The sequence below is a fragment of the Bacillus sp. 95MFCvi2.1 genome (assembly GCF_000374965.1).
GTDB lineage: Bacteria > Bacillota > Bacilli > Bacillales > Bacillaceae_G > Bacillus_A > Bacillus_A pseudomycoides.
This window is the reverse complement of sequence record NZ_KB895697.1, coordinates 114,822-172,492: the sequence shown is the minus strand read 5'-3', so window position 1 is coordinate 172,492 and position 57,671 is coordinate 114,822. Positions and strand designations below refer to the sequence as shown.

The 57,671-nt window shown below is 33.3% G+C and carries 55 protein-coding genes and 9 pseudogenes (2 of these 64 cut by a window edge); 41 read left to right on the top strand and 23 right to left on the bottom strand.

Features of this window, described 5'->3' with window-relative positions; all coding sequences use genetic code 11:
- From C568_RS0113650 to bla, 4 genes and pseudogenes are all read left to right on the top strand, one after another.
- On the top strand, positions 1-2,169 hold the 3' portion of the coding sequence (locus C568_RS0113650; RefSeq protein ID WP_018781852.1) for a glycoside hydrolase. Its footprint begins 162 nt before the window's first position; only the last 2,169 of its 2,331 coding nucleotides appear in the window; its start codon lies off the left edge, out of view; its stop codon occupies positions 2,167-2,169.
- Between the two features lie 682 nt (positions 2,170-2,851).
- Positions 2,852-3,982: pseudogene (locus C568_RS30815) on the top strand (N-acetylmuramoyl-L-alanine amidase); the annotation flags it as partial.
- On the top strand, positions 3,980-4,057 hold the full coding sequence (locus tag C568_RS36440; protein ID WP_442852862.1) for a hypothetical protein: 78 nt from the start codon (positions 3,980-3,982) through the stop codon (positions 4,055-4,057). The pseudogene C568_RS30815 and the gene C568_RS36440, both read left to right, overlap by 3 nt.
- An 856-nt stretch (positions 4,058-4,913) precedes the next feature.
- Positions 4,914-5,846: a class A beta-lactamase gene (gene bla / locus C568_RS0113630; RefSeq protein WP_018781849.1), complete on the top strand. Its 933-nt coding sequence runs from the start codon at positions 4,914-4,916 to the stop codon at positions 5,844-5,846.
- Between the two features lie 163 nt (positions 5,847-6,009).
- Here the strand turns inward: bla and C568_RS32950 are convergent.
- Positions 6,010-6,123, bottom strand: a pseudogene (locus C568_RS32950) (helix-turn-helix domain-containing protein); the annotation flags it as partial.
- 400 nt (positions 6,124-6,523) lie between these two features.
- Between C568_RS32950 and C568_RS0113625 the strand changes: the two are divergent.
- Entirely contained in the window at positions 6,524-7,294 is a 771-nt protein-coding gene (locus tag C568_RS0113625; protein WP_018781848.1) for an ABC transporter ATP-binding protein, read from the top strand.
- A complete protein-coding gene (locus tag C568_RS0113620; protein ID WP_018781847.1) occupies positions 7,281-9,236 on the top strand; it encodes an ABC transporter permease in 1,956 nt (651 codons plus the stop codon). Before C568_RS0113625 ends, C568_RS0113620 begins: the two co-directional genes overlap by 14 nt.
- 283 nt (positions 9,237-9,519) lie before the next feature.
- On the opposite strand, the gene C568_RS0113615 is transcribed toward C568_RS0113620, so the two are convergent.
- Positions 9,520-9,942 (bottom strand): DUF1801 domain-containing protein, encoded by a 423-nt coding sequence (locus C568_RS0113615; protein WP_006096817.1) that lies wholly within the window; start codon positions 9,940-9,942, stop codon positions 9,520-9,522.
- 96 nt (positions 9,943-10,038) lie between these two features.
- Here C568_RS0113615 and C568_RS35430 point away from each other — a divergent pair.
- Positions 10,039-10,110, top strand: a pseudogene (locus C568_RS35430) (recombinase family protein); the annotation flags it as partial.
- Here C568_RS35430 and C568_RS0113610 read toward each other — a convergent pair.
- Positions 10,099-10,458, bottom strand: a complete 360-nt coding sequence (locus C568_RS0113610; RefSeq protein WP_018781846.1) for an SRPBCC family protein — start codon at positions 10,456-10,458, stop codon at positions 10,099-10,101. The pseudogene C568_RS35430 and the gene C568_RS0113610 overlap by 12 nt on opposite strands.
- A 14-nt stretch (positions 10,459-10,472) precedes the next feature.
- Positions 10,473-11,351: an AraC family transcriptional regulator gene (locus C568_RS0113605; RefSeq protein ID WP_018781845.1), complete on the bottom strand. Its 879-nt coding sequence runs from the start codon at positions 11,349-11,351 to the stop codon at positions 10,473-10,475.
- Positions 11,352-11,810: 459 nt separating this feature from the next.
- Between C568_RS0113605 and C568_RS34250 the strand changes: the two are divergent.
- From C568_RS34250 to C568_RS0113575, 6 genes and pseudogenes are all read left to right on the top strand, one after another.
- Positions 11,811-11,978, top strand: a pseudogene (locus C568_RS34250) (Tn3 family transposase); the annotation flags it as partial.
- Between the two features lie 582 nt (positions 11,979-12,560).
- Positions 12,561-13,328 (top strand): ABC transporter ATP-binding protein, encoded by a 768-nt coding sequence (locus tag C568_RS0113595; RefSeq protein ID WP_018781843.1) that lies wholly within the window; start codon positions 12,561-12,563, stop codon positions 13,326-13,328.
- Positions 13,318-15,300, top strand: coding sequence for an ABC transporter permease (locus C568_RS0113590; RefSeq protein WP_018781842.1), 1,983 nt, complete (start codon positions 13,318-13,320; stop codon positions 15,298-15,300). Before C568_RS0113595 ends, C568_RS0113590 begins: the two co-directional genes overlap by 11 nt.
- A gap of 61 nt (positions 15,301-15,361) precedes the next feature.
- A complete protein-coding gene (locus C568_RS0113585) occupies positions 15,362-15,733 on the top strand; it encodes a YxeA family protein (protein ID WP_231398765.1) in 372 nt (123 codons plus the stop codon).
- A 196-nt stretch (positions 15,734-15,929) separates the two neighbouring features.
- The gene (locus C568_RS0113580; RefSeq protein ID WP_006096809.1) at positions 15,930-16,601 is read left to right on the top strand and encodes a response regulator transcription factor; all 672 of its coding nucleotides are present in this window, start codon (positions 15,930-15,932) and stop codon (positions 16,599-16,601) included.
- A complete protein-coding gene (locus C568_RS0113575) occupies positions 16,598-17,620 on the top strand; it encodes a sensor histidine kinase (protein WP_018781840.1) in 1,023 nt (340 codons plus the stop codon). Before C568_RS0113580 ends, C568_RS0113575 begins: the two co-directional genes overlap by 4 nt.
- A 403-nt stretch (positions 17,621-18,023) precedes the next feature.
- On the opposite strand, the gene C568_RS32945 is transcribed toward C568_RS0113575, so the two are convergent.
- On the bottom strand, positions 18,024-18,188 hold the full coding sequence (locus tag C568_RS32945) for a DUF2197 domain-containing protein (protein ID WP_018781838.1): 165 nt from the start codon (positions 18,186-18,188) through the stop codon (positions 18,024-18,026).
- Between the two features lie 28 nt (positions 18,189-18,216).
- Positions 18,217-18,846: a TetR/AcrR family transcriptional regulator gene (locus C568_RS0113560; protein WP_018781837.1), complete on the bottom strand. Its 630-nt coding sequence runs from the start codon at positions 18,844-18,846 to the stop codon at positions 18,217-18,219.
- Positions 18,847-19,470: 624 nt separating this feature from the next.
- Between C568_RS0113560 and C568_RS0113555 the strand changes: the two genes are divergently transcribed.
- The 5 genes and pseudogenes from C568_RS0113555 to C568_RS35415 form a co-directional block, all read left to right on the top strand.
- The gene (locus tag C568_RS0113555) at positions 19,471-19,983 is read left to right on the top strand and encodes a nucleoside deaminase (RefSeq protein WP_018781836.1); all 513 of its coding nucleotides are present in this window, start codon (positions 19,471-19,473) and stop codon (positions 19,981-19,983) included.
- Positions 19,980-20,438: an NUDIX hydrolase gene (locus tag C568_RS0113550; RefSeq protein ID WP_018781835.1), complete on the top strand. Its 459-nt coding sequence runs from the start codon at positions 19,980-19,982 to the stop codon at positions 20,436-20,438. Before C568_RS0113555 ends, C568_RS0113550 begins: the two co-directional genes overlap by 4 nt.
- 109 nt (positions 20,439-20,547) lie before the next feature.
- Positions 20,548-21,357, top strand: coding sequence for a DUF3952 domain-containing protein (locus C568_RS35420; RefSeq protein WP_018781834.1), 810 nt, complete (start codon positions 20,548-20,550; stop codon positions 21,355-21,357).
- Between the two features lie 2 nt (positions 21,358-21,359).
- Positions 21,360-21,578, top strand: coding sequence for a hypothetical protein (locus C568_RS0113535; protein WP_018781833.1), 219 nt, complete (start codon positions 21,360-21,362; stop codon positions 21,576-21,578).
- Positions 21,579-21,757: 179 nt separating this feature from the next.
- Positions 21,758-21,919: pseudogene (locus tag C568_RS35415) on the top strand (multidrug effflux MFS transporter); the annotation flags it as partial.
- Positions 21,920-21,986: 67 nt separating this feature from the next.
- On the opposite strand, the gene C568_RS0113530 reads toward C568_RS35415, so the two are convergent.
- Positions 21,987-22,385, bottom strand: coding sequence for a DUF2871 family protein (locus C568_RS0113530; protein ID WP_018781832.1), 399 nt, complete (start codon positions 22,383-22,385; stop codon positions 21,987-21,989).
- A gap of 207 nt (positions 22,386-22,592) precedes the next feature.
- Between C568_RS0113530 and C568_RS36435 the strand changes: the two are divergent.
- A pseudogene (locus C568_RS36435) lies at positions 22,593-22,914 on the top strand (hypothetical protein).
- Positions 22,915-23,197: 283 nt separating this feature from the next.
- On the opposite strand, the gene C568_RS0113520 reads toward C568_RS36435, so the two are convergent.
- Both C568_RS0113520 and C568_RS0113515 read right to left on the bottom strand, forming a co-directional pair.
- Entirely contained in the window at positions 23,198-24,430 is a 1,233-nt protein-coding gene (locus C568_RS0113520) for a cytochrome P450 family protein (RefSeq protein ID WP_018781831.1), read from the bottom strand.
- Positions 24,431-25,028: 598 nt separating this feature from the next.
- A complete protein-coding gene (locus C568_RS0113515) occupies positions 25,029-25,241 on the bottom strand; it encodes a hypothetical protein (protein WP_018781830.1) in 213 nt (70 codons plus the stop codon).
- A gap of 1,035 nt (positions 25,242-26,276) precedes the next feature.
- Here C568_RS0113515 and C568_RS0113505 point away from each other — a divergent pair.
- The 6 genes from C568_RS0113505 (at position 26,277) to aiiA (ending at position 32,396) form a co-directional block, all read left to right on the top strand.
- The gene (locus tag C568_RS0113505; protein ID WP_018781828.1) at positions 26,277-27,128 is read left to right on the top strand and encodes an MBL fold metallo-hydrolase; all 852 of its coding nucleotides are present in this window, start codon (positions 26,277-26,279) and stop codon (positions 27,126-27,128) included.
- Between the two features lie 804 nt (positions 27,129-27,932).
- Entirely contained in the window at positions 27,933-28,469 is a 537-nt protein-coding gene (locus tag C568_RS0113500) for a hypothetical protein (protein ID WP_018781827.1), read from the top strand.
- A gap of 296 nt (positions 28,470-28,765) precedes the next feature.
- A complete protein-coding gene (locus C568_RS0113495; RefSeq protein WP_003198815.1) occupies positions 28,766-29,695 on the top strand; it encodes an AAA family ATPase in 930 nt (309 codons plus the stop codon).
- Entirely contained in the window at positions 29,692-30,789 is a 1,098-nt protein-coding gene (locus C568_RS0113490; protein WP_018781826.1) for a DUF58 domain-containing protein, read from the top strand. The genes C568_RS0113495 and C568_RS0113490 overlap by 4 nt, the downstream gene beginning before the upstream one ends.
- A gap of 11 nt (positions 30,790-30,800) precedes the next feature.
- On the top strand, positions 30,801-31,553 hold the full coding sequence (locus C568_RS0113485) for a hypothetical protein (RefSeq protein ID WP_018781825.1): 753 nt from the start codon (positions 30,801-30,803) through the stop codon (positions 31,551-31,553).
- A 90-nt stretch (positions 31,554-31,643) separates the two neighbouring features.
- Positions 31,644-32,396 (top strand): quorum-quenching N-acyl homoserine lactonase AiiA, encoded by a 753-nt coding sequence (aiiA, locus tag C568_RS0113480; RefSeq protein ID WP_018781824.1) that lies wholly within the window; start codon positions 31,644-31,646, stop codon positions 32,394-32,396.
- Positions 32,397-33,487: 1,091 nt separating this feature from the next.
- On the opposite strand, the gene C568_RS0113465 is transcribed toward aiiA, so the two are convergent.
- On the bottom strand, positions 33,488-33,949 hold the full coding sequence (locus tag C568_RS0113465; protein ID WP_231398763.1) for a hypothetical protein: 462 nt from the start codon (positions 33,947-33,949) through the stop codon (positions 33,488-33,490).
- Between the two features lie 294 nt (positions 33,950-34,243).
- Between C568_RS0113465 and C568_RS0113460 the strand changes: the two genes are divergently transcribed.
- From C568_RS0113460 to C568_RS32935, 3 genes and pseudogenes are all read left to right on the top strand, one after another.
- Positions 34,244-34,966, top strand: coding sequence for an SDR family NAD(P)-dependent oxidoreductase (locus C568_RS0113460; protein WP_018781820.1), 723 nt, complete (start codon positions 34,244-34,246; stop codon positions 34,964-34,966).
- A 547-nt stretch (positions 34,967-35,513) separates the two neighbouring features.
- On the top strand, positions 35,514-36,428 hold the full coding sequence (locus C568_RS0113455) for a CPBP family intramembrane glutamic endopeptidase (RefSeq protein WP_018781819.1): 915 nt from the start codon (positions 35,514-35,516) through the stop codon (positions 36,426-36,428).
- Between the two features lie 130 nt (positions 36,429-36,558).
- Positions 36,559-36,714, top strand: a pseudogene (locus tag C568_RS32935) (IS66 family transposase); the annotation flags it as partial.
- Positions 36,715-36,776: 62 nt separating this feature from the next.
- On the opposite strand, the gene C568_RS0113450 reads toward C568_RS32935, so the two are convergent.
- Together C568_RS0113450 and C568_RS34750 are read right to left on the bottom strand one after the other, a co-directional pair.
- Positions 36,777-39,560: a dynamin family protein gene (locus tag C568_RS0113450; protein WP_018781818.1), complete on the bottom strand. Its 2,784-nt coding sequence runs from the start codon at positions 39,558-39,560 to the stop codon at positions 36,777-36,779.
- A gap of 471 nt (positions 39,561-40,031) precedes the next feature.
- Positions 40,032-40,202, bottom strand: coding sequence for a hypothetical protein (locus tag C568_RS34750; protein WP_018781817.1), 171 nt, complete (start codon positions 40,200-40,202; stop codon positions 40,032-40,034).
- Between the two features lie 236 nt (positions 40,203-40,438).
- Between C568_RS34750 and C568_RS0113440 the strand changes: the two genes are divergently transcribed.
- Both C568_RS0113440 and hfq read left to right on the top strand, forming a co-directional pair.
- The gene (locus C568_RS0113440; protein ID WP_018781816.1) at positions 40,439-40,684 is read left to right on the top strand and encodes an AbrB/MazE/SpoVT family DNA-binding domain-containing protein; all 246 of its coding nucleotides are present in this window, start codon (positions 40,439-40,441) and stop codon (positions 40,682-40,684) included.
- Positions 40,685-40,922: 238 nt separating this feature from the next.
- Complete coding sequence (gene hfq / locus C568_RS0113430; protein ID WP_006095232.1) at positions 40,923-41,111, top strand: RNA chaperone Hfq; 189 nt, start codon at positions 40,923-40,925, stop codon at positions 41,109-41,111.
- Between the two features lie 265 nt (positions 41,112-41,376).
- Here hfq and C568_RS0113425 read toward each other — a convergent pair whose 3' ends face one another.
- Together C568_RS0113425 and C568_RS35410 are read right to left on the bottom strand one after the other, a co-directional pair.
- The gene (locus C568_RS0113425) at positions 41,377-41,712 is read right to left on the bottom strand and encodes a hypothetical protein (RefSeq protein WP_006095233.1); all 336 of its coding nucleotides are present in this window, start codon (positions 41,710-41,712) and stop codon (positions 41,377-41,379) included.
- Between the two features lie 218 nt (positions 41,713-41,930).
- A pseudogene (locus C568_RS35410) lies at positions 41,931-42,128 on the bottom strand (methyltransferase domain-containing protein); the annotation flags it as partial.
- A gap of 511 nt (positions 42,129-42,639) precedes the next feature.
- On the opposite strand from C568_RS35410, the gene pdxR reads away from it, so the two are divergent.
- From pdxR to C568_RS0113400, 4 genes are all read left to right on the top strand, one after another.
- Complete coding sequence (pdxR, locus tag C568_RS0113415) at positions 42,640-44,082, top strand: MocR-like pyridoxine biosynthesis transcription factor PdxR (RefSeq protein WP_006095235.1); 1,443 nt, start codon at positions 42,640-42,642, stop codon at positions 44,080-44,082.
- 11 nt (positions 44,083-44,093) lie between these two features.
- Positions 44,094-45,008, top strand: coding sequence for a D-alanine--D-alanine ligase (locus C568_RS0113410; RefSeq protein WP_006095236.1), 915 nt, complete (start codon positions 44,094-44,096; stop codon positions 45,006-45,008).
- A gap of 314 nt (positions 45,009-45,322) precedes the next feature.
- The gene (locus tag C568_RS0113405; protein ID WP_003198781.1) at positions 45,323-46,537 is read left to right on the top strand and encodes an aspartate aminotransferase family protein; all 1,215 of its coding nucleotides are present in this window, start codon (positions 45,323-45,325) and stop codon (positions 46,535-46,537) included.
- A gap of 132 nt (positions 46,538-46,669) precedes the next feature.
- The gene (locus C568_RS0113400) at positions 46,670-47,077 is read left to right on the top strand and encodes an NUDIX hydrolase (protein WP_018781814.1); all 408 of its coding nucleotides are present in this window, start codon (positions 46,670-46,672) and stop codon (positions 47,075-47,077) included.
- A gap of 54 nt (positions 47,078-47,131) precedes the next feature.
- Here the strand turns inward: C568_RS0113400 and C568_RS34745 are convergent, their stop codons facing one another.
- On the bottom strand, positions 47,132-47,506 hold the full coding sequence (locus C568_RS34745; RefSeq protein WP_006095239.1) for an ArsR/SmtB family transcription factor: 375 nt from the start codon (positions 47,504-47,506) through the stop codon (positions 47,132-47,134).
- Between the two features lie 137 nt (positions 47,507-47,643).
- Between C568_RS34745 and C568_RS32920 the strand changes: the two genes are divergently transcribed.
- Positions 47,644-48,564, top strand: a complete 921-nt coding sequence (locus C568_RS32920) for an MFS transporter (protein WP_231398759.1) — start codon at positions 47,644-47,646, stop codon at positions 48,562-48,564.
- Positions 48,565-48,645: 81 nt separating this feature from the next.
- On the opposite strand, the gene C568_RS0113385 is transcribed toward C568_RS32920, so the two are convergent.
- Positions 48,646-49,110 carry a DMT family transporter gene (locus tag C568_RS0113385; RefSeq protein ID WP_018781811.1) on the bottom strand — a complete coding sequence of 155 codons (465 nt, stop codon included), beginning with the start codon at positions 49,108-49,110 and terminating at the stop codon, positions 48,646-48,648.
- A gap of 14 nt (positions 49,111-49,124) precedes the next feature.
- A complete protein-coding gene (locus C568_RS0113380; RefSeq protein WP_003198769.1) occupies positions 49,125-49,547 on the bottom strand; it encodes a DMT family transporter in 423 nt (140 codons plus the stop codon).
- 128 nt (positions 49,548-49,675) lie between these two features.
- On the opposite strand from C568_RS0113380, the gene yeiL reads away from it, so the two are divergent.
- The 4 genes from yeiL to C568_RS0113360 all read left to right on the top strand — a co-directional run bounded on the left by yeiL (position 49,676) and on the right by C568_RS0113360 (position 52,697).
- Positions 49,676-50,368: a transcriptional regulator YeiL gene (yeiL, locus tag C568_RS0113375; protein ID WP_018781810.1), complete on the top strand. Its 693-nt coding sequence runs from the start codon at positions 49,676-49,678 to the stop codon at positions 50,366-50,368.
- A gap of 261 nt (positions 50,369-50,629) precedes the next feature.
- Positions 50,630-51,697 carry a flavin-containing monooxygenase gene (locus C568_RS0113370; RefSeq protein ID WP_018781809.1) on the top strand — a complete coding sequence of 356 codons (1,068 nt, stop codon included), beginning with the start codon at positions 50,630-50,632 and terminating at the stop codon, positions 51,695-51,697.
- 327 nt (positions 51,698-52,024) lie between these two features.
- A complete protein-coding gene (locus C568_RS0113365; RefSeq protein WP_018781808.1) occupies positions 52,025-52,273 on the top strand; it encodes a hypothetical protein in 249 nt (82 codons plus the stop codon).
- 58 nt (positions 52,274-52,331) lie between these two features.
- Positions 52,332-52,697 carry a DUF4180 domain-containing protein gene (locus tag C568_RS0113360; protein ID WP_003198761.1) on the top strand — a complete coding sequence of 122 codons (366 nt, stop codon included), beginning with the start codon at positions 52,332-52,334 and terminating at the stop codon, positions 52,695-52,697.
- 120 nt (positions 52,698-52,817) lie between these two features.
- On the opposite strand, the gene C568_RS0113355 is transcribed toward C568_RS0113360, so the two are convergent.
- Together C568_RS0113355 and C568_RS0113350 are read right to left on the bottom strand one after the other, a co-directional pair.
- Entirely contained in the window at positions 52,818-53,855 is a 1,038-nt protein-coding gene (locus C568_RS0113355; protein ID WP_018781807.1) for a serine hydrolase domain-containing protein, read from the bottom strand.
- Between the two features lie 276 nt (positions 53,856-54,131).
- Complete coding sequence (locus C568_RS0113350) at positions 54,132-55,112, bottom strand: ketoacyl-ACP synthase III (RefSeq protein ID WP_018781806.1); 981 nt, start codon at positions 55,110-55,112, stop codon at positions 54,132-54,134.
- Between the two features lie 144 nt (positions 55,113-55,256).
- On the opposite strand from C568_RS0113350, the gene C568_RS0113345 reads away from it, so the two are divergent.
- Positions 55,257-55,931 carry a VOC family protein gene (locus tag C568_RS0113345; RefSeq protein WP_029427272.1) on the top strand — a complete coding sequence of 225 codons (675 nt, stop codon included), beginning with the start codon at positions 55,257-55,259 and terminating at the stop codon, positions 55,929-55,931.
- A 20-nt stretch (positions 55,932-55,951) separates the two neighbouring features.
- On the opposite strand, the gene C568_RS30800 is transcribed toward C568_RS0113345, so the two are convergent.
- Positions 55,952-56,170 carry a hypothetical protein gene (locus C568_RS30800; RefSeq protein WP_033794500.1) on the bottom strand — a complete coding sequence of 73 codons (219 nt, stop codon included), beginning with the start codon at positions 56,168-56,170 and terminating at the stop codon, positions 55,952-55,954.
- A 113-nt stretch (positions 56,171-56,283) separates the two neighbouring features.
- Here C568_RS30800 and C568_RS0113335 point away from each other — a divergent pair, with 113 nt between their 5' ends.
- Positions 56,284-56,565: a hypothetical protein gene (locus C568_RS0113335; RefSeq protein WP_006095249.1), complete on the top strand. Its 282-nt coding sequence runs from the start codon at positions 56,284-56,286 to the stop codon at positions 56,563-56,565.
- 159 nt (positions 56,566-56,724) lie between these two features.
- Here the strand turns inward: C568_RS0113335 and C568_RS0113330 are convergent, their stop codons facing one another.
- From C568_RS0113330 to C568_RS0113320, 3 genes and pseudogenes are all read right to left on the bottom strand, one after another.
- Complete coding sequence (locus C568_RS0113330) at positions 56,725-57,102, bottom strand: hotdog domain-containing protein (protein WP_006095250.1); 378 nt, start codon at positions 57,100-57,102, stop codon at positions 56,725-56,727.
- A gap of 143 nt (positions 57,103-57,245) precedes the next feature.
- Positions 57,246-57,389 (bottom strand): annotated as a pseudogene (locus C568_RS34245) (IS1595 family transposase); the annotation flags it as partial.
- A gap of 35 nt (positions 57,390-57,424) precedes the next feature.
- A protein-coding gene (locus C568_RS0113320; RefSeq protein WP_018781804.1) for a DUF3784 domain-containing protein crosses the window boundary here: on the bottom strand, positions 57,425-57,671 show its 3' portion. It continues 44 nt past the right edge of the window; the window shows 247 of its 291 coding nt (coding positions 45-291); the start codon falls outside the window, past its right edge — the gene reads right to left on this strand; its stop codon occupies positions 57,425-57,427.

The following is a 57,671-nucleotide window of genomic DNA, read 5'->3' as shown; positions in this document are numbered from 1 at the left end:
GGTGAAATTTTTGTGGAAAAAGATGGTGTGAGAGAAAATGCTTCCTTACCACTACCGAAGAAAAAAATAACAAATCTAATAAAAAAACATGATTGTATATCTTGGAATTATCCAGATGACCAAATAGATGTGAAGATTGAAAAGAAAGAATCCTATTTAAGTATTAAGTTAAAATCTACTAAGTCTGAAGGAGCTAATGAATTTACATGGCCTAAAGTAAGTGCGGACAGCTATACGTTACCATTATGGGAAGGAAAAAATATACCTAGCAATGACCCAAACTGGAAAGAATATTTAAAAGATAAAGACATGTCATTCATAGAACGTTTTTCTATGAGATTCTTTGCATTGAATAAATCTAAATATTCCATTATGTATATAGCTGACAATATGTATAATGATAATATTCATTTCACTGCTGATTCCGATATACAGTTTAGTTTTACACATCAATATCCTTCTATTAATAAGAATAAAGAATATGGATTCAGATTGTATCTAACTGATAAAAACCCTGTCTCGATGGCAAATATTTATAAAAATTATATAAAAGAACAGGGAGAATTTAAGACACTAGAAGAAAAAGCAAAAACAAATCCGAACATTAAAAAATTATATGGTGCTCCTCATATTTATTTTTGGGACCACAGTGGGATTTCAGTAGAAAATATCAAGTGGGATAAATTCACACAAAAAATGGATGAGACATTTACAAATTGGATTGCACAGTTGTTACAAGAAAATACGGAAGATGGCTCAAAAGATTTTGAAACTGTTATGCAAGATATAAAGAATCAAAAAGCTATTGATAAAAGCCAGCAAAAAGTAATAGTTAATGCGATAAATCAGGTATTAAAATTAGAACAACTTTATAATAAAGATATTTTTAACAATCCAGATACTGTAATAAATGAATTGTTGAAAAAAGGAATCCAAAACTTAAGTGAACAAGAACTGTATACACTGAACAAAGGATTAATTAAGAGTAAGTTAACAGATGCAGTGGATGAAGTAAGTAAATGGGAACAGAAAGAAACAACAGATGTTTTAGTTGATATGAAGAAATCGAATGTTAAAAAAGCATGGATAGGTTTACCTAATTGGGCTAATGGATTAATGAATCCCAAAATGGTAGAAGAAGCAAATAGAATGGGGTATTTAATCGGTCCTTATGATTCATATCACTCGATTCATGAAGTTGGAAATAGAGATTGGAATACTGCTTCTTTTAAAGATAAAACTTTATATGAAAATGCCACAATATCGAATGAAAAAGGAGTAAAAATAGGAGGATTCTTAGGAAAAGGAAGAAAGTTAAATCCAACTTTATCTTTACCTAGTGTGCAAGAACGTGTAGGTGATATTTTACAAAATAATATACCGTTTAATTCTTGGTTTGTCGATTGTGATGCTACAGGTGAAATTTATGATGATTATTCTCCAAATCACATTACTACTCAGGAACAAGATGTAAAAGCAAGACTGCAAAGAATGAAATATATTAGCGAAGAAAAACATATGGTAGTCGGATCAGAAGGTGGGAATGACTTTGCTAGTAATATAATTGCCTTTGCGCATGGAATTGAAACGCCTGGGATTTGGCCCGACTCTGATATGAAAGATAAACAGAGCCCATATTATGTAGGCGGATATAAATCCACTTCACCAGATGGTGCTATTCCAGAAACGAATGCCAAAACCATACCAATCAAACCTATTTATAAAAATATTTATAATAATCCTGTATATTCAATTCCGTTATATAAACTTGTATATAATGATTCAATTATTACTACTCACCAATGGGCATGGGGAAGTTTTAGAATTAAGGATGAGATAGGAAATAGAATGTTATCTGAAATGTTGTATAATGTACCACCTTTATATCATATTGATAAAAATGAATGGGAGAAAAGTAAATCCATCATTACCTCTTATTTGAAAGTATGGTCTCCATTTCATGAGAAAGCCGTAACAAAACCAATGACTAATTTTGAAGTATTGTCTGAAGATCGGCAAGTTCAAAGTACGACATTCGGAAAAAACATGAAAGTGATTGTGAATTTCTCAAACCAAGATTTTACATATAACAATGAGAATATAAAAGCAAAAACAGCTATAGTATATGATGGGAAGAAAAAGAGTATATTAGAAGTTCCGAAATACTAAGATACATGACAGGGTTGTTTCTTTGAAATAAAGTCGTACTGTTTTGAATAAAGTTTAACTGTTTGCAAAAAGGTTGCACCGTTTTGCATCATTAGATAAAGCTGTCACGGTAAAACTCCTGAGGTTTGATCAAACTTTATTCCAAACCAACATAAAAAAGGACTTATGTGTTTTGAAGTCTCTTTTTATTTGTAATCAGGATTTTTGAAAGATTTGTGAATTTCATAGAAAACAAACGGGATATAAAGTAAAATGTTATAGTTTCGTATATTAAAGGTTATTTATGTTATTTAAATTATATTTTTCCGAAGGTACTAGAGGGAGTGCCATCATGTATAGTGTGGTTGAAACTGCAAAAGAGAACAATTTAAGTCCTTATCATTCTCTTCGATATTTGTTTGAAACGCTCCCTAATATAGATTTAAACAATTATGAAGAAAAATCTGTGTTGGATTTTCTTTTCATTGGTCTTAGTTGTGGGAGGAGCCCTAATGTTGTGTTATAACTCTGAAATATTGACATATCTAGGAGGACCTATAGATTTCAGTTAATTATATGAAATGAAAAATCAAGTCGTTATTTTTTTGATTCAGACTACCATTATTTAAACTATTATTCACACTAAAAGAAGTACAAGGAGGAAGGTATATCTATTAAAATAGTGAGATATACCAAAGTAGAAATGAATATTAAATTTAACAAAAAAGTAGTAGCATTAACAGCAGGATTAACGGTATTATCCTCACCATTAGCATCATTTGCAGAGGAACAACAATCAGTAAACAATAAGCAACCTACAAGCGTTCAAGAACAAGGTAAAACAGACCAACTTCAAGCATCAGATGAACAGGCTATAAAAAGTATTGAAGCTAGTTTTGGAGGGGTAGACGGACGTGGTGGAGGTACTGTCGATAATAAGAAAGCAGACAGTCTTCAACGTTCAGAAGGTATTCATGAAGAAACGGGTACATTAACTGTTCCTAACAATTCCAACAGAATAAAACGTAGTCTGTCTTCCGCATCACCTAGAATCTCTAGTACAATAAATGGTGTTCCATTCACTGAATGGATTGTTCCAGTAGGTAACGATAATATTCGTCCTCAAAACTACATGAGTCCAAAGTATATTACAATTCATGAGACTGATAATACAAGTGTAGGAGCAGGTGCTAGAAACCACGCTCAATATCTATATAACCAAGCAGTAGGGAACACAGACCGAACTGCATCATGGCACTTTACAGTAGACGATAAAGAGATTTATCAACACTTACCATTAAACGAGAACGGGTGGCACGCAGGAGACGGTGATGGTCCAGGTAATAGACAATCTATTGCAATTGAAATCGCAGTTAACAGAGATGGTAACTACAGTAAAGCAGTAAATAACGCTAAGAAACTTGTAGCTTATTTAATGAAAGAAACGGGTGTACCGTTAAATAATATCGTAAAACACCAAAGATGGAGTGGTAAAAACTGTCCTGCTAACATGATTAATAATGGACTATGGGATTCATTCGTAAATGGTGTTGAGGGGTATTATAATAACCTTTCTCAACCAACAGACGACATTATAACAGGCTGGCAACAAATTGATGGCAAGTGGTATTATTTCAACTCTTCTGGAGCCATGCAAACAGATTGGCAGCAAGTTAATGGTATTTGGTATTATTTCAACTCTTCTGGAGCCATGCAAACAGATTGGCAGCAAGTTAATGGTATTTGGTATTATTTCAATTCTTCTGGAGCTATGCAAACAGGCTGGCAACAAATTAATGGTGCTTGGTATTATTTCAATTCTTCTGGAGCTATGCAAACAGGCTGGCAACAAATTAATGGCAAATGGTACTATTTTAACTCAGATGGGTCAGGGGATAGTTCGAAATAATAGATTTTCATGTAATTATTTTGGGAAAATAAAAATCAATACACGCTCGTATATTTATAATTAATGAAAAAGCTCTTCAGAATGCTAAAGTGAAGAGCTTTTTCACTAAATTTACATCAATATTTACTTAATAATTTCTATTAGGAGTACAGCTGCATGCCCATCAACTTAAGAAATTTCACTCCCCCTAAGTACAAAAAAGCGTTATTCTTTCTAATGTCGCTTTTAAATAAAGTCACGGTGTTTATAAAAAAGTTGCGATATTCTATCTCCTTTAATTAAGAAATTCTAAGTGGGTTTTAATCAAACATCTTTTAAAAATGGAATGTCCATTCAAAAAAAACGAATCTATTTTGAAAAAGATTCGTTTTTTTATCGTACAATATAAGTTTGCAAAGTATTTTTGATCGAACTTTTTTATAAAGCTTCACAAATACTCTATACAAAAATTTTAGCTACATGGTTTTTCCAGTTTTTTCAGCTTATTCTCCACTCTTATAAACATACTGATCATTAGTAATAGCATAGATCCCATAATTAAAAGTATTACAGTGGAAGGGCTATTTAAAAATAGGCTGATAATACTTCCTAGTATAATAATTATAAATCCATTTTGTGTCATGATTTCAGCACTATACCTATTTCCAGCTGATTGAAAATATTTTTAAATGTATGGAACAAACTTGTTACTTAGATTGTCTATTAAGTATACGTATAAAACAGGTGTTCATGATAGTTTGCTCATTTTATGATAAGAGAGATGCAAGAAGAGTGTTATCCTATACACTCTTTAATTGCATCGGTATTTAGAATACCTAGACAAAATCCATATATTCTTGAAAGAGGTTGAAAATTTATGATAGTCTTAAACAAGTTTTTTAACATTTCACATTACAAAAAGGTTGTACCTGTATTATTTCTTTCGTGTGTAACGCTTATAGGCTGTTCCAATAGTAATACTCAATCTAAACCACCTAAACAAACCAAACAAGAAAATACAGTTAATCATTCTTTTACTAAACTTGAAAAAGAATTCGATGCTAAACTCGGTATTTATGCATTGGACACTGGTACGAATCAAACCGTTACTTATCGATCAGATGAACGGTTTGCATACGCATCTACCCACAAAGCTCTAGCTGTGGGAGTACTTTTACAAAAAAAATCAATAGAAGATCTAGATGAAAGAATTGTGTATACTAGCGAAGATCTTGTTAATTACAATCCAATTACAGAAAAGTATGTTGATACAGGTATGACTCTGAAAGAGCTTGCAGATGCTTCCATTCGATATAGTGATAATACTGCACAAAATCTTATTCTTAAACAATTAGGTGGGCCTAGTGAATTCAAAAAATCACTGAGAGCAATAGGAGATACTGTTACAAATCCTGAACGTTTTGAACCAGAATTAAACGAAGTGCATCCAGGAGACACTCATGATACTAGTACCCCCAAGGCATTAGCTACTAGTCTTCAGGCTTTCGCCCTAGGAGATGTACTTTCAACTGAGAAACGGGAATTATTAATAGATTGGATGAAAAGGAATACTACGGGGGGCAACTTAATTCGTGCTGGAGTTCCAGGAGAGTGGGAAGTAGCCGATAAGACTGGCTCAGGATCTTATGGAACCCGAAATGATATCGCAATTATTTGGCCACCAAATAAAAAGCCAATTGTTCTTGCGATACTTTCTAATCATGATAAAGAGGATGCTAAATACGATGATAAACTTATTGCAGAAGCCACCAAAATAGTGATAGATGCTTTAAAAGCTACGAATAAATAATAATAGTAATAATTTAATAAAATTTTTCCATTTTTCCGTCACAATACTGTGACGGTCTTTTTTGGGTATTTTACGAAGAATCGATCATTTAAGGATACGGAAAAGATTCAAAGAATAACCCGTTACAACTGAAAATTTTTTCAATTTAGGCGGGTGTTTTTTCTTATATTTTATCTTGTAGTTTCCTATATAAAGAAGATTTTGAAACATTGGTAATTTCACAAATTTGTTTTACTGTCATATTTCCTTCTTCATATAGTTTAAGTGCATAATTTTTGAAATTTGGCCGATTGAGGTATATTTGGCATGTTCCTTTTTAAGGGTACAAAGTATATTCTGAAGAGACTTTTTAAGTCTTTATAACAGGACCGAATCCATTATATGACCACTTTGCAAATAGAATTTCAGGAAAAAAATAGCCCCATCCGGCATGCTATGCCTAATTATATAGGGTGATTTTTTAACCTTACATAATTGTAATGTTTATGTAAGAAGAATCAATAGTTAGTACGATTTCCCAATGCTATAGTAACAAAGTACTTTCATTCGTAAAGTTAAATTTACGCTTCTTCTGTTAGTAGGCCTTATAAAACTGGCATGTTATGGAGGAAGCATTGATAGTGGCAAGAGTAGAGATTATAGAATGAAAATAGAGAATAGATGAAATGAGGATAGAAATGAAGACAGTATTAGAGGCGAAACAAATTAAAAAAGTATACGATACAGGTGGAAATAAATTTGAAGCGTTAAAAGGTATTAACTTGCAAGTAAAAGAGGGCGAGTTTGTTGGCATTATGGGACCTTCTGGGTCTGGTAAAACGACTCTTTTAAATGTTCTTTCTACGATTGATAATGCGACGAACGGTGAAATTTTAATTGAGGGAAAAGATATTGTGAAAATGAATGATGATAAGCTGGCATTATTCCGCCGTAATCATTTAGGATTCATTTTCCAAGATTATAACTTATTAGATACGTTAACGGTGAAAGAGAATATTGCTTTACCTCTTGCGTTATCAAGGGTGAAGGCAAGTGAAATTGATCGCCGCGTTCTTGAAATCGCGAAGAAATTTGGTATTGATCATATTTTAAATCAGTTCCCCTATCAAGTATCTGGTGGACAGAAACAGCGTTGCGCGGCATCACGTGCAATCGTTACGAATCCGAGTATGGTTTTTGGAGACGAGCCAACAGGAGCACTTGATTCAAAAGCAGCAACAGATTTATTGGAAAGTATGAAGTTGTTAAATGAACATGATAATTCAACCATTTTAATGGTAACGCATGATGCGTTTGCAGCAAGTTACTGCAAGCGAGTTATCTTCATTAAAGATGGCGAGTTATATAAAGAATTACACCGCGGAGAATTAACTCGTAAACAATTCTTCCAACAAGTAGTCGACGTAATGTCTGCAATTTCTGGGGGTATGGCAGATGACATTATCTAGTATTGCTCTCCGCAACATACAGCGGAACTTTAAAGATTACTTTTTATACTTTGCATCTATGATCTTTAGCATCGTTATGTATTTTACATTTAAGGCACTTCAGTACAATTCACAAATGGAAAAAGCCGCGGAAGGCTCCAAGAAAATTAGTGGGGGATTCCAAGCTTCAAGTGTAATGCTTATTATTTTCGTAGCGGTATTTATTATATACTCTAACGGATTCTTTACACGAAAGCGTAAAAAAGAAGTTGGATTATATTCTTTATTAGGTATTCGTAAAAGACAAATTGGTAAAATGCTGTTTTATGAAAATATGTTAATGGGATTAATGTCATTAGTAATTGGAATTGCGATTGGGAGTGTGCTTTCAAAATTATTCCTTGAACTACTAGTAAGTATGATGGGATTAAACTTAAATGTTCACTTTGAAGTACCGATGTCCGCGATTGTTGATACAGCAATTATCTTTATGGTGATTATATTGTACACATCACTTCAAGGATATCGTTTAATTTACCGCTTTAAACTGATTGAGCTTTTCCATGCGGAACGTGAAGGAGAAGAAATGCCAAAAGGGTCAGTGATTATGGCGTTGATCTCAGTATTTTTAATTAGTTCAGGTTATTTCTTATCACTGATGTATGATAAAGCAGTTAAGTATGCGGACTTTATGATAGTTGCACTGTATATTTTACTTGCGACAGTATTAGGAACGTACTTACTATTTATGTTCTTTACTGTATTTGTGTTGAAACGTGCAAGACATAATAAATCATCTTTCTATAATAGCATGAACATAGTGACGACATCACAGTTACTATATCGTATTAAAGGAAATGCGAAGTCACTTGCGACAATTGCGATATTAAGTGCAGTCACATTAACAGCAGTTGGTACATCTGTAACGCTGTATTACAATACGTTTAAACAAGTGAGATCTTTTGCACCATACAGTTATTCTTACGAGAAAAAAGATGCGGTACTTGATCAGAAAGTAAATGCGATTTTGGATGAAGAGAAACAGAGCCATCCTGTAACGAACCAATTCGAAATAGAAATGGTTCCTGTGACAGGGAAGTTTGAAGGGAAAAAAGTAGATATGGGTAGGAATAAACTGGATTCAATTACCAAGCAATATCAGCTTATATCGCAATCAGCATTTAATCAAATAGCAAAGAAAATGGATGTAGATGCAGTAAATTTAGCTGCTGATGAAGCTTTTGTATATGATGGTTTGTATATTGAAGGTCATGAATTCAGTCCGGTATATAAAGGGAACAAAGCTGTATTCCCAATAGGAAATGAAACAAAGGCATTGACGATTAAAGGTGCTGAAGGGCGTACTCTAACGAACTTAGGTGAATTATTCGTTGTTGTACCAGATAAAGTATATAACAGTGCAAAAAAAGTATCTGAGACACATATTGTTAAAAATATCGATGTAAAAGATGAAAAGAATGGTAAAGTACTAACGGAGAAATTAAGGAAAGCGATGCCAGTTGGAACTGGGGAAACAGAATTTAAACAACCTTTCAATGATTTCTACACTGGTTTCCACGAGATGCTGGAAGCAACAGGGTTAATGATGTTTATCGGTCTCTTCTTAGGTCTAGTGTTCTTACTAGCAACAGGTTCTATCATTTACTTCAAACAATTAACAGAAGCAAGTGCAGACCGTAATCGCTATATAGTACTCCGCAAAGTTGGAGTTACAAAACAAGAAATGAAAAGAGCGATTGCAAAACAAGTAGGCTTTATCTTCGCGATTCCATTATTAGTAGGAATCTGCCACAGCTTATTTGCATTAAAAGGATTAAAGACAGTAATGCCAAATGAAATTCTGATTCCATTACTAATGAGTATCGGTGTGTATAGCGTTATTTATATCGGATATTACTTCTTAACAGTTCGTTCTTATTATAAGATTGTGAGCGCGAAGTAATGAATAGCGCAGCTATCGCTATAGGCGGTAGCTGTTTTTTTATGGGAATCTTATAAAAGTATAATAAAAATCACCCGCTGAAATTGGAAATTTTTTCTGATGTGGCGGGTTATTCTTTGAATCGTTTCCGTACCCCTAAAAGAGCACCTTCATAATCTTCCTAAGGCATAATCAGAATAATATGATTACCATGTTCTGAAATTCCCTTCAAATCCTATCCTAAAAACAGGTATTTTAATGTGTGTTCAAAATACCTGTTTCTTAATTTTCTCCATAAATTTCATTAATGATTTGGATACTCTTCTTTCAAAAAATTTACAGATTGTTTGATTAGCGCTTTTAGAACATTACTATCAATGTCTGCTATTTTATTAATATAAATACACGATTTTCCAGATGTGTATTTTCCGAAGCTTTTTAATAGTTCTTCTCGCCTAGGGTCACCAACTGCAAAATATAGACTAATTTTAGCTTTTCTGGGGGAAAAGCCTACTAATGGGGCATCTCCCTCATGACCGGATGCATATTTATAATGGTATGTACCAAAGCCGATAATGCTCGGTCCCCACATCTTTGCTGTATAGCCTGTTGTTTCAGTAAATATATCTAATAATTGATATGCGTTTTCTCGTTTTTTAAGACTTTCAACACTTTCAATAAATTCAATTACACTATTGTTAGTTTCTGTTGTTTTGAGTTTGTACATATTAAAAGCACTCCTTTTTATTTATAAGGGTTTCTGCATTACAAAAAATGGACCTTCGGTACAATAAAATCATATACGTTGTACAGGAGATAACATATGATTATTGGTTATGCCCAAGTATCTACTTTTGACCAAAATCTAGATCGTCAAATTCATTCACTTACTGAATAGAGTTTTAGCTTCTATTTTTTCAGTCAAAAATAGTCTGCAACTTTTATCAGTTAGTACTTCAAGCTGATATTTGACTTCAATTAAAAACGCTGGAAGATGCAGCTGGATTCCTAAGAGACTATTTTTTTTGTACGCAATCACTTCACCTTCGTACTCTTGAACCCGACCTCTTTCACGTAGACGCTGTTTAAATTTAGTACCTACAGGGTTAGCTGGATTAAATGTTGTAATATTTTCTGTTCCTTCCAATCCCTGAATCCACTTCATTTGTTTTTCTGGATCTTCTAAATATGAAAAAGCTTTTTCAATAGGTGCTTGAATATCCATATGAAATGTAATTAACATCCCCTAATTCCTCCTTATTTCACTCTAATCGGTACATAAATATCCGTTTGATTTAATTTGTATGATGGGTTGATTGTTGTTGTCCTGTAAATCTCTACTACAGGGAGCCCCACAAACTCAATGTTTTTATTATGTTGAATTTCTTGATATAATTTTTGGTAAGCGTGTTTCATATTCATCCCATAAGGCCCTACATACGTAACAGTCGCAAACTGTCCACCTTCTAATCGTTGGTAACTAATTTTTCCTTCTGAATGAAAAGGTTGATCGACTTCTATGCAGCAATCAAATCGTAGTAATTCTTTTGGTGTAATAGTAGGCGCATCATGACCAACTCCTAATAAAAAACAATCATTCCGATAGATTTTTTTGTCTTTTGCCCATTGAATCAGTTTATGAAATAGTCTCGTATCCACATCTTCGTACAGACCGGTGTTTCGTATAAAAGCAACATCAATTGGACTTACATGTTTCAGTGTTACGGGTGATATTTCAAATACATTTGTCATTTGATTCAGAAAAGATTGTCTTTCTTCCAAACTCAATTCCCCTTTACGAAATTGTTGTCTATAATCTTTTGGAGTATATTGAAATTCTCTCTTAAACGCTCTTGTGAATGATTCTGGATTCTTGAATCCCAATTCATTGGATATAGAAAGAATTTTTTCGTCCCAATATTTCAAAGCAAATGCTGCTTTTTCTAACTTAATTCGAAGAACATATTGTTTTAATGTTTCTCCTACCACATTCTTAAACATTCTATGGAAATGGAATGGTGATAATCCTGCCTTTTTGGCAACAACCTTTAAATCTAAGTCCTCATGTAAATTGGCTTGAATGTAAACAAGTATTGGAATTACAATTTCTACATTCCTATTCGATCTATTGCTCATCAACGATATTCCTTTCGCAATTAAATGTAGCACACAGCATGTTATATCTCTTGACATTTCTTGCTTTTTTTCGAGATAGAATCTTTAAATTCTTTTCAATTACAGTATTAACTCTGAGCAAGAAATTAATGTCCGTTCAATGCTCATCATAATCCGATTGAGAAAATTGATAAAGAAAATTAGATTAGAATGTGTTGTTTGCATCTATCCAAAAGAAATGTTTCATGCTCCACTTGGGACTATCTCTTTCTAAACAAGAAAACCGTTAGTTTCTAATAAAATAATGTGCAAAGGAGAATAAGAATTTGAAAACGAGAGAACTTCTAACTACATCACAAAGAGAAGGTTTCTATGGAATTCCTGAATATATGGAAGAAAGAGAAATTCTACGCTACTACACAATAGCTGATGAAGAATTGCAACTTATAAATAAACAACGTGGAGCGGCCAATCGATTAGGCTTTGCGTGCAAAAGGAGTGGACATTCCAGAAGAATATTTACAACATATATCTCCACTTGGTTGGGAACATATTACATTGACAGGTGATTATGTGTGGAACTTAAATCAAAAAACAAATTTCGATAATTTAAGACCATTACGAGACAAAAACTCCATAAAAAAGTAGTAAAATAAATAACCGATTCCTTAGCGTACAGGGAACCGGTTATTTTGTGTCTAAAATGTGTCTAAACGTACAATTTTTATGCCCATCAACTTAAGAAAAGTAAACACCCCAAAAACAAAAAAATGAGCTGATTTCTCAAAATAACTAACTGTAGAGAAAGAAAATTTTCATTTAAGGGGTACTTCAAAACCTTAGCTCGATGGCGATGGGGTAGCACCAACAAAACGCGAATTTCGTACGCTAAGCAAAATTTTATAAAGAAAAGGCCAATTTCCTGTACGTTAAGGGATGTAGTGCACCTCCAATAGAAGATATGGCTAAAAAAGTAGCATAGATTTAACTTTTTTGTGTCTAAAATATTAACTCAAATCCAGCTTCTACTTAGGAACTGTGCCTAAAACAAAATTCTCTTTCAGTATTTTTCCCTTGGCTTATTCATGAGTCGAGGGTTTCTTTTGTGAAACATTACGAAAATGTAATGTTAATGTAATGTAGTTCCATCGATACTACAAATATAACCGGATAAAATTAGTTACATAAGACGAAGTCAAAACAGGAGTGTTACCAAAAGGAGTGCTACAAATGAAAACCATATTAAGTGTTGAAAAAATTGAAAAGTATTATGGAAATAAAGATAACGTAACAAAGGCAATTGATAATATCAGCTTTAAAGTAGATGAAGGAGAATTCGTTGGAATCATGGGACCTTCAGGAAGTGGTAAAACGACACTTCTTAACTGTATTTCAACAATCGATCATATTACAACAGGAAAAATCATCATTAATAATAGTGACATTACTAGGTTAAAGTCAAAAGCATTAGATACATTTAGACGAAATGAGTTAGGCTTTATATTTCAGGATTTTAACCTATTAGATACTCTTACAGCATATGAAAATATTGCTTTAGCGTTAACAATTAAAGGTGAAAAAAGTTCAGAAATAGATGGGAAAATAAAAGCAGTAGCAAAGTATTTAGAGATTGAAGAAGTTTTAAACAAATATCCTTATCAGATGTCAGGTGGACAAAAACAAAGGGTTGCGTCAGCAAGAGCGATCGTGACAGATCCATCCTTAGTCCTTGCGGATGAACCAACCGGAGCGTTGGATTCTAAATCATCTAGATTATTACTGGAAAGATTTGAGAGTCTAAATAAAGATTTAAAGACAACAATTCTTATGGTTACGCATGATGCCTTTACAGCTAGCTATGCTCGTAGAATCCTTTTTATTAAAGATGGGAAAATCTTTAATGAGTTAGTAAGAGGAAATGATTCTCGAAAAGAATTCTTTAATAAAATTATCGAAGTGATCACACTGCTTGGAGGTGATGATAATAATGTACTCTAAGATTGCCGTAAGTAATGTAAAGAAGAGTTTTAAGGATTATGCTATATATTTCTTAACACTAACATTAGCTGTTTGTATATTTTATAGCTTTAATTCAATAGAGTCACAAAAGGCGCTTACTGAACTGAAGTTTACAGGTTCATCATATATAGAAACATTAACTCGTGCATTGGCTGGTATATCAGTATTTGTATCCATCATATTAGGAAGTCTTATATTATATGCGAGTAATTTTTTAATAAAGAAACGTAAAAAAGAATTAGGAATTTATATGACCTTAGGTATGGGAAAAAGAAGAATATCTAGCATATTAGTAACAGAGACCATAATAGTTGGAGCTATATCTTTAATTAGCGGACTTATACTAGGGATTGCAGCATCACAAGCCTTATCTAGCTTGACTTTAAAGCTATTCGATTTACCGATGAATGAATATAAATTCGTGGTTTCGACAGGTGCTATAGGTAAGACTATATTGTACTTTGGTATCATGTTCTTACTTGTTATAATCCTTAATGTATTTGTTATTTCTAAATACAAGATCATCGATTTGTTAACAGCAAGTAAGAAAAATGAAGAGGTAAAATTTAAAAATCCTATTATACATCTAATAGTATTTATTTTATGCGTGATCTCGCTTGGCTATGCATATAAAACAATACTGAAAATAGGCTTCAGGATAGATAATTCTATGTTCCTGCTAGCAATAATCCTTGGAATTTTAGGTACAGTATTATTTTTCTTTAGTTTATCTGGATTCATCTTGTATATAGTAAAGAAAAATAAAAAGGTATATTTAAAAGAGTTAAATATTTTTATAATTAAACAAATAAATAGTAAGGTGAATACGAATTTTTTATCCATGTCTCTCATTTGTTTAATGTTATTTCTTACAATAGGGATATTGTCTACTGGAATAAGTTTTAAACAAGCTACTGAAGAAGGACTTGAACAAGTAACGCCTTTTGATGCTAGCGTAAGGTTGTACAATGTTAGTCAAAATAACCATGAAGATACGTTAAATAAGATTAAATCTAAAATAAGTAAAAATGAAAAATATATAGTTTACAATGAATATGATGCAGAGTTAAGCGTAGGAGAATTGTTGAAATCTCGAGATAAAAAGCTTCAACCATTTAACGTAAGCTTTGTTAAGGTATCTGATTATAATAAAATTCTCCAATTAAAGGGTGAAAAAGAAATAAATTTAAATAAGGATGAGGTTTTAATCTCATCAGATAAAGGTCCAGTAATTAAACCAATTAATAAAAAGTTGAAAGACAGTAATAAACTTAATATTAAAGGAAAAGAATATTCGGTAAAACAAACTAAAGTTATAGAAGAAAATCTTCATACTACTAGTGGTTTTACAGATAATGTATGTACAATCATTATAAATGATGAATTTTTATCAGGTTATAAGATTCGTATGTCAGTATTTAATGTAAATTATTTAGATAAAAACAGAGAAGAATATAATAAAAAATATGATGAAATCGACCATGACTTTTTTATGGCTGGATATCGGGATAGAGGTATGCCACAGGGGGTATCAAAGGATCAAACATACTCAGAATCCAAGGGGTTCACAGTTATGGTGCTGTATATCGGAATATATATTGGAATCGTGTTCTTAATTACTAGCATGGCTGTATTAGCTCTTCAACAATTATCAGAGGCCAGTGATAGTATAGAAAGATATAAAGCCTTAAAGAGAATTGGTGCAAACGAAAGAATGATTAACAAAACAATTTTTATGCAAACTTGCATATATTTTAGTCTTCCGGTTATTCTTGCATTGATTCACTCAGTGGTGGGAATTAAGATGATGAGTGAAACGATAAGTAATGTGTATCAACTAGATATTACCCTTCCAGCGCTAATGACCGCTTTCATATTTATTATAGTGTATGTAGGATATTTCTTTACAACATATATAGGATATAAAAATATTGTTAAGAGTAATTTATAAAGAGATTGATTGTAGACAAGGTTTTAGTAAAATTCAGCAGTAAAAATAATAGAAGTAAAAGGTGATTATTTTGAAAAAAACGCTAATTGTTTTAAGTATTTTAAGTGGACTATTATTCGCAGCAGTTGGAGGGTGGTACGGTTATAATAAACTGAAGTATGAAAAGTGTTACGTTAAAATAACAGAAAATAGTAAATCAGGAATTGTGAACCCTTCGACGGGATTCGTTGATTATAATCTAATGGCATATGATAAAAACGGAAATGAGGTTCCTGTGAAATTTTGGGCTAAAAAAAAGCTGAAAGTAAATGCATATCTTGCTGTTGATGTATTTAAACCCTTGAATAAGGATTCAAATGATATAAACTCATATAAAGAGGTAACAGCGGAACAATTACCTGAAAAAGTGAAAGAAAAGTTAAATGTTAAATAATAAATAAGTATTCATGTAAAGAGGTATTTACTGAAAAGTAGGTACCTCTTTGACATAATCAAGAATTTAACAGGTGAAAATTCCTGATAAAACTAAATATGTACTTTCATATTTAGTAGTTAAATATAGCTGTATATTTATATAAAATATAAGGGATAATATAATGGAAGGTGAAATAGATCGAAGGGGGAATTTTATGAAGAAAATTATGATTATTGAAGATGATGCAGTGATCAGAGAAGAATTGCAAAACTTTTTACAAAGATATGGATACGATGTAAAAGCTCCTATAGATTATAATAATATCATGCAGTATGTTGAAAACGAAAATGCAGACCTTATATTGCTAGACATAAATCTTCCTGTGTTCGATGGATATTATATATGTAGAGAAATACGTAAAAATTCAGATGTTCCAATTATAATAGTTACAAGTAGGGATAATGAAGTAGATGAATTAATGAGTATGAACTTAGGTGCAGATGATTTTATTACAAAGCCCTATAATACAGAAATATTATTAGCAAGGATAACAAATATCTTGAAAAGAACATATGGAAGCTCGAAGGCGAGTAATATGTTAAGTTACATGGATTTCCATTTAAATCTTTCCAATGCAAGCGTTATGTATAAAAACCAAGCGATAGAGTTAACGAAAAATGAAGTGAAAATCCTTTCCTATTTAATAAACAATAAGGGAAATATCGTAAAAAGGGAGTTCCTTATGGAACACTTGTGGAAATCAGATTATTTTGTAGATGACAGTACTTTAACTGTGAATATTACTAGATTACGAAAAAAGCTTGAGGAGATTGGCATCGAAAATCCAATCGAAACAAGAAGGGGATTGGGGTATATCATGCCATGAGTATAGGTGAATTTATTAAAGACAAAGTGGTAGTAATTATATCTAATCTGCTGCTATTTCTTATATTATTAGCTGTGATGGTTATGATGGATTTTCATGCCCTTCTCATATTCTTTGTGTTTTGTATTTGGTTTTTGCCCTTATTTTCGTATATGGCTTTAGAGTGTATACAGGCTAAAGTATATTATGATGAAGTTGACAGCATATTAGAAAGTTTAGATAAGAAATACCTACTTCCAGAAGTAATAAAGGAAGCTCATTTTATCCATGGGGAAAAACTAAACCATATACTGAAGCCGGTAAGTAGAGATATGCATGAGAATGTGAAATACTACAAAGATATGCAGGCAGACTATAGGGAGTATATAGAAACATGGGTACATGAGATTAAAACCCCAATTGCTTCTACAAAGCTAATTATTGAAAATAATCAAAATGAATTAACGAATAAAATAGACCTCCAGATCGATAGGATTGAGGGGTTTGTAGAACAGGTGTTGTATTATTCCCGAAGTAACAATGTAAGCAAAGACTACATTATTAAACCCATTCATCTTAATGATGCAGTAAGGAATGTCGTGAAAAGAAATTATAGGGATTTCATTCATAAGAAAATCAAACTAGATATAAAAGATATCAATGAAATTGTATATAGTGATGGAAAATGGCTCGAGTTTATGCTCAATCAGATAATAGGGAACGCTGTAAAATATGCAAACAGTGAAACGCCCATGATCAGCATATATTCAGTTAAGAAAGGCAACTCAGTCATGTTAACTATAGAAGATAATGGAGTAGGGATCGTAGATAAAGATATAAATAGAGTGTTTGAAAAAGGATTTACAGGTGAAAATGGTAGAAGATTTAGTAAAAGTACAGGTATGGGCTTGTATCTATGTGAAAAGCTTTGTTCCAAGCTAGGCATAAAAATTACGATTGACTCTAAGGTGAATATAGGAACTAAAGTTACATTTATAATTCCTTTGTCAGATATGATAAACTATGTAGATTATTTATGAATCTTTAAAAAGGAAGGTCTTCCAAATTGAAGAGCCTTCTTTTTTTGTGCACGGATAATGTCCGCTAATACTTATTGAGTGATTTGGTTCCATTGCTACACAGACCCCCAAAATAGACTTAATAAAAACGTTGCGTATATTATGTTGCAAATTAATTTCCGATAATCCTACGATATTTGTAGCAAAATAGAAAAAAGATTATTGCAACACTATTAACCCATTTCTGTACAGCGAAAATCCTTATTTAGTGAGAAACATAAAGACACCATTTTGAAAAACGATTAATTAAAATAGTGTCTTTTCTTCTTGGATGAACCTTCCGTTTTATAAAAAAGTTTAACCATTTTAGAATAGTTTATGTTGGACATTATCTACTAGCAAAAGTGAGTAGTAGATAGTACCACTATCTAAAAAAATGTTTTATTGCTTCAAGTTTTATTTTATGACCGCATTCGTCACAGCAATATTTCCTTTTCGGATTTTTCTTAAATTGCTTATATTTTTCAGTTCCTTCATATACCCGAAATACTTTTTTACAACAAAAACAAATAACCTCATAAAATATCATGTACTTCCTCCCTTATTAGGGTGATATGTTACTTTTGAGTTGCCCACTCAAAGATTGTGATAAGTTCTTCAGTGTAATCTTTAACGTTAAGATCGGGATTTCTCATTAGCTCTAGGCTAAATCCGTCTATGGCATGCCTGATTGTTAACGTCATCACCCTTAAAGACGTTTCAGAAAAATCTCGAAACACTCCTTCTTGTATCCCTAAACGTAGAATATTTTCAATGGGAAGAAAAATGGTTTCATCATAGTCTGCTGCAAACCGAAGTTTCCCTTCATCTGTTCTTTCATTTGAAACAACTTCTATAACAGCGAATACATGCTTACGATGTTCATCAATAAATTTCAGATTAGATTTAATATACGTTTGGAGTATTCCTTTTGGGGGCGTTTGAGCTTCAATTTGCGAACAAATAAAGGACTGGCAAGCTATATAATAATCAGTTATAACTTGCTCCAGAAGTTTCTCTTTGTTTGTAAAGTGATAAGAAATAACCCCTTTACTTATTTTTGCGCGTTTAGCGATTTGTCCTAAAGAGGCTTGTGCATAACCCACTTCAGCAAGTGTATCAATCGTACATTCCACAATCTGAGTTCTACGGGCTTTTTCAATAAATGACATTTCTTTTTGGTTGTTTGTTTTATTTTTTATACTCATGGTTATGTTTTAGCACGACCGTTCAAAAAAATACAATAAAAACCATTTTATGATTCGTCTTTTTTACAAACAGTTTAACTTTTTATAAACAGTACAACTTTATTTCAACTCAACATTATATTAATATCACTTAAGAACTACGGATGATACAAATTATGTGAACGAAAAGTCGCTTCAAAGATTTGAAGCGACTTTTTCTAGGTTTCTAGATAGATTAACTACTGACAAGTGGTGTTACGTAAACTAATAACAAAGTTAGTGTTATGAGATTCCTTTTTTCACACTGCTCTTACTGTCCAGCGACACAAATCTCCCTACTCTTACGACACAAAAATACCAACTCCCATTTCAGGACACAAAGTTCCCAACTTACGATACAAAAGTACCAACTCTTTTTGTGGACAGATAAAGACTCGCGTGAATGAATTTCTACTTGTAGTCTTTATCTTTTTAATTAATTCTAAGATTTTATTTATATGATTGAAAATCTAATTTATTTATAAATAAATTAGATTTTTTCATTCTTACTTCAAATAATTACATTTAATGTTAATTTCGTGTGTTGTTCATCATATTTTTATTACTTTTCTTTGATAGAATTGAATTTAAAAGGGGGAATTTGTTTTGGTGAGAGAAATGGATCGTTTGTTTTTAGAAATGGCTTTAGAAGAAGCGAAAAAAGCAATGAAAGAGAACACATATCCAGTAGGTGCTATTATTGTTGGGCGAAACAATGGAATATTAGGTAAGGGACGAAACAGGGTACATACTCAGGATGATGCTTCCGCTCATGCTGAAATTGATGCTATCAGAACAGCAGGAAAGAAGCTCATACTTGCTAAAGAAAACAGACTACCTATTACATTATATACAACACTAGAACCATGCCCGATGTGTACCGGAGCTATACTTTTTTCTCATTTTACAAGAGTAGTATGGATTTTAAATGATGACAAGGGATTTGGTGGGTATCTCAAGATTAATAGTACTCGTGTTTTTGAAAAACGCTTTAACAATATTGAGCACATTAGTGAACCATTTGAAGATTTAGCCGTTAAGCAAAGAGAATTAATGTTGGAATGGGCTAAAAATCCAAATAACATTCATAATAAGATTCTAGGGGGTACAGTAGAATGATTAGGCAAGCTGTAGGTGCAATCGTATTCCAACATAATGAGTTCTTATTGGTACATAAGGTGAAAATTAGCGATATAGCAGAAGAACATACTATGTCAAAGGGTGAATGGGACTTTCCAAAAGGAGGAGTAAAACATTCAGATGATGACTTAACAAGTGCTATTTTGAGAGAACTTGGAGAGGAAACTGGTTCCAAAGAGTTTAGGGTTATTAAACAATTCAAAGACAAGATTTGTTTTGTTTTCCCTAAAGAAGTCCAATCGAATGTCGGATATGAAAAACAAGAAACCACTATGTTTTATGTAGAATATATAGGTGACAGAACAGATTTACATCCAAAAGATAATGAAATAAGTCATGTGGAATTCTTTGAAACACCTAATTTATTGGGGGTTTTAAATCATGATGATACAAAGGGATTTTTTGAAAGGATACTTTTAAAGAATTTTCAATAATCCTTAATTATTTGTGTCGCGCGTTCATCAAGTTGGAACTTTTATGTCGCAGGGTAAAAGGAAATATAACTAAACTTAAAATGCCAAGAGTAACGAACGAGGTGACTGTATGAAAAAAAGAGTAAAAATGGGTTTCATAAGTGTATTACTAGGAACATGTTTAACACTTACAGGATGCAAGGTTGCGTATAAGGATATTGCCAAAGCACTGGATGAAGGTGATATGAAGACTGTCATGGCTGCAAGTGATGATGGGTATGCTTATGTATCAGTGGGTGTTTATAGAATTCTAGAGTATCCGAAGGTGGAAGAGGAAAGGGATGAAGCAAGAATAGATCAAGTCACGGAAGGAACTTTTTCGATAAGAGATCATTCGTTTTATGGTGTAACTTCGCAGTCTAAGAGTACGTACACAATACATTACTCTGGAGAACATATAAGGGGTACAACGGATAAAAAAGAAGAAGATGTGTATACAACAAACATAAGTTATTCCAATAAGAATATTCAGTTTTCTACACCTAATGTAGATGTATCTTTAGTTACTTTCTTTTTTACAGATTTAAAAGGGCTTGCGAAAGTTACACCTGAAGATACAAGAAGAGGACTGGATGAGCCTGTACTGGTTAGGTTTAAGTTTAATAAACAACAATTTGATAAAATTGTAAAACCGAAACTACACTTGGATTATGATGAATTTATATCAGCAGAACTAGAAATGAAGCTAAATTCACCTAATGAGCCTAATAGAATTGTGGATATGGATTTGGATATCAATTATAAAAAGAAAGTTCAGGATCAGTTGTTATCATATCGAGAAAATTACACTGTAAGCTTTTCACCTAAACAATATAATGATAAAGATGGAAAAAAGGAGTATTTAGACTCTAAAAATAAATTTAATGAGGGGAGAGAGTAGGAATGACTAAAATCCGTTCTGATGTAGGGAAACTGGAGTTAGCCAGCGAGGGTGTTTATGATCATAAAAAGAAGGATGTTACTAAGATTAGTACAGAAGAAAGACAGTTAAAATTAGCGGGTACAGGAATTTATGCCTATGATGAGGGGGGGGGCAAAAAAGCAATTTTATCAATCTATGTATTGAGACGGAATATGTTGTTCTTTAACTTTGTAATATAGGAAAATGAAACATATAATATATGTTAATCTTTGTAAAGAGAAGTAATGAAAAATAAATGTTAATTCATACCCTCCTATAGGTATTAACATGAAGCAATTGAGGTGTTCTTTTTGATGTATTATGACCGTATTTCTATCATGGCCCCTCCAGTTCCGTAGCGAAAGAAAGCTCTAAATATCTAAGATTTTATATCATCATTACCGTTACGATTTGGGGAATGAGTCAATTGCATACAGGTTCTTTGCTTGTTATGCCTCTATATTTTCTTATCCTTGTAATTGTGATGACGATAGTAAGTCGAATGTTTATTTATAATGCTAAGGTTATAGAATCTGTTTAATGTAGAAAAAAGAGTCTCATAAGTAATATGAGATTCTTTTTTGTTTTTGCTGAAGCTTTATTACACACTACATTTTATATGATTTTTTTAATAGCATCATAAACCAAATAAGGGTAAGGCCGATGAGAGAATGGGAGAGTCCGATTATATAGGTTAATCCTTTGAAATCAGCTCCATTTAGCTGAAGAAGTCCACGAGTTGCCAGTGAAGAAAGTGTTAAAATTAATCCAATATTATGGACGATGAACCACATATTAAAACCCTTCACTTTATGAAATGCAAATGATTTTGCTAATGCTAGGGCAATTAGGAAAAATAAAAATCCAAGTACGAGCGTATGTGTGTGTAAAAGGTTCAGCAGAGTGGACCCTAGAATGCCCTTTGATTTTGCATATTCTCTAGCGAATACACCAGATAATAAACCGATAACTAAATATACGAACGATGCATAATATAATTTTTTCATTATATACCTCCTGATGCAAACTCTGTAATGTTGGTTTTTGATTCGTAAATTTCTATTGTATTTTCAAATCATGGTAGTTACATAACCAAGACTCCTAGTTTTCCAGGAGTCTTGGTATAACAGGTTTAAAATCATTTTATCATAATTATAGGGTATTCGATTATATAAAATAATCGAACTTTATGTGAACAAAGAGAGATTGTCAGAATCGTATTTAAAGGTGATGAATCCGAACTATTAGAGCAATTCGAAAGTGAACCAGAAGACTTTTTGATTGAAGGTGCAGGCGTGTATCTGGATCATAAAATGGATCACTTAGGATTTAAATTAATAATGATTATGTCAATTTATGAAAATACAGTTGAATTAAGTCTTTCTTATAATGAAGGATACGTGTTTGATGTTAATATGGAGTTTGTGGAACGAGTCTTTTCTCTTTCGTACACTCTATATTCAGTGTGTGAAAGAGAAAAGGGCTATTGATGTAAGATTTAAACAACATTTTACAATCAATATCAGAGAATATTAAAAAGCAATATACACTGTAAACTAGGAAGGTACTCTATAAATGACAGAGAAGGAATTTCCTTATTGTACTTTAACGTAATAGGGGAAAGTCTTGGACTCTTTAGGAGGTATAATTCAGTTTTTTTAATCTTCTGGTTTTGGTAACTTTAACATTTTTCCGAAATTCATCACCCATTTCTAAACGTGAAGGCGTGATAGCCCAATGAAAGTAGGTGATGAAATTTTGTTAGGCGAAGCCGAAGCCTATTTTTTAAGTGATTTCGGTCATTATGGGCAGAAAAGGGTTAGAAAACTACTGGTAGAGTTGCAAGAGAACGGAATTTACTATAATTATAAACCAGTTGTTCGGGTTTAGTTGCTAGGCGCAGATTAGGTAGACGTTGCAGCAATGTGCCAAATGCAATCTGTCCTTCCAAGCGTGCCAATGGAGCACCCAAACAGCGATGGATACCATTGCCGAAAGCTAGATGATCATTTTCCTCACGTGTAATATCTAATGCTTCGGGATTAGAGAATTTTTGCGGATCAATGTTGGCAGCTGCTAGGGAAAACAGTACCATTTCGCCTTTGTGGATTATTTTTCCATGTATTGTGATATCTTCACCTGCAAAGCGGTTACCAATCATGATCGGGCCAGCATAGCGCAACAGCTCGTCGACAGCAGAGGAAAGCATGGAAGGATTGTCCCGTAGCAGATCCATTTGTTCGGGATGTTGCAGTAACGCCAGTACGCCATTACCGATGAGATTAACTGTTGTCTCATGTCCAGCAATAATGAGAAGCCAAATCGTCGAAAGAAGCTCGTTCTTACTCAACTTGTCTTCTTTCTCTTGTGCTTGGACCAGAGCGCTCATCAGATCATCGCTAGGATTTACGCGCTTTTCCGCCAGTAATGTTTCGATGTAATGAATAAACTTTTCGAGTGTTGCAGTAACTGCAGCCCCCTGACGAGGATCCATAGCAGCGGTCATGAGCTTATGTGTCCAGTCACGAAATTGGTTTCGATCAGTAACGGGGATTCCAAGCATCTCTGAAATAACAATAATGGGCAGAGGGTAGGCAAAATCTGCAATAATATCCATTTTTCCTTTTTCCTTCACAGCATCCAACAATTCGTCGGCAATCTGCTGAATACGGGGATGAAGATTCTCGATTATACGCGGAGTAAAGGCTTTAGAGACCAACCGGCGTAAGCGGGTATGATCAGGCGGATCGACCGTAAGCATATTCGGCATATTCATCATCCATTCAAACAGCTTGCTCACAGATGTATTTTCCTCAATGAATTCCTGTTTATCTTGGGGTGGTTCGAATTTTCGTAAATCTTTGAGAAAACGCGGATCTTTCAATATGGTAACAACATCGTCATAGCGTAATGCGATCCATGCTCCTCCCATACCGTAAAAGTCATCCAGACGAAAGAGGGGCTCTTGTTGTTCGAAGAAAGGTTTATAGTACACAATGGGATCGCGCATAGTTTCCGGTGAGTTTAAATCGCCAAGAGTAATTTTTTTCATTCGTTTGCTCCTTTCATTATAACTGGTGAGTGAAATGGCTTATACATCCTCTTTACTGGACAATTCCAAAATGGATCATGCTACAAAGAACATTCATCCGATCGAACAAGTTTTGAGCATACTCGTCATCAATAGTGTCCTTCTCTACAAACTTCTTTTCGAAATGTGCCAATCTAAACTGGAGTAGCTCACAATTCTTTTACAGTCAACTCCTTCTTGAAGTAGATTTTTTTAAATAACTATTTGGGTACCTGATTATTAGAAGTAATCACATGACGATATTTCTCTTCAGGAGGAAAGACAGGAATTTCTTCTTTTTTACTCAATCTTAAATGGATTGTTCCACATCACCATCAAGCTAGCAAACACAAATTGGACAGTTCCTTCAACTGATGAAACAGAAGGGAATTTAAATGTTGCGAAATGATTGATATGCCTAAAGGATGCAATTCCTATACATGAATGTATTTTGCAAGAAATATATCTGAAATGTAGGTTGTATGTAAAATAGGATGGGAACTTCTTACCTAAAGTTAGTTAAAGAAAGGCTGGTAAAAGACCAGCCTTTCTTATATACGCATTTAAACAATTTTGTTTATTAACAACATTTCTCTTTCATTGCTTTCATCATAGACATAGTAGAATTCATCATTACATCACATTCTTGCATTTTATTCATCATAGCTTTATCCATTTCTACATCCATTTGCATCATATTGTTCATCATCATTTTCATACATTTCATTTCACACATCATCTTTTCCATAGATATCATCATGTTTGTTGTTCCTGCCATCATTGTTTTTTCCATTTTAACATCCTCCTGAAATTTTTATATCTTGCAAATATAGGAATTCGTTTTTATTTTACAAATACCTTCAGATGTTAGTGGTGGTAAATATTTAGAAAAAATTTTCTTAAAAAGAAGAAAATGAATTTTTAAGAGATAATGTTTAAATTAGAGATAAACGAATTGAGGAAATTGAGAAGAAATTACATGAATTAAAAAGGGCAGCTAGCAATAGCTAACTGCTCATCTCTGAGGGGGAGGAGAAAGATTATTGTATCTACATTATTGTCGGAATATTGAGGTTTATTGAAAGCTGTATCGTTACTTATTAAACAGAACATATTTTTTATGAGATAATTAGAATGAGAATAGTGGCATTTAAAGGGTTAAACAATAATTTCTTTATAGAAGAAGACAACGAGAAGAAAACGAAAAAAGAAAATAAATCGGTAATATCATTTGTATGTTCATTTAATTATGATATTCCATTTCCGGTAATTGGTAATAATGTGACTCTTCATCTATGTAACAGCTTGTATAAAAATATCATATAGGGTAAATTGAAAAACAGGTATATTGACGTTTTTCAAGTTATACATCGTGCCGATGTGTAACAAACGACTGCAAGGAATTAATTCTCGATGAATTCGTTTTTTATAGTAAAACAAGAAATTTTAATATCTTTTTGAATTTCTAGTGAGGGGAACTTTTTTAGTTGATATAGATGCAGAATAAAAATGGAGGAAGGAGATTATATGTTGATAAAAAACGTATAAAGGATATGCAAAATAAAGACTATATTTTGCTAACATAAAATCAAAGTATCACAAAACCTTTCAAAGTTCCTTCAGAAGTACAGAGGGAGCTTTCCATTCACATAATCAGCGTTCTAGGAATAAAACAAATTCTCTAAAAAGTCTTTCTATCTACCTCTGTATGTAAAATTATATTTGTTCTTTAAGTGAAGAGCTTGTTCGTAATTAAGACATTATAGAGAATGCAACTATTTTATCTATAAAAAGGCATAATAAAAAAATCAGCAAGGGGAACAAAAAATTGCAGAAACTAAAGAGAATATCTAATCGAGTTTTATACTTACCACCGTATCAAGAAACAGATCGTCCTATTCTAGCTGCTGTTAAAGGAGAAGAAAAGACACTATTAATTGATGCTGGAAATTCTTCGAAACATGCTAGATTATTTTTGGAACAATTAGATACATATGATATTAAAGAAGAATGGCTTATACTTACACATTCCGACTGGGATCATATATTTGGAATGCATGAGATGCAAATGCCAATTATTTCTCATTATAAAACTTATAACAAAATTAAACAGTTACAGAATTTATCGTGGGAAGATAAATATTTAGACCAACGTGTTAAAGAGGGTCTAGAAATTCCATTTTGTGCGGATGCAATAAAGAAAGAGCTAGGAAATCAGAGGGAGATTATCCTCCCATTACCTGATATTACATTCGATAAGAAAATGACTTTGAATCTAGGTGGGGTGACGTGTGCAATTGAACATGTAGGTGGAGATCACGCTGATGATTCTACTGTCATTTATATTCAGGAAGAAAAAGTTCTTTTTCTAGGAGATTGTATGTATGCAAATCTCTACTCAAAGAAGTGGAGTTATACGATAGAGAATACGCTCCAGTTAATTGAACAAATTGAGAAATACGATGCGGAAATTTTTGTTTTATCCCATCATGAAGCTCCATTAACTAAAGAAGAGTTTCAATTAGAACTTAAATTCTTAAAAACTACAGCATTGCTTACAAAAAAGTATGAAGGAAGCTCAGAGGCAATAGTTAAAGAAATGTCTAAGTCTTTACAGAGAAGTTTAACTGAAGATGAAATTGAGACCATCACTTTTTTTGTTAATGGATTTTCGGAATAACAAAGTTAATAATGTTTCAAGAGGGGAACTATAGATTAGTACCTATTTTTATATTGCTGTATTAAATTGGGATTTAAGGTGAATCGAAATGTTATAAAGTAAAATATGTTTACCATCATACGTAAATTTAAAGTTATCAGGCTTAAGTGTGAAAAGAAGTAAGTACTATGCTGCTAGGGGATGCATATCAGTGTTATGAACGCTGGTATTGCAGCCCTTTTTTGTTCTGCTAAATTATAGATAAGTGTTCTCTGTCCTAGCCGTTGTTTTTACCGCTCATCCCGGGATGAAGTACAGAATACTGAGGTCAATACGTTTATAATTACGTTTAAATAAACAAGGCTTGCCCTAAGGTTTATTCTTATTTTTTTGCTTCTGTTCGCCTTCTTCGATTTACAAAGCCTTTGGAGGAATTTCCGGTCTTATCTATTCAAGATGCTTGGCATTACAAATATGTAGAAGGATGCGAAGTTAGAGGGGATAATGGAATAAATCTGTAAAATTAAACCGCCTATAATGGGCGGTCAATTTTTTATGTATTAATCAATTTCATGGGAAGCTTCTAAAGGAGGGAAACCTAGATAAGAAGCTTACTATGTGAATTTGAAATAAAGTCATACCGTTTATAAAAAAGTATCGCAAACCATTTAAAAGCCCCTTTAGAAGTACTTAAGGGAATTTTCATTGACATAATCAGCGTTCTAGGAATAAAAACAAATTTCCTAAAAAGTCTTCCTTTTTATCTATCTTTTAAAGTAAAATTATTCCTGTATTTTAATTTTTTGGATAGAGAAAGGGAGTTCTATGAAATCTTTAATAAAAGTAACATGTACAGCATTTTTACTTACAAGCTTAATGGCAGCTTGTAGTGAACAAACTACAACAAAGCAAGAAGTAATTACTCAATCAAAGAAATCAGAAAAAGTGTCTGAAGAGAACAGAATGGAGAAGGATGCACTACGATATGGAGAAATTGCAAAAGGTGGATACTACAGAGCAACAGTTGAAAATGCAAAATATGAAAAAGTAGATGGAATAGGGCGCATTGTAGCTCGTGTTACGATCAATAACGCTCGGGCCGATGAAAAAGCAATTGATCTTTCAGAAATACAGTATTTTGTTAAAGATGAAAAGACGGGAAAAAAATATGAAGGTCAAGTTATGCCTATATACGAAGAGAAATTCAAAAGTGTGCCAGTTGGCTACTCTTTAACTTTTGACGTTTCATTTAAGACGGAAAATTCACCAAAAGATTTCAATAATATGTATGTATATATGGATAGTAAGCTTGATCCATTTGGAGATATCCATTGGAAGCTTGATAATCTAGTATCTAAATGAAAAGATGTCTAATTTAGGCATCTTTTCTTGTTTAGTGAGTTGTCTATACCATTTATTTTTTATTTGTATACTCTTATATGATAGCAAGTTATCGTGTTGTAAATAGATGTAGTATTTTTATAGCATTGAGAAGTTTTAGTCCTTTGCTTCTTTGGTTATATTCATGATACTCACTATTCACTCGGTAGAGTTCATGTTGCAGTGATTTTGAAGAAAACTCATATTTTCCAGTTTATAGAAAAAGATTATCGTGTTAAAATATCGGAAAAGTCAAAAAATAAAGGTGGGTAAGAAATATGTCTATATTAGAGAAAATTAAAGAAAATGTTTCGAAGGTCATTGTAGGCAAGGAAGAGGTAATCGATTTAGCGATGATTGCGCTAGTTGCAAATGGACATGTTTTATTAGAAGACGTGCCAGGAACAGGGAAAACAACATTAGCCAAAACTCTTGCGAAAAGTATTGATGGGGCTTTTCAGCGTATTCAATTTACATCGGATACGTTGCCAGGTGATGTAGTAGGATTAGAATACTTTGATATGAAAGAAAGTGATTTTAAAACGAGAAAGGGTCCTATTTTTGCAAATCTTGTTTTAGTAGATGAAATTAATCGGGCCGTTCCACGGACACAATCAGCGTTGTTAGAGGTAATGGAGGAGCGTACGGTAACAATCGCGGGAGTAACGCATGTATTACCAGATCCGTTTATTGTGTTAGCTACACAAAATCCGTTAGAATCGGCAGGAACATTTGCACTTCCAGATGCGCAGTTAGATCGTTTTCTATTAACGATTCGCCAAGGGTACCCAAATCGTAAATATGAAAAGGAAATGTTGAAACGGTTTAAAGAAAAAAATCCATTTAATGACTTACAAAGCGTTGTAACTCTTTCTGACATATTGGAGTTGCAAGAGCAATCGAAAAAGATTCATATGCACGATGAGGTGGAAGAATACTTACTTGATATTGTAGAAGCGACGCGAAAGCATGATTTAGTAGAAATTGGGGTAAGTCCGCGTGGGTCTTTAGCTTTTATGAGAGCGGCGCAGGCAAGGGCGTTATTAAAGGGGCGGGACTATGTAACCCCTGATGATTTGAAAGCTTTGGCAGCTCCGGTTTGTGCCCACCGGTTAACATTAACAATTGAAGGGGATATGAAAACAACAAAAGTAGATGTACTGCAAGGAATTTTAGAAAAACTTGCAGTGCCAGTGGAAAGCGTATGAATGAAATTATAAAAAGGAAACATCCGTTAATGGAACCTCTCTCTATAGGGGGAATCGGTGTTATTTGTCTTATACTCGTCGTATTTACCAATCAATTTTTCATTGTAGCTATCTTTTTATTTTATTTGCTGCTAGTTGGATTTTTGTATTTGTATATGAAGGCAGTCATGAAAGTGAAATGGGATATTTCCCAAAATCAACAGAGACTATTTATGAGCGAAAGCGGAGCGTGTACAGTGCAAATTATAAATGAAGCACGTTTTCCCATTTTTAAAGCAGCTCTTCAGTTTCGTTCTAATGAACAAATAGAGTGGGAAACGGATCAGAAGATGCAGCGTTCGCATCACTCTTATCACATTCCTCTCCAAATAGAAGGAAGAGATATGATAACAATTACGTTAGGGGGGAATGCAAATGAAAGAGGGAGGCAAGGATGGCAAGCTGCAGAACTTATGATATCAGATCCATTCGGCCTTATAACGTATTACTTGCCTATTGAACAAAAGACACTCCCTGAATTTCATATTCTTCCGCAAATGTCGAAAGTAACGATACCGGAAATGACAACATGGAAGCATGGATTTCGCAGAGCAGCTGTTTCTCCGTTATATGATGAAACGAAAATAGTAGGCGTGAAAGAATATGAGGGGGAATCGTTTCGCTCGATCCATTGGGGAGCGACTGCGAAAACTGGGGTAATAAGTGCAAAAAAGTATGAATATACACAAGGCGATCGTTATGCGCTATATGTAAATGTATTAGGGAAAACAGGATATACGCTTCGTACGGATATGGAATATTTAATTCAAGTCGCGGCGGGGGTATGCCGGGAGTTAATTTCACAAGACTGCTCGTTCGAATTATGGATAAATGGAGTACGGGAACAAGGTGTCATTCATTTAAAGGGGGGAAAACATCGAAAACAACTTTATAAAGCAGTGGATCTTTTATCCTCGTTAACCGAAAAGGATACGCCGCTGAATACACATTTCTTTTATCAAACAGGATTCCGAAGACAAGAAGCAGGGTGTATCCCATTAATTATTGGATATCCACCTGAAAAACAAAAAGGGTGGATACAAATTGTGAAGTAAAGGGAGGAACGGTGAATACATTGAAATGGGGATCACGTGTTATATTTTGTTTCCTAGCTATTGGTCTTTGCTTTATATTAGCGATTGGAATAACGAAAGGCGCTTTTTTCGCAAAGGAACAGGTAATAGATTCTTCTCAATCAAAGGTAGGAGAGGGTGGTGAACCGCTAACACCAAGAAAATGGAAATCCATAGGAGAAGGAACGCCGATGGAACCAGGGGAGGATTCAGGAGTATTATATGAAATTGAAGATCCATCAGATTTTAATAAAGATGGATATTATAAGAAAGGGGATTTCAAAGGAATTCCTCGAGATAGAAAGGTGCCAATTGGCGGCGAAGAGTTTCTAGGAGTTAGCACTGAAAATATATTTATACAAATTGGCATCCTTTTCTTAGTAATATTAATCGTATTTTTCATCTTTCGTCGTATGCGGAATAAGAAGCAGCAGATTCATAATATATCTTTGAAACAAAAAGAAATACGAAAAATTGGGACCGATGCAGAACCAGAGGATCAAGACAGCTTAATCCTTCCAGCAGAAGAAGTGCGAGCAATGCTAATCAAATGGGAACTAACTTTACCGAAATTTGAAAAGAGAAGGTTTCAAGAAACGGTTCAACAATGGTTTTCCCGTATTCGCAAAAGCGATGATATTATTCCAGTTTATGAGAAAGTAAGATATGGGGAAGGAACTGCTTCAAATGAAGAATTACAGATGATGCGGAGATGGATAAGTGAACATGTAAAGAAAAGTTTATAGTGAAAAAAGAGATAGAAGGAGAAAGTTTGCTATTAGCGGAAGTATTACTGTATTGTTTCATCCAAACTGATATGAGAAGGTGGATATAGAATGACCGTTAAAAAACTTTACTTTTTACCAGCTGGCCGCTGTATGTTGGATCATTCTTCTGTTAATAGTACGCTTACTCCTGGTAAACTGTTGAATTTGCCAGTATGGTGCTATCTTTTGGAAACGACAGAAGGTCCAATTTTAATAGATACAGGGATGCCAGAAAGCGCAGTAGATAATGAAGATCTTTTTAAGGGAACGTTTGTTGAAGGGCAGATTCTTCCGAAAATGAAACCGGATGATAGAATCGTAAATATTTTAAAACGAGTGGGTTATGCGCCAGAAGATCTTCTCTGTGTTATTAGCTCTCATTTGCATTTTGACCATGCTGGGGGGAATGGGAGCTTCAGCCATGCACCTATTATTGTGCAACGAACTGAACATGATGCAGCTTTACATAGAGCAGAATATTTAAAGGAATGCATATTACCAGATTTGAACTATCAAATGATTGAGGGAGATTATGAAGTAATGCCTGGTGTTCAGTTGCTCTATACACCAGGGCATTCCCCGGGTCATCAATCAATACTCGTTAAAACGGAAAAGTCAGGTTCTGTTTTATTAACAATTGATGCATCTTACACACAGGAAAACTTTGAGCAGGGTGTCCCGTTCGCAGGATTTGATTCAGAAATGGCCTCCCAATCTATTAACCGATTAAAAGAAATTGTTTTGGATGAAAAACCTATCGTTTTCTTTGGGCATGATATGGAACAAGAGAAAAGGTGTAAAACATTTCCTGAATTTTTATAATGTACTCATTTTATGGAAATAAAACATAATATAACTACACCTTTTTTCATACGGATTTATGGAGAGATGACTTTCTAATAAAATTTTAAAAGGTGGAAGGTATGAGGGAAATCATAATGCTGTTAAGTATAATGATATGTTTTTTGGCGTTAAGTGGGTGTGATCGCACATATTCATATGCTGGAGAAAGTAAGCATTAGAAAGGAAAATATGTTATCTCACAACCGGATGATAGCGAATTTGGAGAAGGTTCAATTACTTATAAAGGAAAAGATAGGGAAAACATCAATGAAGCAAAATGGAAAGTTGAGAATAGTAGTGGCCAACAAGAAGGAACGGGATTTATTGATAGAGGCATAATTCAATTGAAATCATCATGTTCAGGTTGTGCAGTACAGGATAAGGAAGAAGCATTTCTTGTCACAATTGAATGGGGTGGAAAGAAAGAGGCATTGGAAATGAAATACAAGTAAGTGTGATTATTGGGCTAAATGAAAATATATTGGTTGTGAACTACCCGCCACTTAAATTCTAACGAACTTTGAAGTGGGGGCTTCTCAGTTCTACGACGAAAGTAACCTTTCGTCTCCCTGAGCGTTACTTCGGGTTATTCCACCCCTAGATGTCCAACGCTTGGACGTTCTTTTTTACGGTTGATATTTTACGCAGGAACCGAACGGCTGGGTTTTCGTACTTTGTTTTCTTCCTGCAACCTTATATATCAAGTTATCAAAGAACTTCATGTGTCTAGTTTATCAAAAATCTTTTGGCTATGCCAAACCGAAATTTATCCCCCGCCTAGCGTTGGGCTATCGCCCTACACACGCTTGAGGAAGGAGAATTCTTTCGGATAGAGTGTTAAAAAATGAGCGGTGAAATAAAAGGCTTAGGATGGTGGATAGAATAAAAAAGAACCTTAAATTTGGGTAGATGAAAAAATTTAAGGTCCTTTTCTCTGTTAGCGAGGGTATTATTTTGTTTCTGCTTTAGGTTGGGTAAAAAAGAAGATAAAAATAATTAAAGGAAGAGCGAGCAGAAAGACCCCATTCTTAGATGGTTGAATAGTAGGAATATCGGTTAAAGCCATGTTATCATTCCTTTGTAAGTGTTTTTAATAAGCTTGGATTCACATGAAAATGTTTGGACACAACCTTTTGAAAGAAAGTATAATCTCGTTTTAAGTAAGGGAGAGTGGGTTCAAGTTTAGGAACACCGAAAATGGGTCCACTAACATTAATGGTAAATCTGCCAGGTGCAATAAAGCTACCCGTAACACCAATTTCATCATTGAGTAATAATACGGCGAGGATAACGTCTATTATATCAATAATCACATTCGTAGTTTGTTTTTCGAATTTACCTTCTAATCGACTTTCACCTGTTAATGGTCCTCCTAATGAAACGCGAAACCCCCCTGGTGTCACAAAAACTCCTATAATGGTGATTTGTCCCGTTAACAATAGTGCGACTGTCACAATATTGAGATCGCGTTGGATAGACCGTATGACTTGTATATCTTTTGTAATTTCGATATTTTTTTCCAATATTGTCACACCCTCTAGATACATATTATTCTGAGCCATGTTGAATGTGAGTAAGGATAAGGATGAAATATAGGAATTTATGTAGTAGTGGAATCAAATGTAACAATAAGTATTAGCGGATATCAATGATGAATTTTTTCCAATGTTTGCTAATGCTTGTTGGTTGATGTTTCTTGATTACTGTACAGATGGATCGGGCTTTAACAAATTGTTTTTGTAACGAATCAATAAACCACTCTAGTGGTTGCTTGTCTTTATAATAATTATAATTAAGAAGTATAGTTATTTCGAAGGGGTGGTAGGATGAGTAAGAACTTTATTATATTTGGAGCAAGCCAAGGATTGGGCGATGCATTTGTAAAAGGCTTACCCACCAAGGGAGATACAGTATGGGTGGTGTCACGCACACGACCAAGTAGTTTAGATATAAATGATGGTGTAAATCGTAAATGGCTCACAATTGATTTATCTAGTCAACAACAAATTCCTTCTTTAAAAGAAACGTTAAAAGACATTGCTATTGATGTATTAATTTATAATGTCGGAGTATGGGAAAAGTGTGGTTTTGAAGATGCCTATACGTTTGATAAGGATGAAGTTGAAGATATTTCGAACTTAATCAATATTAATTTAACTTCCACTATTACTTATATTCAGGCGCTTTTACCTAATTTAAGACAAGCGAAAAACGGAAAGATTATTTTAATTGGTTCCACAGCAGGGTTAGATCATACGAATAATGCGCAAGTTTCGTTTGTCACGTCTAAATTTGGCTTACGTGGTATTACGAATGCTTTACGTGAGCATGTGAGAAAAGACAAGATCTCTGTAACGTGTATTAATCCAGGAGAGCTTGCTGCTGAAGTACCTTATGAAGAAGGTGCAGAAAAGGCAATTATGTTGTATGGAGGGACACGTATTCCTGTGCAAGATATTGTAGCGATTGTTCAATGTGTTATGAATTTATCGCCAGTTTCATGTGTAAAGGAAATTAATATTCCTGCCATAACAGACTTAAATGCATGATTATATAGCATATGAATAGTTTTTTTGTATATTATAAAAATTAATCATTGGTACTAAATACAGCATGTATTTTGATCAATCTTTTTTGAAAATGGGAGCTGGTGCTTTTGTATCACCGGACAACAAAGTATGAAATCAATGTAATGTGACAGATATCTCATAAAAAGTGATTTAGACTATAGAAAAAGTATTAAACTATTAAAAAATAGTTGTAGACTCAAAGTGCTTTCTGTACATGAAAGCACTTTTTACTATCTTTTAATTGTTTCAGAATAGGCATATTTAGTCATGCCCATTTTTAAGGATAAATAGTGTTTTAAGAGTTTTTTAGTTTATTTGAATGAAAGTTCGTTTTGTTTTCGTTCTTAAGTTGATGGGCATGGGGCTTAGCCGAGATACGTGTGAAAATGGGTATCTTACAAAAATGCAATCTTTATGTAAGGTTATTAGATAGTTCATTTACTATCCTAATGTAATAATAAGAGTGTAAGAAGCAATCATAATTTTTTTAGAATGCAACTTCAAAAATATAGAGGAGGATTAACGTGTGAAAAATTTATGGCTACTTAAAAATAAAGCAGACAACAGAAATAATAAGTTTGTAGATAAAATACCTAGTTGGATATATCTTCTAATATGCAGTGTTGGTATCATGGTTCTCTTTTATGGAACGCAATTAATAGTGGGTACTTCACTTCAAACTATCTTTAATTTTATTCCAGAAACTAGTTCTACATATCGTTTTATAGGAGTCATTTGTACTTTTATTGGAATATGGATGCTGCTCCTAGTGTATGTTTACATATTTAAGAACCCGATTTCTAGTATAGGATTTACCAGAGATTGGTCATATAAGATTATTTCGAATATACTTAGTGGTCTAGCGATTGGTATGTTTATTAATTTTGCAGGTATCTATATTTACTCTCATATGTTTAATGTTCAAATCGGATTTACAGAACAAATCTCTAATTTTAATGTTTATCCATATGTTTTATTATGTTTTGTTACTTACCTTATCCAGGGCGGCGCAGAGGAACTTGTTTTTAGAGGGTTTTTAACGAAATGGCTCGTGAAAAAATATAATCTTTTACTTGTCTTTCTTTTCACTTCTATTCTATTTTCTCTCATGCATTCCTTGGGTGGATTTAATCCAGTATTTTTGACGTATGCTCTTTGTTTTGGATTTTTATTATTTTTAGTTGCTGTTGATAGTAATTGTATATATAAAAGCATGGTAATTCATGGGGTTTATAACGCATCCGAGACGCTGTTTAAATTTAACGGTGACAGTATGGAGAGAGAGCATTTATTCTATGCAAATGCTAACATGGAGGCTTATCAGGATAAGGCCTATCTTATCATCTCAGTAATAATACTTGTTTTCTGTGTATATTATTTAATAAAACTGCACAAAAAGAATCCAAAATGGTATTTCATGAGAAGCAACCAGGATTGTTAATTATAGTTTAGGAGACCCCATGATTATCAAGCTAATCTAACGATGTGATTCTAATCCGTAATTACACTTTTTTCTGTTTATACTTTTAGTTTACTAAAAGAACCTTAAATGAAGTTCGTATTTTTATAATTTTTTAACTGGTTTTCAAGGGTATTTACAAGTAGATGGATATAGTGGTTATCATCAAGTACTGGATGTCACCCTTGTGGGATGTTGGGGGCATGCCAGACGGAAGTTTGATGAAGCCTTAAAGGCTTTACCTGATTCACAGAAGGGGAAAAAAGTGAAGTAAACAAAAAAGCAACTCCAAAATCAACTTTTATTGTATATTTTGGAGTTGCTTTACGGTTACTCTATGCTTGTTTCTAAAGTTAAATCTGTATAGGAATTATCCTCACCTATATTTAAGATTACTTCACATTGACGTAATCTCAATTTAAAGAGCGTTATAGAATCATGATAAACTTCAGGATTTGATCTCATTTTATGCAGTGTATCTTGTTTTTCTTGTATTTCTAAATGAGTGTTTTCTATAGCTTGTTTCAACGCGCCAAATGGATTTTTAAAGAACATATTAATATCCCGCTCTAGTGCGTTTTCAAATAGCTCAAATTGCAAGAAAAATTTGTTTATAATAGAAGCCGTTACATCGGTATAATCTTCATTTTCTAAATACTGTTTGTATTTGTTATATAGCATAGCTTTATTTTTAGGAAGAACTCCAAATAATTTCCCGGCACTTTTCAATAAAAATTGTGCTGGTGTAAATCGGCGTAAGATATTTACTTCTTCCATTTGTATTCTAGTTGTCATTCTATCAGTATCTCTGCGCCAGTCATCAAGCACTTTAAAGTCACATTCTAACTGTATTCGATTTTCTCCACATAAAGAATTAAGTCCTTCACTGATTTCTTCTAAGTACGATTGACTTTGAAGGAACTCGTTATTAGAAATTGCAATCCAATTTTGCATAGAGCGAGCAAGATTAGGTAACACAGTTTGTTCTAGATATTTTTGAACTCTTTCGTTCATCGCTGCATTTAGTTCAATATCAATGTGCCCAAAATCGCTTTCTTCACTAATTAAATCAGAACAACTCTGCAATAGTTTCGGAATATGTTCTGTAAGATCATTAGTAATTTCGTTTTTCATTGTACGATATGATTGTGTAATGAAATGAATTTTTTCCTTCTCAAAAGCAGTAAGGTTATTAATAAAACCATTTAGTTTAACTAACATATCTTCATTCCAATTAATAGAATCCACTAGGTTGTTTTCCATCTCGACGCGTTTATCCAAAAGATATGTAATTGTTTTTCGGATGAAAAACAATAGCTTTTCAGTACGTTCTGCATCGATATTTTTATGGTTAAAGTTAAAATGAATAAACTCAGTTAAATCGTTTAGTTGTTGACTATTTGTATATAACGAAGAGTAAGGGAAAATTCTCGCATGCGGGAAATATGCGTTTATTCTCGCTTGCGTATCATGTATAACTCTTTTTGCTTCTGCTTCACTGTAAATGTTATCGATTTTATTTAATAAGAAATGAATTTGTAGATTTGGTGTATGTTCTTGAATACTTAATAGAATGTCACGTTCTTTGTCAGTAAAAGGTGAATCCGCATTCAATACGAATAATAATTCGTCTACAGAATTTAAATATTCGAATGTCTCATCTCTAGTGTCGTTGTTCCTATTAAAGCTAGGCGTAACAACGAATGTAAGTTTATTTTTACTTAAAAACCTGCATGGTAATTTAAATTCAACACATGCTCTATCTTTATATGTTTGGCGGTGTAGAGACATCATGTTATGGAAATCAGAGAAATTCTCAGTTGTTGTAATTGTTGAATCTGTTATAGCGTTAATTTCTGTATGAGCGTCATTTTTAAAGACAACTACATTTGAGATTGAGTTTTCTAATATATTTTCTCCTAGTATAGAGTTAATAAATGAAGCTTTTCCGTTTCCTGAAGTTCCAGTTACTAAAAGGCGATTTGTTTTTAAATCTGCAAGCTCGCCAACTAACCATCTAAATCGATGACCCATTTCTAAATCATGTTTTTGTGCCCACTGTGTAATAGATTCAAAAAGATGTAAACTATACTCTAAGCCATTCACATGATTAATAGAATATGACAGTAGGTTTTCCGCATGTTTTATATTTGCTGAATCTATTTTGGAAGGGAAAATCTCATCCCATGCCAATACTGCTGCAGATGGAAATACAGAATGAGACGGATTGGCTACCTTTAACCAATTTGTTAAAAGATTTGGAATGATATCGTGTAATTGTCTTAGCGTATATTGACCTTGAATTAATTCAAAGTACGTTTCTTCGTAAAGAGAAGAAATTTTGTCCCATATATCGGACGAATGTATTTCGATATGTAAGAAAAATTCATTTATTGTTTTAAGCCATAATAAGTAATTTTGTTCATTTTTATAGCTGTGCCAAAGTGATGAAACAATTTGCGTAAATTGTACTTGATCTACATTATTTAATGTAACTAATACTTTATAAAAATAGTCTGGTGAAATATTTTTAGTAAATCCTTTATCGATATATTCTTTTAGAACCTCAAACCATGGAAAAGATTCTGTTCGAATTAACTCATTTACAGCAAGCTCTACTGCACTGTCAAAATCTTGCTGTTCTTCATAAAAGGAACGTGCAATTGTTGTGACGTTTGGATAATCGGGATTTAAAGAAACCGCTTCTTTAATAACAGCGAAAGCTGAATCAAGATTATTTTGCTCGATGTAAAGAGACAGTAATTGCAATACAATTTCGGTCATAAGTATTTTGTTATCAGTAGTAATGGAGGTATAAACATTTTCAGCAACTGATAATTGGTTAAGTTCGAAGTAAGCATCCGCAATATTTTTTTGTGCCCATGGTGCTAATTCATTACTGACTTTCTCCCATTTAAAAATAGCTGTTTCAAAATCTTGATGGTGATAATAAAATTCACCTTGTGCAAAACGAATATAAGATCCATCGGAAATCTCATTTTTTTGTTCGTTTAAATAAGCTCCTCCAAGTACTTGAAGAGGTGGATGTGTTTCATTCTCCATTAGGAATGTTTCATAATATATCTTTTTTATTAATTGTTTTTCTAATCTCATTTTTTCCTCCACTATATCTTGGAAAATACATTTTTCTCCATTTGTCAATATTTTTTTGTATTTATGCTTTTTATTTTAACAAAGAATTTCTTTTGGAAAATTTCAATTTCCTTTCATTTTTTAAGTAAGATTGAATTTTAATGAGAAAAGTTTCAGTTTTTTTTCAATTTCCTTTCACTTGTGAAACAACATTAGATGTTCCTAATAACTCAATACGAATATACATTAAGTTGTAATATTCCATGTAGGGTTCTGTTGCAAAGTTTATTAAAGAATAATTGAATTGATAATTCAATAGGTCTTGAATAGAAGAAAATCTATTTTGAAGAGTATTAGGGGTTTTAAATTTGATGTGTAGGTTTTCAGAGGAAATAAAAAAGGTTAGCCGTTATTTGCGACTTAACCCTTTCTCAACAAGTTGGCGAATTGCTTCATTTCGATTTTTTAGCTTATTTTCGTGCCAAAAACTCTCTATTCGTCTTTGTCTAGATTTGTCGTTTCGTCTTGTGATAAATCTATTTTTATTCCGTTAGCTAACCTTTGAGCTGAATCCTGCATTTGCTCTTGGGACTTACTAGGAGTATTTAGAGCATCTGAAGGCATGTTGTTGACTTGAAGATTTACTAGATCTTTTTTATCCATGGTATATAGCTCCTTCTTTAATTTAAATTTAGATGTAATGTAATTATTAAGTAATTACTTGGATATTTTACATCTTAAGAACGATTTATATACAAGAGATATATTGAGAAATCACTTAACTATAGTGAGTCTTGTAAGTTTTCGGATCATTATGTTTTTCATGTATGGAGAAAGCTTGTTACAATAGTAAAGAATAACTTGGGTACACTTGATAATGAAATGGGGAAAGATGCTAGATGAAAACAACCGGAATGACTAGAAAAGTAGATCAATTAGGGCGTGTGGTAATCCCAAAGGAACTTAGAAATACGCTAGGTATTAAAGAAAAATCACCATTAGAAATCTTTATAAAAGGTGAAGACATTGTTTTACAGAAGTATCAGCCTGGTGGTGTTTGTGCAGTAACAGGAGAAGTATTAAATCGTAACATATCATTAGCAAATGACAAGATAACATTAAGTCCAGAGGGTGCAAAACTGTAAATAAAGGACTTAGAACAGTATCTTGTAAAATAATCGGCTCCTTTAAAGGGGATTTTTTAAAGTTCAATTATAATAATTTCACGTATCATAATTATTAATAAAAAATTAATACATAAAGCTAGGGGATTCTTTTTATCTCAACTGAAATGTACCTTTTGGGTAAATATATTGAGAAATACGTCTATGAAACAGCATTTCAATTCAAATATGATACGATTATAGAAAGGGAGGGAGCTATATGAAGGATTTACAAGAAGAAACATATGAATTATTAAAAGAGAAAAAAGAGGAAATCACTGTGTTTTTAAAGAGTGGCGTTCGGATACCTGGGCAGATTCTCGCAATGGATAAATTTACGATTCTAATGATGGTTCATGGTAAACAGCAACTCGTTTACAAACAAGCCATTTCAACAATTACTACATAATACATATTAGAATGATGTAACATTTTCTCAATATTATATATATCCGATATAATAAGTAATTCTCTTTATATTATTTCTATATATTAGTTGTTTCCTGATGCAGAATCCTTATGATAAGGGTTCTTTTTTTGTTCCATTTAGTTTGGATTTATTACAAAAAAAGACCTGATACCAAGTCTTTTTTATGCCAGGATTCCTTATTCAATCTTACTCATTTCTCTTATTCTTCATCCTTTGTTTTAGCTGATTTTCAAGAAGGGAACGTCTATTTAGAATTAGGATTATAATGAATAGTTCTATAAATACTATGATGAATATCAGGTAAGAGATCTTGATACATCTGAGGATCTATTTCTCCTTTATTTAGTGCAATATCTAATTGTGTTTTTTGTTCTATTGCAAAGTAATGGATTAACTTTGCTTCATCTATGCCTTTTTTAGATGCAAACTCAGCTAGAGTTATTCCTTGCTTCATTGCATTATTATATTCATTTGAACTTGAATTTAAAAATTTTAATAATGCTTGTTGATTTACTGTATATGTGAATACTTGTCCTTCTTTAGCGTAACTTACAGAAGTTTTAGCATTCCAAAATGTCATGAAGCAACAAAAACATAATATCCAACATATCTTTTTCATAAAAGCACCTTAGCTTTCTTTTATATGATTTGATAGTATAGCTTATCCTATTTTATAAAAATTACTTTATATGAGGACTCGCCACATGCCCATCAACTTAAGGAATGGGTTGTTCCCCAAAACGAAAAAAATGAGTTGAATTATTATACATAACTTTGGAAAGATAAAATCTTCGTTTTTTATTTCGAGTATTCAGAATTACAATTTTTACAACACATATTAGCTGAACTACTAAACCAAAAAATGAGACTCAAAGATACTACATCAAAAGATTCATTAGGGAATTGTAATTGCTCTGCATTCATTGGTAGAAGTGTAATAGGTTTTTTATGTGTTTTTGCTTTGTTTAACAAATCTTGTGAGAGATCAATTCTTGTAAGCTGGACATCAGAAGGTAGAAAACGAAAGTCTTATCTGGTTCCAACGCCAACAAATAAAAGATGCTGTTTTGATTTGAGAGGAAGAGGAGAAAACGATTTCTTCCTTGCATTTATTCCGCTATTCGTGGGCAGTAAGAATCCCAACTCAAACTTCAGCAAAAGCAAAGAAGTTAGGCGGGGGATCAACTGTCCGTAAAAGCCCGATTGGTGAGGGCTAGTAATCAGAGGGGGATGAAGAAAAACCCTCTGATTAAAGTTTCACTTTATAAATAATTTGTTTTGCATTCTGTAATCATGAATTACAGAACCAATTTTATCTATAACTTTAAATTTTGTGAGGTTGTAGGTTAATAAAAATAGGTGTAGATGTAAAATAAAGTCATGATATTTGTAAAAAAGCTGTATGAATGGTGTTTTAAACCATACCACTAGTGAAAGAAAATACACATGTGGTGGACCTTTTGAGATAGATGTAATTATGTAAAAATGTTAGTAAGGGGGCAAGGAAGTGTTTAATGATTTTAAGTTTGTAGACAATCGTCCGGTGTATATCCAATTGAAGGATCATTTGAAAAAAATGATTATGAAAGGTCAACTATTGGAGCATCAGAAGCTCCCATCTACCCGAGAATTAAGCAAATTATTATCGATTAGTAGAACTACTGTTCTCACTACTTATGCAGATTTAGAACAAGAAGGCCTAATCTATGCGATAAAGGGAAAAGGAAATTTTGTAGGGAAGGTCGATGCATCCCAAACACCATCTATTGAACTAAACTGGAAAGAAAAGCTCAATAAAGTTATCTTGCAAGCTGATGAATTGGATTTAATGAAGCACGGTGTTCGCTGGGAAAAGGGCATGATTTCATTCAATAGCATTGCCCCGGATGAAAAACTTTTTGATGTTGAAAATTTTAAAAGGGCTTTTTTGACGAGGTTATCCAATGAAGGGGATATCATTTTGAACTACGGATATGCCAAAGGTTATAGACCCCTAATTCATTACCTTCTTCATTATATGGAAATGAAAGGAGTAGACATTTCCAATAAAGATATTCTTATCACGAATGGCTTCACTGAGGGTCTGGATATTTTATTGTCTTCTTTAGCTAAAAAATCCGGGCGTATTATTTGTGAAAACCCTACCCATCATACTGCATTAAAGCTTTTTCGATTACATGGATATGAAATCCACGGGATGGAAATGAAGGATGATGGTATCGATATTTGTCAAGTTGAGAAAAGCTTGTCCGAAACAGATTTTGATTTTGCATATCTAATTCCGTCCTACCATAACCCTACCGGGATTGTCACCTCCTCTGAAAAAAGGTCTAAAATTATGAAACTTTTTTCAAAATATCAAATTCCAATTGTAGAGGATGGATTTAATGAGGAATTACGTTATTCAGGTTCACATTTAGCGCCGTTATTGACTTTTTCCGGACCCGGGAACAATGTTATCTATATTAGCAGTTTTTCAAAAGTTCTTTTTCCGGGCTTACGTGTTGGTTGGATTTTAGCGGATAAGAAATTAATCCACTACTTGGAAAGTATGAAAAGGGCACGAAATATTCATACGTCCACATTGGATCAGGCAGTACTTTATCAATATTTACATGATGGCTATTTCGAAAAATATTTAAAAAAGGCCAAGTCAATTTATAAGAAAAAATATGAACTAGCCCTTAATTCTTGTAATCAATACATCCCATTTAAAAGAATGACTGGAGATGGCGGACTTCATCTTTTTATAGAGTTAGAAAAAGGAATAAATGCACGTATACTTTTGAAAAAATGTTATCAAAAGGGAGTTGTTTTTTCTCCTGGAGATGTCTTTTACACGGATGGAAAGGGAAGTAATACGTTTCGATTAGGATTCTCTCGGTTAAGAGAGGAAGATATTCTCAATGGAATTAAGATAATTGGTGATACCTTAAAAAATGAAAATTAGGAGTTGGAAAAATGAGAGTTGGCGTTATTATGGGAGGCGTGTCTTCCGAAAAACAAGTGTCACTCATGACAGGGGAAGAAATGATTGCACATTTGGATAAGAGTAAGTATGAAGTAGTGCCTATTAAACTAAATGACAAAAAAGAGCTTGTTGAAAAGGTAAGAAATCTTGATATTGCATTGTTAGCACTTCATGGAGAATATGGGGAGGACGGTACGATTCAAGGTACACTAGAAACTCTCGGTGTTCCATATACCGGAAGTGTCATGCTATCAAGCGGTATTTGTATGGATAAAAATATGTCGAAAAAAATGATTCGTTATGAGGGCATTCAAACACCAGATTGGATTCATCTTTCAAATACGGAAGAGCTGCAGCTTGATGAAATAGATAAAATGGGATATCCGTTAGTAGTAAAACCAAATTCAGGTGGTTCCAGTGTAGGGGTAAAGATCGTATACGATAAGGATTCTTTACTTTCTTCTCTTGAGGATGTATTCAAATGGGATTCTGAAATAGTGATTGAAAAATATATAAAGGGCGAAGAAATTACATGTTCTATTTTGGACGGAAAGCTTTTACCAATCATTTCGATTCAACATACGGCTGAATTTTTTGATTATCATGCGAAATACGATGATATTGCTACGATTGAAGAGGTTGTGGAACTTCCGGCTACAACATATGAACGTGTTGTTGAAGCTGCAATGACCTGCTATAGAGCATTAAAATGCAGTGTTTATGCTAGGGTGGATATAATTATAAAAGATGGAATCCCGTATGTGATGGAAGTGAATACATTGCCGGGGATGACAAAAAATAGCTTGTTGCCTAAAAGTGCCCATGCGGCAGGAATCTCATATAGTAAGCTGTTAGATATGATTATAGAAACCTCATTACAAGTTAGAAAGAGCGAAGGTTTCTAATGGTGTATAAAATTAAAATATGATTTGAAATCTTAAAATTCTAACAAAAACACCATTTCTAGTTACTCAGTTCATTTAGGTCTATGTGAATACACAAAGCTTTTGATAGTTGTATGAACTAAAAAGTATTTCGTTTTTTCTATTATTCGCGAAATATATAAGATTTTTGAAAAGGGGAGTAAACAAAAATTCTATGCTCATATATTTTTTCTAACATGTAAATTGGATGACAGTGTAGTCAATTCAGAAGTTGTACCGAAATTTTGTGTTGGAAAATATAAAGATAATATGATTATACCTAGGGGGAATCATGCATGTCCGATTGGTCTCAATTAGATAAAGAATATGTAATGTCTACGTACCACCGCATACCGGTTACTATAGAAAAGGGTGAAGGTTGTAAGCTTTATGATGTGAATGGTAAAGAATATCTTGATTTATTCTCTGGTGTAGGAGTGAATATATTAGGCTACAATCATCCTAATATTATAAAAGCCACCTTTGAACAAGTTACAAGATGTTTACATCTTCCCTTTCATTTTTTAAACCCAGTTGCTATTGAATACGCCAAAAAATTAGTCAATTATTCTTTAAAAGATGGGAAAGTCTATTATACAACCTCTGGTGCGGAGGCTACCGAGGCAACCTTAAAACTAATCCACAAGTACAGACATATAACAAATCAAAAACGTGATGGAGTAATTGTACTTAAAGAAAGTTTTCATGGACGTACATTAGGTGCTCTTCACTTTACAAGACAAGAAAGTGTATATCAAAATTTTCCGCGTACGTCTATTCCTGTATATGAAGTGGAACGAGAGAATTTAGAGGAACTAGAAAGAACCATACTCAAGGAAAATCCAATTGCTATTATGCTAGAGCCAGTATTAGGAAGTGGTGGGATATATCCTTTGTCGGGTGAATATTTAAAAGGTGTTGAAGAGCTTTGCAGACAGTATAATGTGTTATTTATTGTTGACGAGGTGCAAAGTGGGATAGGGAGAACTGGAAAATTGTTTGCTTATCAGCATTTTGATATTACGCCTGATATTATTCAATTTGGTAAAGGAGCGGGAGGCGGTACACCTTTAGGGGGAATAATAGTAGGTCCACGACTTTATGATATATTCTCACCAGGTGATCACGGAACAACATTCGCACATTCACCAATTGGTACGGCTTTAGGATTAACTGTATTAAAAACATTAATGGATGATGGTTTAATGCAACAGTCTTATGAAACGTCCTTATATTTAAATGAAAAACTTCAAAAAATCCAGAAGGAAAACTCCTCTTTTATCGAAGAAGTACGTCATTGTGGAATGATGTTTGGAATCAGTATTCACGACACGAATGAAAATGTAAACAAACTACAATTAGAATTACTAAATAAAGGCATGCTTGTAGACGTTACAAAGGGAAATACAATTCGTTTACTTCCCCCTTATATTATTACAAAAGAAGAAATCGATGAATTTATTCATCAGTTTATTTCCTGTATCGAAAAATCATTCGCATTGACAAGCTGATTGTAGTAAATACTTATTCTCTCTTCTATTTACTATTGTGGCGTTAGAATAAAGTCGTACTGTTATATCCCTTTAGCTATAGTTAAAGGATATTTATTTTTTGATGAAAGGCATTGAAAGGAAGTTGTTCCTATGAGTAATCCAAAACATTATGTTTCAGCGGGTGTAGTCGTTTTAAACGATGAGGGGAAGATCCTATTAATTCATAGCCCGCGTAGAGGGTGGGAGCAACCAGGAGGGCAAGTTGAAGAAGGGGAATCTATTCAAGACGCTGCTATAAGAGAAGTAAAAGAAGAAACTGGGATTGATATTTGCGTGACAAAGTTCTGTGGTATATATCAAAATCTAAGTTCAGGTGTTTGTGCGACTTGTTGGCTAGCAAAACCGATCGGGGGTAAGTTAGAAACAAGTAGTGAGAGTTTAGAAGTCGGATTCTTTACGGTTGAAGAGGCTTTACAGATGGTTACGTGGTCAAATTTTAAAGAGAGAATTGTAAAAAGTTTAGATGAAAAAGAGCAACCTTTTTTTGTGGTGTTTTAATAGATAATATAGGGTAATCAAAAATAGAGAAAGTATAGCTTTCTCTATTTTTGATTAACGTTTTATATGATTTAAAAAGGTAATTGTTTTTTCAACCGTAGTTTTATTAATCGAATAATACTTTGTTTTACCTTCTTTTCTCACATGAAGGAGATCGCCGCTTTCTAGTACAGCTAGGTGCCGAGATACAGTGCTTTGGTGTAATCCAGTTTCATTAATAATTTCTTGGGCAAATAATTCTTTATGATTAGCAAGCACCGTTAATATCGTTAAGCGTGCTTGATCCCCTAAAGCGGTAACAGTAGGGGTGATTTCGTCTATAGTTAAAAGAGTATTGGGTGTAGTATTTTGTTGTGGAGATGTTGACTTTGGTTCAAATAAAATATACAGTATCTCATCAACTTTAAAAAGAGATAAGAAGTTTCCCATATGCAATGTTGGAATAAAAGTAATGTTTTTGGAAGAACGAATTGTTTCAATCCAAGAACTGTCAGGATATAATCCGTATTCCTTTTATTCTGTCTCTTGTCTTCTGCTATTACTTCGATGTTTTAACCTACACGTATATGATCATCATAAGTTTTTTTATTCAGTGTTGCGGTTGTTTTTTTAATCCAGCACACCGGGCGCTATTACCAATTATAACCCCTATAGAACAGCGGAATATGACGAATAGTTTATATGATTCCGTAACGAGAGGGATAACTGTATTCAGTCCGTTTCTCTCCATATTGTTAATGAAGACAGTAGGTGTCATTCACTTTTTTACGATTGATGCAATTACATATTTCATAAGCGCACTTTTTCTTTTTAAGCTGAATGTAACAGGGGATGTGGTGGGTGCTAAAAAGAAACAGGTAAAAGAAGTATTTCTCTCATTACGTGAATTTTGGCTTTGGATGAAATCTAATAAACAAATTACATTTTTATTTCTCCTTACATTTACAATGGTTTTTATGAATACATGGGTTTGGAAAGTTGGATTATTATTATCATTGGGAGAGTTCACAAAAGAGAGTAAAGAAATTTATAGTGTCATTCAAGGGTTCTTTGGATGCGTAGTAATCATTACAAATATGATGATCCCCTTCATATGGAAAAACTTGAATTTAACTATTTATACAATCGCGTCTATTATCTGGGGTGTTGGGATCTTTTTGCTTGGATTTACATTTAATATTTCATTTTACTTTGTTGGAGTATGTATAGTCGGGATTGGTCTACCGTTAGCGGGACTAACGAGGGTATACATATTACAAAAACTCGTTCCGAAAGATATGTTAGGGCGAGGGTTCAGTTTTAATGCAGTTTTGCTTTACTTAGCAGATACAATATCTCTCTTTGTATTTGGAATTCTGTCTATATTTATTTCTCTAAATGTTATGTTTATTATGTGCGGAATTGGAATGATAATAATGTCAATTGCATTGAAATTCCTTGTCTTTAGAAGACACTCTGTGAAAGAAGAGGAAAAGTTAATGTGTTGAAATTGGAGGAGTTCTTATAAAAAAGGAATAAATCCAATGTAAGCGTGCGGATGTATTCCTTTTCTATTTTTTAAAATGTTGTTAGAGCTGCACTCGACTATTTTTCACAGGTTCGTACGTCTTATCAAGTATTAAGTTATAAGTTAGTCCAAGTAATACTAAAAAGCCTCCGATTATTTTACCGATAGATACATCATTTGATGTGAAGAAATCAATTATAACTCCCATAAATAATTGCCCCACAAAAATCAATAAAGTTAAATAGAAAGATGATATTTTAGGAGTAATATAGTTTGATAATACAATTACAATAACACCAACTAAACCTCCTAAATATACTACAAATGGTATGGAGTGCAATGTCGTAGCTGATACGTGAAGAGATTCATTGCTAAAGAGTAAAAATAAAAAAGAAAAAAACAATCCCGTAATATAATTAACAAATGTTCCTTGGAAAATTCCAATCTTTGCTGCTAAGTTAGCATTAATAATTCTTGCAACTACAATGGAAATTCCGGCTAAAATTGCAATGCAAATATATAACATAGTTCCATCCTCCATTAAAAAATAGTCATTACAACAATTCCCGAAGAAATCAGAAGTAATCCAAACATTTTTTTCTTTTCAAATTTCACGACCTTCATACCTAATAAGCCGAAATGATCGATAATAATAGATGAAACAGATTGCCCAAGTAAACTTAAAGCGATTGTAATAGAGACACCGAGTGCTGTGAAGCTTATATTACTAAATAGTACGGTGAAAACACCGATAGCTCCTGCACTATAAAGATAAAGCGGTATCCCTTTTTGCATGTGAAGTTTGGATTTGCTAACGAGTAAAACAATGACAATGGCAACTAATCCAACGATATGAATCATCACACTAGATGTATAGTTACCTGTCATTTCAGATAAGATACCATTTAAAGGAATCATAATGGCGATGAAAGCACCTATAATAATTGAGAGTAAATTATACAATGACGTTCCCCCTTTATAAATTTACATGTAATGTATCATGATTAAATTGTGAGCTACTATGACATATGTCATAGTGAAAGGAAGAAATTTTCTTTATAATTAAAATGAGTTACAAAGGTGGGGGATGTATGAAGAAAATATGTAATTCTCATAAGTTAGATGATTATGTGCAAAAGAATAAAATTGCATCATTTTTTAGCAATGATATGAAATCATATATGGAACTATTACTCTTTAAAAAGAATGAGCATATTTGTAAGGAGAATGAAGATATTCACTATCTGTATTTCTTTGTTGAAGGAAAAGCGAAGGCTTATAACACATTAAGTAATGGGAAATCTGTATTATTATGTTTTTATGATAGCTTGCAAATATTGGGAGATGTTGAATTAATCCACTCGCAAAAAACAGCTTCAAATGTACAAGTGATGGTAGACTCTTATTGCATTGGAATCCCTTTAGAAAAGGTGAGAGAACGATTGCTTCAGGATGCAACCTTTTTAAGGTGTATCTGTGGTTCTTTGTCTCATAAGTTAAATAGATTGTCAAAAAACAGTACGATTAATTTACTGTATCCTCTTGAGAATAGGTTAGCAAGTTACATTCTTGCGACTGGAGAAAGACTTATTCATAATGAACAAAGAATTATATTTAATGGGAATTTAACTGAGACATCGGAATTGCTAGGAGCAAGCTACAGGCATTTATTAAGAACATTAAATACTCTTTGTGATAAAAGTGTAATTAGAAAGAATAATGGGTACTTTGAAGTGACAAACATCGGCCTTTTAAAAGAGCTTGCGGCAGATGTTTATAAATAAAGAGAATGTAAAAGTATATGTCTAGTGGTATTTCAATAAGAAAGTAAATTATTAAATTGTTACTTATATCGAATTTAAAAGCACACTATTGATGATAAAAAGTTTCTTATCATCAATAGTGTGCTTTTTAGGTTTATAGGTTGAGTAGAAAGAAGAATTGTTTTCCTTGATTTGTAAAAAAGAAAACTATAATATTAAATCAAACATATGAACATATGAACAATTATTCATATGTTTTTGTAATAAAAAGGAGGAGGAAATATGTTAGATGTAATTATAGTAGGAGCTGGTCAAGCAGGTTTAGCTATGGGATATTACTTACAGCAAGGAAACTATAACTTTGTTTTATTGGATGGAGGGAAGAGGATTGGTGATTCATGGAGAAAGCGGTACGATTCTTTACAATTGTTTACACCAAGGGATTATTGTGCATTGCCAGGTATGAGGTTAAATGGAAATCAAAATGAATTTCCTAGTAAAGATGAAATTGCAAATTATTTAGAAGCTTATGCGAAACGTTTTTCCATACCGGTGAGGTTAAATATCAATGTTTCCAAAATAAGAAAGAAGAGACATGCGTTTGAGGTTTTTACTCCTAACGAAATGCTACAATCTAAACGAGTTATTATCGCATCAGGTGCTTTTCAGAGGCCTTACATTCCTTCTATTTCACAAAACCTTTCCAATGATACCTTTCAAATTCATTCTTCACAATACCAATCACCAATACAAATTCCAGAGGGATCAGTCCTTGTAGTAGGAGGGGGGAATTCCGGTACACAAATTGCAGTAGAATTAGCGAAATCTCGTGATGTTACGATTGCTGTAAGTCATCCGCTTTCTTTTTTACCACTAAAAATAATGAGAAGGAGTATTTTTGCTTGGCTGGAAACAATAGGACTATTATATGCTGGAATCAACACATGGCGGGGAAGATGGTTTCAGAAGCAGAAAGATCCTATATTTGGTTATGAATGTAGAGAGCTTATTCGTAATGGAGCAATAGCATTGAAGCCGAAGGTCGTAAATGCATTGCAGAATAAAGTAGTGTTTTCAGATGATAGCGCATGCAATGTTCAGAATGTAGTATGGTCTACAGGATTCATACCGAATTATCAGTGGATTGAAGTAGAAGCTGCAATGAATCAAGCAGGATCAGCAGTTCATACAAGAGGTGTTAGCGGGGTGCAAGGGTTATACTATATTGGTTTACCTTGGCAACATCAAAGAGGATCAGCACTGCTTTGTGGTGTGGGCCGAGATGCAGAATTTTTATTTTCAGTTATTCAAAAAGAAGATTCAATGTTTAATACAAGAATAAAAAAATAGACCGGTAGCAATTCCTACCGATCAACAATATGTACATGAATTAGGAGAGGTCAAACTTTTATTAAATTCATTATAACGTATTCTGATAATTTAGAAAACTATAAAGTGATCTTTATATGTTGAGAAAGTTTTTTTGTGCTGCAATATATGGAGAATTAAGAATATCGCATGTGAAATATGTAGTATAGGTTTTATTTTCAAGGATAATAATACCAATTTTCGTGTTATTTAGAGATAGATTTTGGTAAAGTTATAATATGGATATTAATTTATATAAAATTGTTTTTATTTCTATAGTATGTCTATTAATAGAGAGAGGGATATAGTATGAAATTTGATGATCAACGTTTACTCGGAATGAGATTAGGTTCTTTACTTGTAACAGAAGAGAATCGATATTTAGTCATAAAGAAAAAAGAACATTATTCCTTATTAAATATTGAAACGTTAGAGTGTACACCTCTTGAAGTATCATTGGAGCATCTTGAAGAAATGCTTCACGAGGATCTTCAAGAAAGTATAAAGGAAATCATCGCTCCTGAGCATCTAAAGATTGTAGCTAAAAATATTATATAAAGTAAAAAAAGAAGAATGATAATTTGATGAAAAATGTAATGTTAGGTGGGGGATATAGGTGAAAATACGCATTCATGAAAAAGATAATTCTAAAATTGCAATTATAGAAAGTTCTGAAATCGTAATAAGGGATGTGCAAGGAGCATTAGACTTGATGGCATCCGTCAATTTTTCCTATGATTGTCAAAAAATATTGATTAACAAAGTAAATATTACAGAGGAATTTTTTAACTTAAGAACTGGCCTAGCGGGTGAAATATTACAAAAATATATGAACTACCGCATAAAATTAGCTATTGTTGGGGATTTCAATGTATACAATAGTAAAAGTCTTGCGGATTTTATATATGAATGTAATAAGGGAAAAGCTGTATTTTTTTTAAAAGATGAGGAATCCGCTTTAAGTGCTCTTCACTGTGTGTAGTTTCGGATATATAATTTTTTGTACTTAACTCTATAAAAACTTTTCTGTATATTCTTGTCAGAACTAAAAAAAAGCTAGCCTTTCGCTAGCTTTTTTAATGATAGCCCTTACTAAAGCTTTCTATAGTTCTAATAAGTTAATAATTTCTCCAATAATCCCTTCATTTTGGTGAACACCTAGGTCTGAATTTGTCATAATGATAGCACCGGTGCCTTTATGTGGATATGCAACAATCATGCATTGAAATCCAACGCCCCAGCCAAGTGAAGAAATTTGTATTTCTTGATCTGATTTATCAAGAAATACACCTAATCCGGTCCATTTTGAGCAACCTTGTGTGGAAATCATTTCTTTCATTATTTTTGATGATAGTCCGAGTTTACTATTGCCTTGCAAAGAATGGCTGATTTCCATTACTAGAGCAGCTAAATCTGTTGGGGTTGACCAAATTCCTGCAGCAGCTGAATAGGGATAGAACGGATACTTTCCATCTACTACATGTCCGTTCTTATTGTGACCACATGCAAAGTGATCATTTGTGATCTCTTGTTTAGGAGATTCTAGTGTACTGTTATTCATAATTAAAGGTCCAAATATTAACTCTTGTAATAATAGATTAAAAGATTTTCCGGTAACGTCTTCTATCAGTTGTTCTATTATACAAAATCCAGCGTCTGAATAGTGAAACTTGCTTTCAGGCTCATATTGAACTTCGATAGGGACTGGGCAATAGGATGTTTTACCTTGAAGGATCTGTAAAATCGCAGGTTTTCCTTGGATGGGGTGATATATATCAAAACTTTCATCCGGATCAATAATTCCTGATTGATGACTTAATAGATTTCGTAAGGTAACTTTTTTATCATAAGTGAATTTATTTTCAGGAACTTTCCAGGATATAAGACGGTTATTTACATTTTCATCTAAGTCCAGTATTCCTTGATCCGCTAATTTCAATACGAGCATCGCTGTGAGGAATTTACTTATAGAACAAGCGTTGAAAATAGAATTCACGTTAACTTTTCTAACCGTCCTCAATTCAAGTGCGCCAAAGCCTTCAGCATGTTCTAATTCTCCATTACGAATAATAGCTAGGCTTAGTCCAGCTACCGGATATTGATTCATTTTTTCATATATATCTAGCGTTTTGAGTTCCATATGATTATTCTCCTTTTTCAATGTTACATTCACTATATAATAAACGAAATGTTAAATAAAGGAATATAATGCGATGTATCGTATTTAACTAGATTGGGAGCGGAATGTTAAAAGTAAGATATAAAGAGAGAGAGAATAGTTAGCTTTTTCGTTAGATCAAAGACGAAATCAATGCATTAATTTCACCACAAATGTAATGACCCAATAAAGAGTTGAGAGATACATAAATGATTTGTAAGGCTGATGTGATAAAACATCAGCCTTTATGTTACGTACTTATATATTCCATCTTAAAATTAGTCCTGCATGTACAAGACCTCCACCGAATCCATACAAAAGTAAAGTGTCACCATTATTGATTTTTCCATCTCTTAACCCAACACCAAGTGCTAATGGGATAGAAGCAGCAGAGGTGTTTCCGCAATATTGTAGACTCATGAGTGTGCGATCAAGAGAAATACCTGTTCGTTCACAAATGGATTCAATCATCCTCAAATTGACACTATGTGGAATGAACCAATCAATATTTGATATATTTAAATGATTTTTTTCTAGTAATTCTTGTACGCCTTGTGGGACTGTATTTACAGCCCATTTGTAAACAGCTCTTCCGTTTTGAACGAGGTAAGGTGTGTCTTGTAATTGAGTTCCATTCATTGTTTTGGATAAGGCAGTTTGATATAAGTTGATTCCGCCAGAACCTTTAGATCCCATATGAGTTCCTAAAAAACTAGGGTTGTTTTCATCATATTCTACAAGGGCTGCACCAGCGCCATCTCCGAAAAGTATACAAGTAGTACGGTCGCTATAATCTGTGATTTTTGAAAGAGTTTCCGCACCGATAACTAGTATCTTTTTGTTTGTCCCGGAAGTAATAAGGCCGTTGGCAACAATTAGTCCATACACGAACCCAGCGCAAGCTGCACTAATATCAATTGCGCCTGTATGAGGTATTTCAAAATGAGCCTGAACTTGACTTGCTGTATTTGGGAACATGTAATCAGGTGTAGCAGTTGCGACAATAATTAAATCAACGTCATCAATAGAAACGTGGAATCGGTCGATTAAATTTTGAACAGCTCGAATACATAAAGTTGTAGAAAATTCATCGGAGGAAGTAATTCTTCGCTCATGCATACCGGTTCGCTGCACAATCCATTCATCTGTCGTTTCAACAAGATTCGATAAATCTTCATTTGATAGAACTTTCTCGGGTACATAAGTCCCGACAGCTGTAATTCGTGCTTTTGAATTCATAAAAATCCTCCCTCGTTTTATCACTAAGTTATAATACCTGGTTCTGATTATAAATAAAAATTCTTATTAATTCAATTATTTGTAAAAATAAGTCATTAATTATATGATCTGAATATGGAACTGGACTAGAAGGGAGAGTTTTTGATATTGATAAGTAGGGTTACTTTATACAGTAACGCATTAGAAGAAATGAAAGATTTCTATTTAAATAAATTAGATTTTCAGTTATTACATAGTAGTGAAATGAGTTTTAGCATCCAAGTGGGAGAGAGTGAATTAGAATTTCGAAAAAATAATTTGAATAGCAAGCCTTTTTATCATTTTGCTTTCAATATACCGTCCAATCAGTTTTCTGAAGCAAAAGAATGGGCAAAAAAGAAGGTCGTTTTAAATGTAGAAGATGGAGAGGATGAAGTATATTTTTCACGCTCAAATGCACATTCGTTCTATTTTATGGATCCTGCAGGGAATATTGTAGAGTTTATCTCCAGGCATACTACATCTCCAGAAAGTAATGAACCTTTTTCTGTTCATTCCATATTAAATGTGAGTGAAATGAGTATGACGACAGATCAAGTTCTCGCAGTAGGGAACCAATTGATAGAATATGGGATTTCAGTAAGAGACGGAGAAGCGTTAAGTGATGGTTTTCATTTTATGGGAGAAAACGGAGTCTACTTATTATTAGGGCCATCAGGGCGTCGGTGTTTTTTCTCAGCGTTAGATGCAGAGGTTCATCCGTTACTAATAGAAATTGATAGCGAAAAACAGATTGAGATAAATAGACAAGGAGAATGTAATATATCCATTAAGAAGTAAAGGGATCCAGATAAATGCCCTCATTTGTTTAAGATGAGGGCAGTAGTATTATGGTGTTTTTGAGGGAGTCTTGTATCGAAATATGTATAAAGTCCATCCTGCCATAATGAGCGGGATGATAACTGTTTTATTTTCGATTTGTTTTTTTGGAAAATGAACCAGCCAATCATATCGAATAGTAAAGTCAATACAATGCAAAGGACGACAAATTGCAATGAAAATTTGAGGTAACGAATCATAGTGGATGTCCTCCTTCATATCAATGTAATAACTATATATGAAATTCATTTCATGGTAAAATTTTGATATTGAACATTGGTGCGAAATACATAGATTGTAAGGAGAGGAGAATATGGAATTTTGGATTGTAATACCATTTATTGTTTTTGGAGCCATTTATATTGGAGAAAAATTAAAGCAAATGGAAAAAAGAACGGATGCTAGACTAAAGCGTATGGAAACTAGATTAGAATTAATAACAAAACAAATGGGAATTAGAGAGGTAGAGCCCGAAATTAATAATGAACTGCGGCAGCTTGTGAAAGATGGAAAAACAATTACAGCAGTTAAGAAAGCGCGCGAAGCATTTGGGTATTCATTGCTGGAAGCGAAAAAATATGTGGATTCTTTATAACAATATAAATAGATCCATATCTTAATATGGATTATACTGAATGGAAAGCAGAAAAAAGATAAGCAAATTTGCTTATCTTTTTTCTTTTTCGCTCTGTTAAATTTTAATGTTGCTAATCAGATTCTAATGCTCCAGTTAATTGAAGAAGGTAGAAAGAATTCACAGTATTACACCTGAAAAGTTGCCTTTTAATACTACTTTTTCATTCTGGTTTTTACATGAAAAGGATGCGATAATAGCTGTTCTATGATTTTCTTGCCTTTCGTATTTTTCAATTTTAGCTTCACAAATTATTGTATCCCCAGTAAATACAGGTCTTAAAAACTCAAAATTCATAGTACGAGCCAGTACGTTATTATCTCCACCTATTTTCGTTGGTAGAGTTGCCGTTAGTAACCCTTGAGTTACAAGTCTTCCCTGTTCATCTGGGGTTATATGGTGAATCCCTTCATCACCTGAAACCTCTGTAAATAATTCAACATCTTTTACTGTAAAAGTTCGTTCAAACGTAATTATATCTCCGACTTTTAAAGACATATAAATCTCCTCCCTGAAGTTTAAATACTGCTATGGTCAGGTTTAATCTGAATATTGTAACAATACCGAGCGGTGTTCAACCATTCCGACTGTTAGTTTAATAAGGACTACATATTGAATTTTGATAAGCGTAAACCGTCATACGTTTTTCTCATTTCATTGATTAGACGACCACCAACAGAGGATGTAGGTTCAACAGAGTGTTTCTCTCATTGAAAAGCTTGCTCTTTTTTCGTTTGAGATAGTTTGTCCATATGCTTTAATAAGTTATTAAATGCTTTGTTCACCATTTCCCCTTAACAGAGCCCTCTTTTTAGAAGGATTAGTGAACCATTCTTGTGTTCACATAAGCTGCTAATACAACATGTCCAACGATAATAATAGGAACAATAATTTGTATGTTGGGCGTAGTGAAGACGCTACCAATTGCCGCAATAACACCAGCTGCTAAGTTATAAAGCCCAACCATGTTTGCTAGTTTTTGCTTATCTTGTACACGCTTTTCGTTAAATCCAGATAAGAGCCAAGTATACTGTTTTACTCCTAAAAAGTAAGATAATGCGAAAGAA

Excerpts from the sequence above, each read along its gene's own strand:
- C568_RS36440 (WP_442852862.1), top strand. The coding sequence starts at position 3,980 with ATGCAAACAGGCTGGCAACAAATTAATGGCAAATGGTACTATTTTAAC.
- yeiL (WP_018781810.1), top strand. The coding sequence starts at position 49,676 with ATGAAGAAAATATGTAATTCTCATAAGTTAGATGATTATGTGCAAAAG.
- C568_RS0113330 (WP_006095250.1), bottom strand. The coding sequence starts at position 57,102 with ATGTCTTTAAAAGTCGGAGATATAATTACGTTTGAACGAACTTTTACA.
- C568_RS34745 (WP_006095239.1), bottom strand. The coding sequence starts at position 47,506 with ATGGGAAACTTCTTATCTCTTTTTAAAGTTGATGAGATACTGTATATT.
- C568_RS0113620 (WP_018781847.1), top strand. The coding sequence starts at position 7,281 with ATGACATTATCTAGTATTGCTCTCCGCAACATACAGCGGAACTTTAAA.
- C568_RS0113355 (WP_018781807.1), bottom strand. The coding sequence starts at position 53,855 with ATGGAACTCAAAACGCTAGATATATATGAAAAAATGAATCAATATCCG.
- C568_RS35420 (WP_018781834.1), top strand. The coding sequence starts at position 20,548 with ATGAAAAAAAGAGTAAAAATGGGTTTCATAAGTGTATTACTAGGAACA.
- C568_RS32945 (WP_018781838.1), bottom strand. The coding sequence starts at position 18,188 with ATGATATTTTATGAGGTTATTTGTTTTTGTTGTAAAAAAGTATTTCGG.
- C568_RS0113460 (WP_018781820.1), top strand. The coding sequence starts at position 34,244 with ATGAGTAAGAACTTTATTATATTTGGAGCAAGCCAAGGATTGGGCGAT.
- C568_RS0113400 (WP_018781814.1), top strand. The coding sequence starts at position 46,670 with ATGAGTAATCCAAAACATTATGTTTCAGCGGGTGTAGTCGTTTTAAAC.
- C568_RS0113560 (WP_018781837.1), bottom strand. The coding sequence starts at position 18,846 with ATGAGTATAAAAAATAAAACAAACAACCAAAAAGAAATGTCATTTATT.
- C568_RS0113610 (WP_018781846.1), bottom strand. The coding sequence starts at position 10,458 with ATGTTAATTACATTTCATATGGATATTCAAGCACCTATTGAAAAAGCT.
- C568_RS0113385 (WP_018781811.1), bottom strand. The coding sequence starts at position 49,110 with ATGTTATATATTTGCATTGCAATTTTAGCCGGAATTTCCATTGTAGTT.
- C568_RS30800 (WP_033794500.1), bottom strand. The coding sequence starts at position 56,170 with ATGATTCGTTACCTCAAATTTTCATTGCAATTTGTCGTCCTTTGCATT.
- C568_RS0113595 (WP_018781843.1), top strand. The coding sequence starts at position 12,561 with ATGAAAACCATATTAAGTGTTGAAAAAATTGAAAAGTATTATGGAAAT.
- C568_RS34750 (WP_018781817.1), bottom strand. The coding sequence starts at position 40,202 with ATGGATAAAAAAGATCTAGTAAATCTTCAAGTCAACAACATGCCTTCA.
- C568_RS0113370 (WP_018781809.1), top strand. The coding sequence starts at position 50,630 with ATGTTAGATGTAATTATAGTAGGAGCTGGTCAAGCAGGTTTAGCTATG.
- C568_RS0113405 (WP_003198781.1), top strand. The coding sequence starts at position 45,323 with ATGTCCGATTGGTCTCAATTAGATAAAGAATATGTAATGTCTACGTAC.
- C568_RS0113520 (WP_018781831.1), bottom strand. The coding sequence starts at position 24,430 with ATGAAAAAAATTACTCTTGGCGATTTAAACTCACCGGAAACTATGCGC.
- C568_RS0113590 (WP_018781842.1), top strand. The coding sequence starts at position 13,318 with ATGTACTCTAAGATTGCCGTAAGTAATGTAAAGAAGAGTTTTAAGGAT.
- C568_RS0113350 (WP_018781806.1), bottom strand. The coding sequence starts at position 55,112 with ATGAATTCAAAAGCACGAATTACAGCTGTCGGGACTTATGTACCCGAG.
- C568_RS0113605 (WP_018781845.1), bottom strand. The coding sequence starts at position 11,351 with ATGAGCAATAGATCGAATAGGAATGTAGAAATTGTAATTCCAATACTT.
- C568_RS0113450 (WP_018781818.1), bottom strand. The coding sequence starts at position 39,560 with ATGAGATTAGAAAAACAATTAATAAAAAAGATATATTATGAAACATTC.
- C568_RS0113495 (WP_003198815.1), top strand. The coding sequence starts at position 28,766 with ATGTCTATATTAGAGAAAATTAAAGAAAATGTTTCGAAGGTCATTGTA.
- C568_RS32920 (WP_231398759.1), top strand. The coding sequence starts at position 47,644 with ATGATCATCATAAGTTTTTTTATTCAGTGTTGCGGTTGTTTTTTTAAT.
- C568_RS0113490 (WP_018781826.1), top strand. The coding sequence starts at position 29,692 with ATGAATGAAATTATAAAAAGGAAACATCCGTTAATGGAACCTCTCTCT.
- C568_RS0113515 (WP_018781830.1), bottom strand. The coding sequence starts at position 25,241 with ATGGAAAAAACAATGATGGCAGGAACAACAAACATGATGATATCTATG.
- hfq (WP_006095232.1), top strand. The coding sequence starts at position 40,923 with ATGAAGGATTTACAAGAAGAAACATATGAATTATTAAAAGAGAAAAAA.
- C568_RS0113615 (WP_006096817.1), bottom strand. The coding sequence starts at position 9,942 with ATGTACAAACTCAAAACAACAGAAACTAACAATAGTGTAATTGAATTT.
- C568_RS0113410 (WP_006095236.1), top strand. The coding sequence starts at position 44,094 with ATGAGAGTTGGCGTTATTATGGGAGGCGTGTCTTCCGAAAAACAAGTG.
- C568_RS0113425 (WP_006095233.1), bottom strand. The coding sequence starts at position 41,712 with ATGACATTTTGGAATGCTAAAACTTCTGTAAGTTACGCTAAAGAAGGA.
- C568_RS0113335 (WP_006095249.1), top strand. The coding sequence starts at position 56,284 with ATGGAATTTTGGATTGTAATACCATTTATTGTTTTTGGAGCCATTTAT.
- C568_RS0113365 (WP_018781808.1), top strand. The coding sequence starts at position 52,025 with ATGAAATTTGATGATCAACGTTTACTCGGAATGAGATTAGGTTCTTTA.
- C568_RS0113440 (WP_018781816.1), top strand. The coding sequence starts at position 40,439 with ATGAAAACAACCGGAATGACTAGAAAAGTAGATCAATTAGGGCGTGTG.
- C568_RS0113580 (WP_006096809.1), top strand. The coding sequence starts at position 15,930 with ATGAAGAAAATTATGATTATTGAAGATGATGCAGTGATCAGAGAAGAA.
- bla (WP_018781849.1), top strand. The coding sequence starts at position 4,914 with ATGATAGTCTTAAACAAGTTTTTTAACATTTCACATTACAAAAAGGTT.
- C568_RS0113535 (WP_018781833.1), top strand. The coding sequence starts at position 21,360 with ATGACTAAAATCCGTTCTGATGTAGGGAAACTGGAGTTAGCCAGCGAG.
- aiiA (WP_018781824.1), top strand. The coding sequence starts at position 31,644 with ATGACCGTTAAAAAACTTTACTTTTTACCAGCTGGCCGCTGTATGTTG.
- C568_RS0113575 (WP_018781840.1), top strand. The coding sequence starts at position 16,598 with ATGAGTATAGGTGAATTTATTAAAGACAAAGTGGTAGTAATTATATCT.
- C568_RS0113550 (WP_018781835.1), top strand. The coding sequence starts at position 19,980 with ATGATTAGGCAAGCTGTAGGTGCAATCGTATTCCAACATAATGAGTTC.
- C568_RS0113530 (WP_018781832.1), bottom strand. The coding sequence starts at position 22,385 with ATGAAAAAATTATATTATGCATCGTTCGTATATTTAGTTATCGGTTTA.
- C568_RS0113625 (WP_018781848.1), top strand. The coding sequence starts at position 6,524 with ATGAAGACAGTATTAGAGGCGAAACAAATTAAAAAAGTATACGATACA.
- C568_RS0113500 (WP_018781827.1), top strand. The coding sequence starts at position 27,933 with ATGAAATCTTTAATAAAAGTAACATGTACAGCATTTTTACTTACAAGC.